Here is a 57,671-nt window from a genome sequence, read left to right as displayed (position 1 = left end):
TCAGATACCCTGCGAGAAAACACTACCTATAGTATTAACTTCGGAAAAAGTATTGTAGACAACAACGAAGGCAATGAATTTGAATATTTTAAATACGTCTTTTCTACGGGGGATTATATCGATAGTTTGAAACTCACCGGAACGGTGCGTGATGCACAACGTCTCACCCCTCAAGGTCCTGCCACAGTGCTCTTGTATGAAGTGAATGATCAGTATACCGATTCGATCATATACAACGAAAAACCCACGTACATCGCCGCGACCAAAGATAGCACGTATACCTATGAACTTTCCAATCTAAAAGAGGGTACGTATCGTCTGGTGGCGCTTCGTGAAGGGTCGGCCAATTATACCTTTCAGCCCAATTTGGATGAGATCGCTTTTTACGACGAGTTCATCACACTGCCTACCGATAGTAGTGTGACCCTTACCTTATTTAAAGAACCACTTTCCTATGAAATTGCGCGACCCTCACATGAAAGTAAAAATCATATCATATTTGGGTATAGCGGAAATGGCGATTCCCTTAGTCTCACGCCCCTCTCTGATCTCCCGGAAGGTTTTTCTTCAAGAGTGTATAAAGACCGCAATAAAGACACCTTACATTATTGGTTCAAACCGGCCATCGACATTGAACAGCAAGACACCCTCTATTACCTAGCTCGGAATCGCGGCCAAGTAGACACCCTGACCGTTCGTATGAAGGAGCTCTATCGTGACTCGCTGTCAATAGAACGTCTGGGAACCTCTAGTATGCTCCCGAGAGACACGGTACAACTGGCTGCGAATACACCTCTCATTAGTTTTGACGCCGAAAAAATCACCGTTACCAACAAGGATTCAATGGTCATTGCACACGATGTTCGCATTGATACCAACTACAATACGGCTGAGATCATTTTTGAGAAGGAATTCGAGCAGCGATATAACATCGAGCTTCTGCCAGGTGCCTTTCAGGATTTTTTCGAAGAAACCAATGATTCCATTAGTTTTCGTGTGCGCACCATGGCCGAATCGGACTACGGAACCATTTTGTTCAACATGACAAATTTAGAGACTTTTCCAGTTATTGTTGAATTGCTTACGACCAACTATGACGTGCGACGAACGATCTATCTAAGAGAAAACAAGAACCTTACATTTGATTACCTACAACCGGGAACTTACTTCGTACGACTCACTTTCGATACCAACGAAAACAATATGTGGGATTCTGGTTCATACTTGGAACGTCGGCAACCCGAACGGGTTATATTTTACCCTAAGCAGATTGAAGTACGGGCCAATTGGACGCGTAGTGAAACCTTTACACTAACTGAAACGAATCCCGGTCCCGTAGAAATTGAAGCTGATCCCGAAGAGTAGTAATGGTCTCCTTTTGGAGCGAGATGGTTTCTATAAATTCGCCTTCAAAACCTGCGGAAATACGCTCCCCAAGCACATCATACACCGCCGAATGCCCTACATAAGGGTGGTCGTTCCCGTCGCTACCTACACGATTTACGCCCACACAATAGGACATATTTTCGATCGCTCTGGCTTTTAGTAGCGCATCCCAGGCCGACACTCTTTTTTCTGGCCAATTGGCTACATATAGTAAAAGGTCATAATCTACCGTATTACGCGCCCAAACCGGAAAACGGAGGTCATAGCAAATAAGCGGACAGATAGTCCATCCCAAGTATTCAACGATCAACCGATCGTTTCCCGCGGTATAGGTTTCGTGTTCTCGGGCTAAGGTGAAGGTGTGTTTCTTATCGTAGTGAAAACTTGTTCCGTCTGGCTTCACAAAATAGAGACGGTTGTAAAAATGTTCGTTTTCCACGACCACAACGCTTCCGGTTATAGCGGCTTGGTGTTTTTTAGCGTGCGCGCGCATCCATTCCAAGGTACGGCCATTTGTTGGCTCGGCTACCGCTTTCGCATTCATCGTAAAGCCCGTTGTAAACATTTCAGGAAGAACAATGAGGTCGGTATCTCCTAATTTTTTCAACAGCCCACTAAAGTGTTCTCGATTTTTTTCGGGCGCTTCCCAGTGGAGGTGAGATTGAATTATGGTTACGTTAAATTGTGGTTTCATTAGTTCGATGCTAATAGCTTCTGAATATCGGCACGGCCTTGCATAGTGGCATGATCCATGGCCGTATTCCCTTTGTCGTCAGCGATTGATGGATTCGCACCGTGTTTTATGAGAAGTTCGACTATATCTGCTTTCCCGAAAGTGGTCGCAAAAATAAGCGCTGTAGATCCATTAAAATTAGTGATGTTCACATTGGCCCCTTTTTCTAACAACATACTGGCAATATTGTGGTATCCTTTGAAGCAAACTCCCATCAAGGCTGTATTTCCGGATGCATCCTGTCGATCTAAATTATCGTCTTTTTCGATGATGGTGGCCGTAATTCCTTCATGTCCGTAGTAGGTCGCTAATAATAGCGGCGTCGAACCGCGTGCGTCTGTTTCATTGACCAGTTCGGGATGATTACTTAAAAGTTCCTGTACCTGCGCCAACTCCCCGGCACGTATGGCATTAAATAGTGCTTCCTTCATGAGATAAAGATAGCGAATTCGTAACGCATTCGCTACAGGGTGGTGCCAACAAATCCTAGATAGATCGCAAGATCTTTCCCGCTTTTTTCAGAGTTTCATCTGTTTTAGCAAAACAGAGACGCAATACCTTATCGTCATGACCGTCTGCATTGAACACAGAGGTAGGTATAGTAGCAATTTTGTGTTCCTTGGTAAGACGCGCTGCAAATTGGACGTCTGATTCGTCTGTTATTTCAGAAAAATCCAACAACTGATAATAGGTGCCGGCAGAAGGAATACAACTAAACCGAGAGGTCGTTAACTCATCCAACAGCAGGTCTCGTTTTCGTTGATAGAAGGCTCCCAATTGCGCATAGCGCTCCCCGTTTTCCAGGTATGCCGCCAAGGCTTTTTGTGTTGGATGATGCACACTAAACACCGTAAACTGATGGATTTTACGTAAGGCTTCCATCATGGGTCTGGGAGCAGCACAATACCCAATTTTCCAGCCGGTATTGTGAAATGTCTTTCCGAAGGAGGCCGTTATGAATGTTCGTTCAGACAAGGCTTCAAAACGGGCAGCACTCTGATGCGTATTCCCGTCGAAAATGATATGTTCGTATACCTCATCACTTACGACCCAAAGATCATTTTTTATGACCAATTCCTGTAGGGTCTCCATATCTTCTTTTGAAAACACCATACCGGTAGGGTTATGAGGCGAATTAATAACGACCATCCTGGTGCGCGAAGTAAGCGCATCCCGTACTTCGTTCCAATCGGGGCGGTAATGCGGGGTTTTCAATGGTATGGCAATGGGAGTAGCACCAAAAAGTGAAATGGTAGGGGTGTAACTATCGTAAGCCGGAGTAAATACAATCACTTCATCCCCTTTTTCCAAAACACTGGCAAAAGCTACAAACAAGGCTTCGGTGGCACCCGAGGTAATGGTAATTTCCTGCTCCCAATCGTATTTCTTATGATGTAATTGATGAATACTTTTGGCAATCTGTTGGCGTAGTCCTGCATCTCCAGGCATGGGTGCATATTGATTATGTCCTGCCCTCATAGCTTCGGAAACCTGAGCAATCAAGGCAGGATCACTTTCAAAATTGGGAAAGCCTTGCGACAGATTTAATGCGTCATATTCCTGAGCCATTGCACTCATCACAGAAAAGATCGAGGTGCCGACCTGAGGCAATTTTTGTGGTATCTTCATAAGCGTAATATAGGAAAGCCACGGTAGGAAACAAGGGAAACCCACTGATAATTCAGAAGAAACAGAAATAAAAAAATCCCAATACCGGTACGGGCATCGGGATGTATATCATGTTTTGAATTAATTACCCTTCTACACTCGCTTTGAGGTACTCGCGGTTGATACGGGCAATGTTTTCCAACGAAATATCTTTAGGACATTCAATATAACAAGCTCCGGTATTACTACAGGCACCAAAGCCCTCTTTGTCCATTTGATTTACCATGTTCAACACGCGGCGAGAGGCTTCAACTTCTCCTTGTGGAAGCAACGCAAACTGACTCACTTTGGCCGAGGTAAATAACATGGCACTAGCGTTCTTACACGCTGCTACACACGCCCCGCATCCAATACAGGTAGCCGAGTTGAACGCTTCGTCAGCATCGTCCTTCTCTACCGGAATGGAGTTGGCATCAATCGTATTTCCGGACGTATTGACCGAAATATACCCTCCGGCCTGCTGTATACGATCAAACGCAGTACGGTCAACTACCAAGTCTTTGATCACTGGGAAGGCTTTTGCTCGCCAGGGCTCAATAACAATGGTATCACCGTCCTTAAAACTGCGCATATGTAGTTGGCAGGTAGTGATGTGTCGTTTGGGTCCGTGTGGTCGCCCGTTAATCTGTAAGCTACAGCTTCCGCAGATCCCTTCGCGACAATCGTGGTCAAATTCTACAGGGTCTTTCCCATTCTCAATAAGATCGGCGTTTAGCACATCTAACATTTCCAGAAAAGACATATCTCCATCGACATCAGTTACCTGATAGGTTTCCAGACTCCCTTTGGAAGTTGCGTTTTTTTGACGCCAAATTTTTAAAGTCAGCTTCATAACAATCCGCTTTTATTTATAGCTACGAGTTTTTACCTCGATATTTTCGTAATTCAATTCTTCTTTGTGAAGTACTGCTTCGCTGGGTGTTCCTTTGTATTCCCAGGCAGCCACATACATAAAGTTCTCATCATCCCGAAGGGCTTCGCCTTCTTCGGTCTGGTACTCTTCTCTAAAATGCCCTCCGCACGATTCATTTCTGTGCAGTGCATCTTTGGCAAATAATTCCCCTAGTTCCAAGAAATCGGCTACGCGGCCCGCCTTCTCTAGTTCCTGGTTCATTCCATCCATTTCACCCGGCACTCGAACGTGCTCCCAGAATTCCTTACGCAATTCTTGAATTTCGGTGATGGCTTCTTGCAATCCTTTCGCATTTCGGGACATCCCCACTTTGTTCCACATAATTTTACCCAATCGTTTGTGGAAATGATCTACCGACTTGGTTCCGTTGTTATTGACCAATTTCTGAAGGCGCTCCCGCACCTCTTTCTCGGCCTGTTCAAATTCGGGAAGATCCGTAGAAATGGCACCCGTACGAATGTCATCCGACAAATAATTACCAATGGTGTACGGAAGCACAAAATAACCATCGGCCAAGCCTTGCATCAGTGCCGAAGCTCCCAAACGGTTGGCTCCGTGATCACTAAAGTTCGCTTCGCCTGCTGCGTAACATCCGGGAATTGTAGTTTGCAGGTTGTAATCCACCCAGATGCCTCCCATGGTATAATGCACCGCAGGATAGATTTTCATAGGTGTCTTATACGGATTCTCATCCACGATCTGTTCGTACATCTGGAATAAGTTCCCGTATTTGTTTTCGATGGCCTTCTCACCCAGTTCGCGTACCTTTTCTTCGGAAGGATTTTCAATTTTCTGAATCTCTGCCGCTTCCTTTCCGTAGCGCATGATGGCAGAAGCAAAATCCAGGAAGACCGCTTCGCCCGTTTTATTCACGCCAAATCCGGCGTCGCATCGCTCTTTTGCCGCTCTAGAAGCCACATCACGCGGCACCAAGTTTCCGAAGGAAGGATAGCGACGTTCTAAATAATAATCGCGATCCTCTTCTTTGAGTTGGGTGGGTTTAAGTTTCCCCTGTCGAATGGCTTCGGCGTCTTCTTGCTTCTTCGGAACCCAAATCCGACCGTCATTCCGAAGGGATTCTGACATCAAGGTCAGTTTCGATTGATGATCTCCCGAAACCGGAATACAGGTGGGGTGAATTTGCGTGTAGCAAGGGTTCGCAAAATATGCCCCGCGCTTATGGATTTTCCACGATGCTGTTACATTGCTACCCATGGCGTTAGTGGAAAGATAAAAGACATTCCCGTACCCACCGGAAGCGATCACCACAGCATGCGCCGAATGCCGTTCAATTTCTCCAGTTACCAAATTACGAGCAATGATACCTCGAGCCTTTCCATCTACAATCACAAGATCTAACATTTCGTGACGGGTGTAGCTTTGGATCTTCCCTCGATTGATCTGCCGGTTCATGGCTGCATACGCCCCTAATAATAGTTGCTGCCCCGTTTGTCCTTTGGCATAAAACGTTCGAGACACCAATACCCCTCCAAAAGATCGGTTATCTAGGAGTCCGCCATACTCTCTTGCAAAAGGAACTCCCTGTGCGACACATTGATCGATGATGTTCGCGGAGACTTCCGCCAGACGGTATACATTCTCTTCACGAGAACGATAATCGCCCCCTTTAATGGTATCGTAAAACAAGCGGTAGGTGGAATCTCCATCGCCCTGATAGTTCTTTGCTGCATTGATTCCTCCTTGGGCGGCAATGGAATGCGCACGACGGGGGGAATCCTGATAACAAAATGTTTTTACATTATAACCAAGTTCGGCAAGGGTCGCTGCGGCACTTCCGCCGGCCAATCCGGTTCCTACCACAATCACGTCTATATTACGCTTGTTGGCAGGGTTTACCAGGTTTATTTCGTTCTTATGTTTTGTCCACTTCTCAGAAAGCGGTCCGCTAGGTACATGAGATGCTATTTTCGACATAATCGCTCTTTTTAGTGTGGAATTTGATTAAAATGATGGTAGAGGGCAATAAAAATGAACCCTAAAGGAATGGCTACCGCATACAATTTGGTAAAACCCTTGATTGCTTTCGAGTACTTGTTGTTCCAACCCATGGTTTGGAAAGACGATGCAAAGCCATGCCAGAGGTGAAACATCAAGAGTACGAACGCGAGGCAATAGATACCCACGCGAACCGGACTTTCAAATTTGTGTACGAGTTCAGGGTAATACCGACTTTCCATGGCTTCATTTACATCTACATATTTATAGATGATTTCAGGCACCCAAAAATCGTAAAAGTGCAGGCCAAGAAAGGCCAATACAACGGCTCCTGAGATTATCATATTTCTGGACGCCCAACTCGAATTAGCGCTTCCACTATACTTCTTATAGCTATGAACACGGGCTCGGTTGTTTTTGAGCTCTAAGATAATTCCCATCACAAAATGGAAAATAACGCCCAAAATCAGTACCGGCTGTAACGCGAACTGAACCAACCCATTGGTTCCCATAAAATGAGACCACTCATTAAACGTTTCCGGAGCGACGACCGAAGAAAAGTTAATGGTAAAATGTTGGGCTAGAAATACGACAAGAAAGAGACCAGAAAGCGCCATAGAGACCTTTCTAGCGATGGAAGAAGATACAATTCCCATTATGGTTTTCTTTTCAAAGATTTACGACGTACAAAAATACACCCCAGACGTCGGAATGCCAAACTTCTTGGACGCTTTAGTATTATTCAGATTCATTCTAAAAACATTATTGCACCTCCCACGAAACACTGTCTTTCGCGTTCCCCACAGCAACGTGAATAGTGTAGTTCCCTTTTGGAAGATACAGCGCTCCATTTCCGGCTGGTGTTATGTTCGTTCCTGCTTTCTCGAGGTTTTTCACACCCTTTTCCGAAGCGGTAACATCATACTTAACCACGTTAATTCCTTTGTCGACGGAAGCATCCATCGACTGTACTTCGGTTCCATCTTCTGTGGTAATAGTGATAGTAGCCTTGCCGGAAGTCGGACTAAAAAACTGCAGGTTTACTTCGGGTTCGTACGCATCCATCCACGGACTAAAACTATTACCCCATCGACGGGTAGCGCGTACGTTACCGGGAGCGCTAACAACGAGCGACGTCGCCGGCTTGCCTCCTAATTGTTGTACCAAAGAAATATCTGCTACATAAAAGGAGCGACCATGGGTACCAAGCACCAAATCCTTATCTCGCTCCTGAACCACCAGGTCATGTACCGCCACTGCAGGCAATCCTTCCGCAAAAGGATGCCATGTGTTTCCGCGATCTATACTCACCCATGCGCCATTGTCGGTTCCCAGATATAACACATCGGGGTTGGCAGGATCTTCTTTGATCACATTTACGGGCGATGCGGGTAGGTTTGAGGATATATTCTTCCAGGTTTGTCCGTAGTTTTCACTCACATAAACATAAGCTGCAAAATCGTCCCAACGGTATCCGTTGAGCGTCGCATAGACTCTGGATTTGTTATGAGAGGAAGCGATCACTCTGCTTACCCATAGATCGTTGGGCATGTTCTTAGAAATATCGACCCAGTTCCCTCCGGCATTCTGGCTCACGAAAATCTTTCCGTCATCGCTTCCGGTGTAGAGTAATCCAAATTGAAATGGAGATTCGCTAATACTCGTCAAGGTTCCATACGCCACATTCCCTTTCTTTCCACCGGTGGTCAAGTCGCCCGAAATCGCTTCCCAATCATTTCCCTGATTCATCGAGCGCATCAATTTATTGGCGCCCAGATATAGGATGTCTTGATTGTGCGGACTTAATAGTATGGGTGTTTGCCAATTAAAGCGATACGGACTATCGCCTAGTTCGTGCTTCGGCTGAATGTATTGTTGTTCACCCGTCTCGCGATTGATTCGGAAATAGTTTCCGAATTGAAACCCTGTATACACCAAATCGCTATTTCGGCTATCGATCTGCACCTGCATGCCGTCGCCCCCCATGATCGCTTCGTAGGGATTCTGACCGGATTGCATCCACTCATTGTTCATTTCTGAAGTATGCGGCCCTACCCAAACTCCGTTGTCTTGGAGACCACCATACACATTATAAGGCTCTTCATTATCCACGTTCACCGAATAAAATTGCCCCACGGAAGGAGAATTATTCTTGATCCAGGTTTCACCGTCGTCATACGTAATATTAACCCCCCCATCGTTTCCATTGATGAGGTGTCCTGGACGTTTCGGATTGATCCAAAGGGCATGATGGTCGGCATGAACATTATCGGCACTAATACTGCTAAATGTTTTTCCGCCGTCTTTCGATTTCAAAATAGGAACGCCATATATATAGATCGCATCGGCATTGGAAGGATCAACATGTACTTTTCCGAAGTAATACCCATACGAATAATACACGCCGTCTAAATACCCCTCATGCGTTTTCTTCCAGCTTTTACCGCCATCGGTGCTTTTATAGACTTCCGCGCCAATCACAGGTGTATCGAATAACATGCTGTTAGCGTCCTCTAGATACCTGGCGAGGTCTTCGGGTTTTACGGCGCCACTTCGCACCATGTTTTTTACATTTTCAGGTCGGTATTTTTCCTGAAAACCATTTTGACGTAAAAATTGCTTCAGTTTATCATTGTCTAACGCCAGGAATTGCGATGCAGACATGCTTTTGAAGTCCTCTTTTTGAAGCATATCAGAATCGTTTCGGTCTGATGTTTCTTCTTCTCTTCGGAATTGATTATCGTGAATAGCATAGACCGTCTGATCATCCACCACGGCAAGACCGATGCGTCCTACTCCGTCTCCGGTGGGAAAGCCGCTTCCCTTTACGGAAACTTTTGTCCAGGTATTTCCGGCATCGATACTTTTATAGATAGCACTTCCGGCTCCGCTTCCGCGGAAATTCCACGCTTTACGGTCTTTATCCCAGGAAGCAGCATATACAGTATTGAAATTGTTAGGATTCATTTCCATTTCGATAATCCCAGACTGGTCATTAACAAAGAGGGTTTTGTTCCAGGAAGCACCGCCGTCCAGGGTCTTGTAGACGCCTCGGGTATCGTTGGTTGAATACAAATGTCCGGCTGCACTCACCAGGACCTCATCGGGATTGTTTGGATTAATTAAGATAGCACTAATGTGATGAGCATCTGCTAAACCTACCGTGTTCCAGGACTTGCCTTTATCGGTACTTTTTAGGAGTCCGATACCCGCATACGAAGACCGTGAGGCGTTCACCTCTCCGGTTCCTACCCAGATGGTATGCGATTTCCAATCTACCGCGACACATCCTACATTTTGAGTGCCACTATTGTCGAGCACCGGTGTAAAGGAGGTGCCATTGTTATTGGTGTACCATAAGCCTCCACTAGCATAGCCCACGTAGAATTCGACAGGGTTATCTGGGTTTACTGCAAGTCCGGTCACCCGACCCGACATGATGGTAGGGCCAATATTTTTAAAAGGAAGGTTTTTAACGAGTGAAGAAGCGCTAAGCTGTTCCTTTTTCGAAACTCCGGAAGTCAATTCTTGAACCGAGGTAGCAGCAGGTTGCGCAACCGCCATTACGGTGGCCATAGCAAAAAATAGCGTAATAATATTTTTCATGAGAGGATTGGTTTATTCGCTTTTCAAATTACTGAAATACCCTATCATACCAAAATTTATCTGTGAAGTTGCTTTCGCCTTATGTGGTCTCTCTTATTTCCTGTATTTTTGAGGAAAACAAATCGCGACCATGAAATATCAACCTATAGATAGCGCCCTTTTCATCAAAAACCGACAGGATTTTATGGCCATGATGGAGCCTAAGAGCATTGCCGTTTTCAATAGCAACGACATTTATCCAATTGGCGCCGACAGTACTATGCCGTTTGAACAAGCTCGAGATATTTTTTACCTCTCCGGTGTAGATCAGGAGGAAAGCATTTTAGTGCTTTGCCCAGATGCGGCCGACAAAAATCACCGCGAAGTGCTTTTTGTACGTGAAACCAACGAACATATTGCCGTTTGGGAAGGAGAAAAGTTGACCAAAGAGAAAGCTTTGGAGACCAGTGGGATCAAAACGACCTATTGGTTAAAAGAGTTTGACAAGATTTTCTTCGAACTGATGACGCAGTCGGAAACCATTTATTTCAATACCAACGAGCATTATCGACAAGCAGTAGAAACCGAAACCCGAGAAGACCGGTTTATCAAGAAAACCAAAGCGCAATATCCGGCTCACCGTTGGGCGAAAAGCAATCCCATTTTACAGCGATTGCGTTCGGTTAAGAACCCCATTGAGCTCGATCTCATGCAACAAGCATGTAACATTACTGAAAGAGGCTTCCGGCGGGTGCTCGATTTCGTAAAACCCGGGGTTTGGGAATACGAGATTGAAGCCGAATACATGCATGAATTTCTTCGGAATCGCAGCAAAGGATTCGCCTACACCCCTATTATCGCCAGCGGGAACAACGCTAATGTGTTACATTATATTGAGAACAACCAACAATGTAAGACAGGAGATCTCATACTTATGGATGTAGGGGCAGAATACGCCAATTACAGTAGCGATATGTCACGAACCATCCCCGTGAGCGGCCGTTTTACTGATCGCCAGAAACAAGTGTACAATGCCGTGAATCGCGTCAAGGAGGAAGCGACTAAAATGCTTATTCCGGGAACCCTTTGGAAAGAATATCACCTAGAAGTAGGAAAGCTAATGACTGCCGAATTGTTGGGTCTTGGTTTACTCGACAAGGCTGATGTTACGAATGAGAATCCCGATTGGCCCGCGTATAAGAAATATTTTATGCACGGTACCAGTCATCATATCGGTCTCGATACGCACGACTACGGAATTTTATGGGAGCCCATGAAAGCCAATATGGTCTTTACCGTAGAACCGGGAATCTATATTCCCGAAGAAGGCTTTGGCATTCGTTTGGAAGACGATGTTGTGATTCAGGAGACGGGAGAACCGTTTAACCTCATGCGCAATATTCCTATTGAAGCGGAAGAGATCGAGAGCATTATGAATGCGTAGCTATACCTAGCACCCGGTAAATGCGATGCCTATGAGCAAGGAGATTGGGTTAAAGGATGCCATTTCAATTGGGATCGGGGGAATGGTTGGTGGTGGTATATTTGCGGTTCTTGGACTCGCTGTTTCTTTGGCAAAAGGGGGAACGCCCCTTGCCTTTTCCTTCGCCGGAATAATCGCCTTGCTTACGGCGTATTCGTACGCCAAACTTTCAAAGAAATATCCACAGAATGGAGGAACGGTAGCTTTTGTCAATACGCAGTTCGGGAACGGCATCTTCGCTGGTGGCATCAACAACCTACTTTGGGTGAGCTATATCGTAATGCTTGCTCTGTACGCCTCGGCCTTTGGGTCTTACGGATCAGAATTGTTTTCCCTAACCGGCACCAAAGAATGGGATGTGCATCTATACCAATCGGCAATTTTGCTGCTTGCGTTACTGATCAACTACCTTAGCGTCACGCTCGTCAGTGGCATCGAATCGGTGGCCGTGATTGTTAAGCTATTTATTCTCGTGGCATTTATTGCTGTTGGCTTTTATGGACTCACGGCCAACTCTGAAAATTTGACGCAATTATCTCCAAAGAATTGGGAAAGCCCATTGCTTCTGCTTTCTGGAGGAATGGTCATTTTTGTAGCCTATGAAGGATTCGAATTGATTGCCAACTCGATTTCAGATTTAAAAGACAGAGAGAAAAACACAGAAAAAGCTTATTTCGGAGCCGTTGGATTTGTGATCATCCTCTATATATTGATTGCCATAGTAACGGTAGGCGCGTTGCCCTTCCAACAAATTGCAAGCGCTCAAGATTACGTTCTGGCCAAAGCTGCCGAGCCAACCTTAGGACAGCTTGGTTTTACCATTATTACCGTAACTGCCTTGATCTCCACGTTCTCTGCTATCAATGCGACGGTATTAGGCAGTGGTCGCGTAAACTATGATATTGCCGAAGACAACGAATTGCCGAGATACTTTACGCATAAATTTTGGGGGAAACCCGTTGGGTTTTTAATCACAGCGATACTGTCTGTTACTCTGGTAAACCTCTTCAACCTACAGAGCATTTCGACCGCTGGAAGCGCTGGATTTTTATTGATTTTTGTCATCGTGAATTACGTTGGCTACAAAAGGCACAAACAACTACACTCAAAGAAATGGATTCATCTCCTAGCATGTTTTCTTTGCGCGCTAGCGTTTGTAACGCTTTTAACACAACAGTTCGGAAGCAATAGAATGGGTGTCTTCATTGCGGTTGGAATCATCGCTTTCTGTTTTGTGGCCGAATGGCTTTACAAAAGAACGAACCAGAGAAAACAATAAGCTATCGGTATTTTGGTGTTACAATACCAACACCCCATTCTCGGTAGCGGCAAAATCATTCCACCAAAAGGCATCGGCTTGATCATCGTTGGTGTAAGTGCCGTCGATAATATAACGAAACTCGTACGATTGATCCTTTGGTAAATTAATGCTGCCTTTGAAGTTTCCATTCTTCAGTTTTTTTAACGCAGTTTCCTCCGAGTTCCAGGCATTGAAACTTCCAACTACTTTTACTTCTTTAGCTGTTTCCGCAGGCACCGTAAAGGTAACTTTACACTCTGGTTTGCTTTTTAAATATTGTTTTTGAATCGCCATAAGTATTGCTTTTATATCCAGTTCAAATCTAGGGAAGTAGGTGCTTGCTCCCAAGCATCTTTTCATAATATTTGAGAGCGCTAAAAACTTCGGAAAATCAATGCGTCGTTCTTGTGAATCCTGTAAAAAAAGGAGGTGAATCATTCAAGATTTTCACAACTTTATCAAATTTACAACGCGCTATTTTTCAGTATTTTACTTCGGAAACGTTTTCGATTCGCTGATGAATTCACACGATACGGGTAAAAACGTCAATCTTCAGCTTTTCGCAGCTGTAGTACGGTCATTTTTCCGAAGAAATTGTGCTAGCAAAAATGTGAGCGTCGCCGGAAGTAACCACCCTAAATTTTGGTTGAATAAGGGAAGGTACCCAAACCAATCGGGAATGGATTCCTCTGCAAGAAGAGTTGTTAAAAATTCGGGGATGCTAAAGATAATAGTAACGATGACCACGGCACGGAACACTGGCGTTGGAATCCATCGTTCGGGAAGTGCATTCAACAAAATAAGAATAATGGTCAGCGGATATATAATCATCAGGGTAGGAACGGCAATATCTATGATATATCCTACATTGAATTGTCCGACGACAACCCCTATCACGCAAGCCAAAACAGCCGTTATGGTAAACACCATCTTTGAATTGCCCAATACTCCTTTCAGAAAATCGGCGGTACCGGTAACAATTCCGACGGCCGTAGTAAAGCAGGCCAGACCAACAAGCACGGCTAAGAAGGTAGTCCCAACAGGCCCTAAGGTCTCTACACTTAAAAAGGTGAGTAACTCGGTGCGCGTTTCACCCGGAAAGGTGTCTGTATAAGAACTGCCCAAGGCAATAAGTCCGGCATAAATTACGAACAAGCCAACACCTGCCATCAACCCAGCTCTCCCGATCATGCGCTTTTTCTCTTCATAAGAATGCTTCCCTTGAAGGGCAAAAGACACCACAATGACGCCTCCCACCACCACACCACCGATGGCATCAAAGGTTTGATATCCTTCTAAAATTCCTACGCTAAACGGAGCGGTAAGGGTGGTGACGGCTGTTTCCGTTTCGGCACTGAGTCCCAGAATGATGATGAGCAACAGCATCAGTATGATCAAGGGCGTTAAAAATTTTCCGATAAGCTCCAGCAACTTGGAACGATTAAGCACAAACACCAGAACCAGGGCAAAATAGAGCGTACTAAAAAGCAAGGAGGAGATCTCCAGATAAGGAGCAATGGCCATTTCGTAAGTAACCGAAGCCGTTCGTGGCGAAGGCAGTGATGCCGCGATAGCATAAATAACGAGCGCATACACTAGTGCTAATGGTGGTGATAACTTCTTTGCGAAATCGGTTAAGGTACCCTGCAGGCGAGCATGTCCGTAAATCGCTAAAATAGGAATGATCACAGCCGAAACAGCAAATCCTAACGCCACCCAAAGCCAACTAGTTCCCGCTTGCACTCCTAAATAAGGGGGTAGAATAAGGTTGCCCGCACCAAAAAAGAGGGAGAACAAGGCGAAAGCGGTCACAAAGGTTTGTTTGCTGTGGTTCATTGCCGGATATTTGCGGTCAAGATAGGAAAAATGAAAACCGATTTTCAAGGTACTTCTATTTTTTACGACCACGACAAGCGAGGAACGAGCACGCTTGTGCTACTTCATGGCTTTTTAGAAGATCGTACCATTTGGGATGCGCTTCGTGCCGACTATTCAGGCCCTCTGTCTCTTTTATCGATCGACCTTCCGGGACACGGAGAAAGCGGATCGTTAGGAACACTCCATACCATGGAAGAGATGGCGGAAGTCGTGCTTCATGTGATGAAACAAAGCGAAACTACCTCCGCCCATTTGTTGGGGCATTCAATGGGTGGGTATGTATGCCTCGCTTTTGCTGAACAGTTTCCGGAACACTGTAAGAGTTTGTTGCTTTTGAACAGCAGTTGCGAAGCCGATACTTCTGAGCGCCTTATCAACCGGAAGCGTGCGCTTCAGGTGATTAACACCAATAAGAACAGTTTTGTTTCGATGGCTATTGCAAATCTATTTTCCTCTTCTGCGCGACGTGAGTTTGCTTCCGAAATAAAAACCTTGGTAGCCAAGGCACAGAAAATGGAGGTGAGCGCGATCCAGGCGACTATTAAAGGTATGATGGTACGTAGGGACCGCACCAGAGTATTGAAGGAATGGAAACGACCCAAAGAGATTATCTGTGGCAATGAAGATCCTATTATTCCTTTTTCCAGTTCTAGAAGAATGGCTACGTTAACAAAAGCGTCCCTCACGATACTCGATGGAAGTCATATGAGTTGGCTGGAACGTCACGATGAAATTCTCAAAAAAATACACTTTATCGAATAATTTTGCGTTTTATCGATTTTTTTAAGAATATTTTATATATTTCACTCGACAAAAACTCAAACCTATGAACGCTACCTCCTCCAAATCGAATGGCGTGGCTTCTCTACTATGTACCACCCTTGGCCATCGCTACACGGTAACCCGTAGGGTAACCAATCACATCAATGAATACCGCTGCAAGCGCTGTGGATGCGAAATGACCGACAACCTATCGGGATATTTAGAGCGGCTTGATGCCAAATCCAGAAAAATCAATGAGGCGCTCGCCCAACTCTTCGAGAAGAAAGCAAAGCGAATGGCAACTCAATAAATTATGTATGAAAAACTTACGTTGCAAATTTAAAGGCCATCAACTTCGAAAAGTTGAAAAAGACTCCATCCTCATTCAAGAGTATGAATGCAGCTGTTGTGGGAAAAAATATACTACTGATGGATATGGATCATTAGTTCGCCTCACCAAGAACTGGGAGAAAAACAATCTACTTTTTGAAAACTATCTGGGAAAACGTATGGTTTCCTAAGACGAAGTTTCGTCTTCCTGTATACCATCCCACCCTCTTGCAATGAGCGGGATCTTGGTCTGAGCCCGGGTGATCAGATGATTTCCTTCGGAAGCGGCCGTCATATGGCCAATTATGGTGAAATTGGGATTGCCTTTAATCTTCGGAAAGTCGTCGGTATCGATCGTGAATAACAACTCATAGTCCTCGCCTCCATTCAGCGCGATGGTGGTACTATCTAATTCAAATTCTTCACAGGTAGCCATCACTTGAGGGTCGAGCGGAATTTTATCTTCGTATACATTACATCCCGTTTCTGAATGTTTACACAAGTGTAGTATTTCAGAAGACAATCCATCGCTAATATCAATCATGGCCGTAGGTAACACTTCCAAAGACTTCAATAATTGTGGGATGTCTTTTCGTGCTTCCGGTTTTAATTGTCGCTCGATCAAATAGCTATATGGCTCCAGGTCGGGTTGCGCCTTTGGATTCACCTGAAAAACCTGCTTTTCACGTTCCAGCACTTGCAAGCCTAAATAGGCCGCACCGAGATCTCCGGTAACGACCAATAGATCATTTTCTTTAGCACCCCCGCGATAGGTAATTTTATCTTTTGGTGCCGTTCCCATAGCGGTTATGCTAATGAGTAGTCCTGCCGTAGAAGCAGTGGTATCGCCTCCTACAATATCCACCTTATATCCATTAGCCGCTGCTAGTATCCCAGCATAGAGCTCTTCTAACGCCTCCACGGGAAACCGGTTTGAAGCTGCGATGGAAACGGTAAGCTGTTTGGCTTCGGCATTCATGGCATATACATCCGAAAGGTTCACCATCACCGCTTTGTACCCTAGATGTTTCAAGGGCATATAGCTCAGGTCAAAGTGAACGCCTTCTACCAACAAATCGGTAGTGACCACCCATTGCTCTTTTTTGGTGGGCGCTACCACAGCCGCGTCATCGCCAATACCTTTGACGGTACTTTCGTGATGAATTTTTACATATTGGGTAAGGTGATCAATAAGCTGAAATTCTCCCAATGCCGACACCGGCGTTCGCGTCGTATCCTTTTCTTCAAACATATCGCTTCGTTTCTACGGCAAAAGTACAGAGATTCCGATGAAAACATTCCTTTCCGTTGGTATTTTCCACGAGATGTGATGTACGTAGTGTCATCTCTCGTTAAAATACCTTCCACTATTGTCTAACCGCCACAGATTAAATACATTTACGGTTAGGTTCTTCGGAAAGGAACGACTGAAGCGAAAATCGTTTATAGCTCCCCCGAAAATGAAATTTTTTACTGAGAATGACGTTTTCAATTAAAACCCCCTACATGAAACACTTTTTACTTTTATTCCTTAGTCTCTCCACCACTTTGATGAATTCACAAACACCTTGTGAAGGGGGCACCGCCGCTGGCTTTGATTGCAACGATTACGATTTAATCTTTCAAGCTTCGCCCGGTGAAATGGATGCTAGTTTTGGAAACGACTCATGGGGCTGGACAGACCCTGACACAGGAATAGAATATGCGCTCATCGGATTGGACAATGGCACCGCCTTCTTCGATCTTTCTGATCCGGTTAATGCGGTGTACCTCGGAAAGCTTCCAACACATACCGACCCAAGCACCTGGCGCGATATCAAAGTCTACGAAAACTATGCTTTTATCGTAAGTGAGGCCACTGGGCACGGAATGCAGGTGTTTGATCTAACACGACTGCGAAATGTCACCAACCCTCCTGAGACCTTTACAGAAGATGCGCACTACGATGCTTTTGGAAACGCTCATAATTTAGTGATAAACACAGAAACCGGATATGCCTATGCCGTAGGAACAACTACCTTCGACGGCGGCCCGCACTTTGTCAATATTCAAGACCCGCTCAACCCTACCGCAGCGGGAGGATACCAACTGGATGGCTACAGTCATGACGGACAAGTAGTAACGTACAACGGGCCTGATACCGACTATACCGGGCGTGAAATTTTTATCGGAAGTAATGGTGCTTTTGGAAGTGATGATAAAGTTGCGGTGGTAGACGTAACCGACAAGAACAATCCAATTGATATCTCCGAAGCTACCTACTCGAACATGGGATATACCCATCAGGGTTGGTTTACAGAAGACCAGCGATATTTCCTTCTTGGGGACGAATTCGATGAAAGTGATATTGGGTTCACTTCAAGAACCATTATCATCGATATGACCGATCTTGATAATCCGGTGGAACTCTTCGAGTATTTTGGACCAAATGCTTCTATAGATCACAATGGGTACGTAAAAGGCGATTTGTATTATTTAGCCAACTATTCTTCAGGCCTTCGAGTTATCGATATTTCCAGTATCGGTAGTCAAAGCATGACAGAAGTAGGTTTCTTCGATACCTATCCCCCCGACAATGACGCAAGTTTTGCAGGCGCCTGGAACGTCTATCCGTTTTTCGACAGCGATAACATTGTAATCAGTGGCGACGCAGGATTCACCTTGGTACGACAATCAGGCACCTTTGGCGAGATAACCCAAGAGGATCCTGCCCAAGTGAGCCTATTTCCTAATCCCACCCAAGTGGGGATCACGATTTCCGGTTATACCCAGCCTATTCAAAAGATTGCTGTGTACAATGTATTGGGACAGCAAGTAATGGCCGTGACCGGGAACAACTCCACCCGTCAGACCTTTTCCGTAGCCTCGTTACCTTCTGGGATTTATTTGGTTTCACTAAATGAAACTGACACCTACCGATTACTAAAAGAATAACAAATGATATCCCCAAAAAAAATAGTATCCTACCTCTTTGTTACGCTGCTGGTTTGGGCAAGTGTATCTTCTTGTAATTCTGAAGACCCTGTTCTACCAGATACGACGGACGATACGGTAACCGACCCTGTAGATGATGATCCCGATCCCGATCCGGAACCGGAAGACTATGTTGCTACGTTCGGGGGCAGTTCCGAAGATACCTTTTCAGATATTCTTCAGGCTTCCGACGGCAATTATATGCTGGTTGGCGCCACCAAAAGCATCGATGGCGACATCATTGACAAAAAAACAACCGATTTCGATTATTGGATCTTGAAAGTCACCCCCGAAGGAGATATCCTCTGGAGCAAAACCTATGGCGGTACGGCCGATGACAAAGCAGCTTCTATTTCGCCCACCACCGATGGAGGTTTCGTCGTAAGCGGCTACACGGCGAGCAATGATGGGGACGTTACCGGAAATGACGGATTTCACGACTACTGGCTGGTAAAACTGGATGCCGAAGGAAACTTGCAATGGGAACAAAGTTTTGGGTTCTCAGGCAGCGATCAGGCCTTTCAAGTTATTCAAACCAGTGATGGTGGGTACTTTGCGACCGGCTATTTGGATGTATCTTCCAGTGGCGGACAAGGAAATGATGATCGCAGCGGAACACGACACGGCGTAGGAGAGTTTTGGGGAATTCGAATGGACGCCAGCGGCGCCTTTATTTGGCGGCGCTATTTTGGAGGTACTAACAACGACCGCAGTTACGATGTGGTAGAGACAGCCGACGGCGGGTTCTTGATGATGGGTGCTTCAGAAAGTGATGATTTTGACATCACCGATAGCAAAGGCAGCTATGATTATTGGGCCGTTCGCATCAACGGTGATGGCGACCTTGTTTGGGCTAAATCTTTTGGGGGCAGCGGAATTGATGTAAGTTATTCAGTAGTAACCACACCAGAAGGAAACTACATTGCCGTGGGTGATGCCAGAAGTAGTGATGGCGACGTGACAAGCCCTAAAGGAAATGCGGATGTATGGGTGATCTCCTTTGACGATTCGGGCAACTTGCTCTGGGAACGCAGCCTTGGCGGTAGTCAGTTTGAAACCGGTCGGAGCATCGCTCCTGCCGCTGGTGGAAATTATGTAATTGGAGGGTCGACACGTAGTAATGATGGAGATGTCTCCTCAAACAATGGAGAGAACGATGTATGGCTCGTAACCATTGACGCTTCCGGAAATCTGCTGCGAGAAGCAACCGCAGGTGGCTCTTCGCTTGACTTGGGGAATGGGGTTTTATATGATAGCGGAATGGTCTTGGTGGGAAGCACAGAGAGCACCGACTTAGATATATCAGAAAACAAAGGCCAGATCGATGGACTTTTGGTGAAAAGATTAAATTAAACAGCTATGAAAAATTGGGCAACACTAATGCTATTATCCGTAGTATTTTTCTACGGGTGTAGTAATGATGATGAAGAAACAGCACCTGAGACCACTCCAGTAAGTGTTTCTATAAGATCCCTATGGGACGATTTAGACGTCACCACAGCCGATTTGGACGATATCAAATATACCAATGCTCACGGAGAAATGATGAGCATCAACCGACTTCGGTTTTTGATCTCAGACCTTCGATTACGCAATACCGAAGGCGAAGAATTTCTTCTCAGTGACTATCATTTATATTCCATTACCGATCTAGAAAGTGCTTTTTCACAAACAGGAGTAGAAGTTCCCCTCGGAACGTATGAAGTGTTATTTACCTTCGGCTTTCGAGCGGAAGACAATATCGATGGCGCCTATCCCGACTTAAATTTGGCAAATTGGAATGTTCCTGAAATGTTAGGAGGTGGCTATCATTATATGCAATTGGAAGGCGAATACATCAACGATGCAGCAGAAGTGACAGCCTATCAATTTCACACCATTCTGGCGGCGGATATGTCTTCAGGTTCTCTTGTATTGACAGACACTTCATTTGAAGTGAGTTTGGGCTCATGGACCATAGATGATGATCAGGCGGGCGGCTCGTTGGTGATTCTTGCCGATATTTCCGAATGGTTTGAAAACCCCGTTGAATGGAACCTCAACGAATTGTATACCATGCTCATGCCAAATTATGATGCGCAACTTATGATGGCACAAAATGGAAGAAGTGTTTTCCGTCGTGGCGAGCCGTTTATTCTCAATAATGATTAATGTTAAGACATATCTCTTTCTCGGTATAGCCATGGTGTTCTTGGGGTGCCAATCAGATGATCGGGCTACTTATCAGCCCACACCGTTTTCTCTAGATATTCCCAGACAGTTTGAAGAGAAATTACCTCCTCCGCTACTTCCCGAAGACAATCCGTTAACCGAAGAAGGGGTAGCCCTTGGACGTCAGTTATTCTTTGACCCAATCTTATCGGCTGATGGCACGCTTGCCTGTGCCGGATGCCACAGACCACAGCAAAGTTTTGACGACCCACGGCAATTTAGTATCGGAATTGATGGAGAAGCGGGGTTTCGCAACGCCATGCCACTCGTAAACCTGGCGTGGAATTTTAATGGCACGTTCAACTGGGACGGTAGCGCAGCTTCGCTGGAGGCACAGGCCTTCGAACCCGTAACCAATCCTATAGAAATGCACAACACCTGGCCACAAGCGGTGGCTTCGCTTCAAGAGCATCCTGACTATCCGCAACGCTTTGAAGAGGCCTTCGGAACATCTCAAATAGACTCTACTCTGGTCGCTAAAGCACTTGCACAATTTGAACGTACGCTGATTTCCGGCAGGTCTAGATTTGACCAATTTCAGAATGGAGCGATAGCATTGACGGCATCAGAAGCCAATGGATTGGCGGTTTTTATGGATGAAGAACGAGGCGATTGTTTCCATTGTCACGGCAACCCTAATAGTCCGCTTTGGACCGACAATCTATTCCACAACAATGGTTTGGACGCTACGTTTACCGATCGCGGCAGAGGGGACGTAACGGGCGATCCACGAGAATTTGGCTTGTTTAAAACGCCCACACTTCGGAACTTGGCCTACACGGCACCCTACATGCACGATGGCAGGTTCGAAACCCTCGATGAGGTTATAAATCACTATAGTGAGGGATTGGTTTTTTCGGAAACCATCGATCCGTTAATGAAGAAAGTAGCCGAAGGTGGTGTGCAACTTTCCGAAGAAGACAAAGCCGACCTAAAAGCCTTTCTGCTTTCGCTTTCAGACCCCGAATTTATTACGAATTCAGAGCATCGCCCGCCACGATAATTCCACACGTTTTTAAAAACCGTTAATTATTGCTTAAAACTATGGCGCTATCAATTGAAATTGAGCGAAGCCTATGGCGAAATGCGCCATTTACCGTATATTTGCCATCTAATTTTAGAACAGATCCATCATGATAAAAGTGAGTGACGGCGCCAAAAGCAAACTTTCTCAGTTAATGACTGAAGAAGGGTTTAATGCGCATGAAGATTTTGTGCGGGTTGGCGTGAAAAGTGGCGGATGTTCAGGACTTTCTTACGAATTAAAATTTGATTCGCAACAGGAAGATACCGACAAGCTATTTGAAGACAACGCCATTAAGATTGTGGTCGATAAGAAAAGCTTCTTATACCTCGTAGGAACCACGCTGGAATACAGTGGAGGATTGAATGGAAAAGGGTTTGTATTTAACAATCCAAATGCCAACAGAACATGTGGATGCGGCGAAAGCTTTTCGCTTTAATTAATTGCTGAAAACGACGATATGGGTAAGTTTACCGAAGACGATTTAAAAAAAGAGCTTGAAACGAAAGAATACGAGTACGGATTCTACACCGATATTGAGTCGGATACCTTTCCGGTAGGACTCAACGAAGACATCGTTCGTGCTATTTCGAAAAAGAAAGAGGAGCCTGAATGGATGACCGAGTGGCGTTTGGAAGCCTTCCGCCAATGGCAAGACATGGAAGAGCCCGATTGGGCGAACGTTCACTATGAAAAGCCAGACTTCCAAAACATTTCGTATTATTCGGCGCCCTCAAAAAAACCCAAATACGAGAGCTTAGACGAGGTAGATCCTGAATTGTTGGAAACCTTCAACAAGCTGGGGATCTCAATAGACGAGCAAAAGAAACTGGCTGGTGTTGCTGTAGATATTGTCATGGATTCGGTTTCTGTGGCTACTACCTTCAAAAAAACGCTGGCCGAAAAAGGAATTATCTTCTGCTCCATTTCCGAAGCCATTAAAGAGCATCCCGAACTGGTAAAGAAATACATTGGAACAGTGGTACCCCGTACCGACAACTTCTACGCGGCGCTGAACAGCGCGGTATTTAGTGATGGTTCGTTTTGTTATATCCCAAAAGGCGTTAAATGTCCGATGGAGCTCTCTACCTACTTCCGAATCAATCAAGCCGGAACCGGGCAGTTTGAGCGTACTTTGGTCATTGCCGACGAATCAAGCTATGTGAGCTACCTGGAAGGCTGTACAGCACCTATGCGTGATGAAAACCAATTGCACGCGGCCGTGGTTGAGCTGATCGCGTTAGATGATGCCGAGATAAAATATTCGACCGTACAAAACTGGTTTCCCGGCAATAAAGACGGGAAGGGAGGCGTCTATAATTTTGTAACGAAACGCGGACTTTGTGAAACCAATTCCAAGATTTCCTGGACCCAGGTGGAAACAGGAAGTGCAGTAACCTGGAAATATCCCAGTTGTATTCTGAAAGGAGATCATTCCATTGGAGAATTTTATTCGATTGCTGTTACAAATAACTATCAGCAGGCCGATACCGGAACGAAAATGATCCATCTTGGCAAGAACACCCGAAGTACGATCATCTCGAAAGGAATCTCAGCCGGAAAATCACAAAACAGCTATCGCGGTTTGGTAAAGATCAATTCGCGTGCGGACAACGCCCGAAATTTCTCTCAGTGTGATTCGCTTTTGATGGGGAACGAATGTGGCGCGCATACCTTTCCGTACATCGAAACAAGTAACAAATCGGCGCAAATAGAACACGAAGCCACCACCAGTAAAATTGGGGAAGACCAAATTTTCTATTGCAATCAACGTGGTATCGATACCGAAAAAGCCATTGCGCTCATCGTCAATGGGTTCAGCAAAGAAGTACTCAACAAATTGCCGATGGAATTTGCCGTGGAAGCACAAAAATTATTAGAAATCAGCCTTGAAGGCTCTGTTGGATAAGAAGAAACATCATGAAACGACTTTTAGTACTAGTATGCCTCATGGGCTCGTTCATCGCCTGTAAGAATCAAGCGGAAGAAAGCGAAACAGTGACGACCGAAAACGTGGAAACGTTTCGGGGAGAATTCATTTACGTAGACAATGCTGCTGTGTTGAATGGCAGTGATTTTATCTACGGAGTGGAGCTGAACGAAATGGCCATGCAACTTGCCGACCGTGTAGAGAATATAAAATCGGAGCCCTATGATATGGTTCCTGTGATTGTGACGGGCGTATTAAAAGAAAACCCCGCACGACAAGAAACGGGTGAAGGCTGGGAGCAGCTAGTGAGTATTACTGAAATCTTGCACGTTAGCGAGAAACCTTCCGCAGCCGACATAAAAATTAAAGACACTAAAAATTAGCTATGTTACATATCAAAAATCTCCATGCCGGAGTCTCTAATAAAGAAATTTTAAAAGGAATCGATCTCGATGTCAATCCCGGAGAAGTTCATGCCATTATGGGCCCGAACGGCTCTGGAAAAAGCACCTTGGCTTCTGTAATTGCCGGAAAGGAAGAGTTTGAAGTAACCGAAGGCGAATTAGATTTTCAAGGAGAGGATATCACCGAATTAGACCCGGAAGAGCGCGCTCATAAAGGGCTGTTCCTGTCGTTTCAATATCCTATTGAAATTCCAGGGGTGACCGTGACGAATTTTATCAAAACCGCTATCAACGAAACCCGAAAAGCACAAGGGTTGGAGGATATGCCGGCAGGTGAAATGCTGAAAAAGATTCGCGAGAAAGCCGATTTGTTGGAAATTGATCGCAAATTCCTATCACGATCGCTTAACGAAGGATTTAGTGGGGGAGAAAAGAAACGAAACGAGATCTTTCAAATGGCGATGATGGAGCCCAAGTTGGCGATTCTTGATGAAACCGACTCAGGTCTGGACATTGACGCTCTGAAGGTGGTGGCCAACGGCGTAAACCGATTGAAAAGTAAAGACAATGCCGTGGTGGTGATCACACACTACCAGCGATTGTTGGAGTACATTGTACCCGATTATGTGCATGTGCTTATGGGCGGAAAAATTGTGAAATCAGGAGGAAAAGAGCTAGCCTATAAGCTAGAGGAAAAAGGATACGACTGGATCAAGGAAGAATTGGTATAAGTCGAATTCAAAAAATTGCAACATGAGTTTAAAGGATAAATTATTGTCATCGTATTTGGCCTTCGAAGATCATTTGGAAGCAGACTCTCCCATTCATGACCTTCGTACCGATGCGATCAAACAATTTCAGGAAACCGGATTTCCCACAAAAAAAGAGGAGGCCTGGAAATATACCTCGCTTGCGAAAGTGCTGAAACCAGATTATAGCATCTTTCCATCACCGGACAATAGCATCGACTTCCAGCAGGTGAAAGACTACTTTTTGAATGATGTCGACACCTACAAGATTGTTTTTGTAGATGGTGTGTATAGTGCGTTTCTTTCGGAAACGACCCACGATATGGTAGATGTTTGTTTACTGTCTTCTGCGTTAAGCAAGCCTAAGTACAAGCCCGTCATTGAAGCCTATTTCAATAAGGTAGCGAAGCAGGAAAGTTTAACAGCTCTCAACACGGCCTTCGCAAAGGAAGGTGCTTATATTTACATTCCGAAGCACAAAGAAGCGAAAAAGCCCATTGAGATTATCAATTTCGCTACCGGATCGGAAGCCGCTCTTATGGTACAACCGCGCAACCTAGTTGTGGTTGGTGAGAACGCTCATGTGCAGATCATTGAACGTCACCAAAGCTTATCATCGAATCCGGTGTTGACCAATAGTGTAACGGAAATTTTCGCTGAAAAACGCGCTATTGTCGATTACTATAAAATTCAAAATGACGCTCCTACCGCTTCCTTGATAGATTCTACCTACATCGCTCAGGAAACGCAGAGTCATTGTAAAGTACATACCTTTTCACTGGGTGGCGATATCACTCGCAATAATTTGCAGTTTATTCAGAAGGGAGAACGATGCGAATCGACCCTTAAAGGAATTACGATATTAGAAAACAAACAACACGTTGATCACAATACCTTGGTGCACCATACACAGCCCAATTGTGAGAGCCATCAAGATTATAAAGGAATCTATGCCGATACCTCAACCGGTGTTTTCAACGGAAAGGTTTATGTGGATAAGATCGCCCAAAAGATCGATGCCTTTCAGCAGAACAATAACATCTTAATGCACGATAAGGCAACCATCAATGCAAAACCGCAATTGGAAATTTTCGCCGATGACGTCAAGTGTTCGCATGGATGTACGATTGGGCAATTAGACAAAGAAGCGCTGTTCTATTTACGCTCTCGCGGAATCGCAGAGAAAGAAGCCCGCGCTTTGTTAATGTATGCTTTTGCCAATAATGTCTTGGAAAGTGTTTCCATTCCTGAATTGAAAACCCGCATCAACAAACAAATTGCTGCGAAGATCGGGGTAAGCCTGGGATTTCAGATTTAATTCAAAAAAAATAATAAATGCCGTTTGATGTTGCCGCTATTCGAGCCGATTTCCCCATACTGCATCGTCAGGTAAATGGAAAACCTCTGGTGTATCTGGACAATGCAGCGACATCCCAAAAGCCACAGGCAGTCATCGATAGCATTGTTGAGTACTATTCTCGATACAATGCGAATATCCACCGTGGCGTTCACAGCCTTTCTCAGGAGGCCACAGATGCCTTTGAACAGGCCCGAATTAAAATTCAGAAGCATTTTAATATTGCCAAAAAGCACGAAGTTATCTTTACTTCAGGTACCACCCATGGCATCAATTTAGTAGCTCAGGGTTTTTCAAACTTGCTTGAGGCGGGTGATGAAGTGCTCGTATCGGCCCTTGAACACCACAGTAATATTGTACCCTGGCAGATGTTGTGCGAACGAACAGGCGCTCGCTTAGAGGTACTACCTATGAATGCGGAAGGAACCTTAGCGATGGATCAATTAAAGAACGTACTAAGTTCCAAAACCAAATTGGTCTTCGTAAACCACATATCCAATGCCCTGGGTACTATTAATCCCATTGAAGAGATTATACAAAAAGCCCATCAGGTGGGTGCAGCTGTGCTTGTGGATGGGGCGCAGGCGTGTTCTCATTTACAGCCCGATCTCCAGGCGTTGAATGTTGATTTTTATGTGACCTCTGCCCACAAAATGTGTGGCCCTACGGGTATCGGAATGTTATACGGAAAGGAATCATGGCTTGAAAAGCTACCACCGTATCAAGGAGGTGGAGAAATGATTAGCGAAGTGACTTTTGAAAAAACAACCTATGCCGAACTTCCGCATAAATTTGAAGCGGGAACTCCTAATATCGCAGGGGGTATTGCCTTTGGAGCGGCTATTGATTATCTGCAACACATCGGACTCGACGCCATTGCGCAATACGAGGCCGAACTTTTAGCCTATGCCACCCAAGAGTTGGGTACTATTGAGGGCATGAAAATTTACGGTACCGGACCCGACAAGACGTCGGTAATTTCTTTTAATGTAGGAGAGATACATCCTTATGATATTGGAACAATCTTAGACCAGATGGGTATCGCGGTGAGAACAGGACACCACTGCGCACAACCCGTGATGCAGTATTTCAACATTCCGGGAACGGTGCGGGCATCCTTTGCTTTTTACAATACCAAAGAAGAAATCGATGCGCTGGTCAATGGGGTTCGAAAAGCTCAGATGATGCTTAGTTAACAGAGTTTTATCACTTTTGCAGGAAAGTTGTAGTATCTTCGGAATACAAATCAATAGGAACAACACACTATGAAAAATATTCTTTTATTACTCGCATGCACGCTGCTCTTTGTGGGTTGTGATGAAACCAAAAAGGTAATCGATGCGGCTGGAAATGTCCAACTTTCCGGAACCTATAACATCACTGCTATCAACGGAAGGACGGTAAATAATTTGGGAAATCCCATGAATATTACTTTCGCGCCCTTAGATACGTCCGTGCGTGGAAACACCGGATGCAATAGCTTCTTTGGCGACTATACACTAGATTTGTACTCGCTTTCGTTTGCAGATTTGGCGGTAACCGAAAAAGCCTGTGGAGAGGGCATAATGACCGAGGAAAACGCTTACTTGAACGCCTTACGCGACACAGGATCTTACGGACTGCAGGAAAAGGTACTTACATTATACTCGAAAAATGATCGCAGTGTCCTACTGCAAGCGACCAAACAAAGTAATAGCGAACAATAGCCTATGAGCATTTCCAAAAAACAACAAGAAATCGTAGCGGAATTTAGTCTATTTGATGACTGGATGGATAAATACCAACATCTCATTGAAATGGGCAAAACCCTTCCCTTGATTGATGCTTCGGAAAAAACAGAGGACAAACTGATCAAAGGGTGCCAAAGTAAAGTTTGGCTGCATGCCCAATTGAACGATGACCGTGTGGTCTTCACCGCCGATAGTGATGCCGTAATTACTAAAGGGATCATTGCCATCCTCATCCGTGTGTTTTCAATGCAGCCTCCGGAAGCGGTGGTCCAGGCTAAAACTGACTTTATAGATGAAATCGGACTCAAAGAGCACCTCTCTCCAACCAGAGCTAACGGATTGGTGGCTATGATCAAACAAATGAAATTGTACGCCCTTGCGTTTGAAACACAGATGAACGAACAATAATGGAATGTTATGAGTGAGACGACAACCTCAATAGACACCCAAGAACTTGGTGAGAAAATTGTAAAAGTGCTGAAGACCATATACGATCCCGAAATTCCGGTGGATATATATGAACTCGGACTCATATATGACGTACTTGTAAATGAAGAACAGGAAGTAAAGATTCTAATGACCCTTACCACACCCAACTGTCCGGTGGCAGAAAGCCTGCCCGCAGAAGTGGAAGACAAGGTGAAAAGTATCAAAATGGTGAAAGATGCCGAGGTGGAAATCACCTTTGATCCGCCATGGACACAAGATCTCATGAGCGAAGAAGCGAAATTAGAACTCGGAATGTTGTAATGGAAAGTGAAATTGTAAATCGTGTCGCCAATAGTAAGTTGGTAACCTTCAATCTGGAGGATTTCTATCCGGAAGGCCCCAGAAGCATTCTCGATATTTCTCCCTGGTTGCTGGAGGGAATCGTTTTACAAGAAAAGCCCTTCAGAACCGCACTCAAAGAATACGACTGGAGTCAATACAAAGGTCATTTTGTGGCGCTCCATTGTACTACCGATGCCATCGTACCGGCCTGGGCCTACATGCTTATCGCAACCTACCTTCAACCCTACGCAGAAAAGACCGTGGTAGGAACTTTAGAAACCTTAGAAACCATTTTGTATGCGGAGTTGATTGACGCTATGGACGTATCCGACTTTCAAGACAAGCCCGTGATCATCAAGGGCTGTGCACACAAACCGGTTCCCGAAAACGCCTATATCTGGATCGCTCAAAAAATTCAGACGGTAGCGAAAAGTGTGATGTATGGAGAAGCTTGTTCTTCGGTTCCGCTATTCAAAAACAAGTAAAATTTCCCCCGAATTTACGCCTATTTTAAAGGAGTGCCCTAACTTTGTGGAAACAAACCATAATCCTCATCTCATGAAGAAAATACTATTTGTAGCAGCAATGCTTACCGTGTCTCTCGCCTGGTCTCAAGACGAGGGAAGTGAAGAAGAAGCACCAAAAGATGGTTGGACCAAGACGGGAAACATCGGACTCGTTTTTAACCAAGCTGCCTTTAATGCAGAATGGCAAGGAGGGGGAACTTCCAACTATGCTGCCAACCTAACGCTAACCTATGATTTTAATTATCGAAAGGGGAAACTTACCTGGGACAACCGAATTCTAGCCGACTACGGAATTACAAAAATCAAAGGAGAAGAATTCAGTAGAAAAACAAATGACCGACTTGAATTTAATTCGATCGTAGGACGACAAATCAACGAAACTAACTGGTATTATTCATTCTTTATGAACTTCAGAACTCAGTTCGCTAAAGGATATGAATTTGGAGAGGACGCTGAAGGGAATGATATTCGTACCGAAACCACGCGCTTTATGTCTCCCGGATACCTGCAATTTGGACCTGGTATGCTATGGAAGAAGAGCGATAATCTGAAGGTCAACATCGCACCGGCAACCGCCCGTTTTATTTTTGTGAATAGTATGTTTACCGATGTAGGAACCGATCCTGCCGCCATCATGGCTTTCAATGATGCCGGGGGCTATTTTGGGGTAGAAGCCAACGAGACAACTCGCTTTGAATTTGGAGCCTCGCTCAACGCCTATGCCAAGTTTGCCATCATGCAAAACATTACCCTAGAAAACATTCTATTACTCTATTCTAACTATCTGGAGGATCCCCAGAATGTGGATATCGATTACACCTTAAATCTGGTGATGAAGGTCAACGAATGGATTAATGCCACCGCAACCTTTCAAGCGATCTACGACGACAATGCGATTCAAGGCTTTCAGATTAGAGAAACCCTGGGAATTGGCGTTGGATATCAATTCTAACAACCCTTATAGGTTCCAAAAAAACCCGCCTGCAGCGGGTTTTTTTAGGGTTGCTTTTTTTCGCCCGTTTCAGAATATTCGGGGTATAGAAAGTTATTATACGGAAACCTTGTGATATGAATTTCACGCACTTTTTCGTACACCACTTCCCGAAAAGCATCCCAATTTTCCTTATTTAAGGCGGAAATGAAGATGGCATCGGCATTCTCGCGATGCATCCAGGTGCGTTTCCAGTCGTCTAGGCTATAGTGTGCCGTTGTCTTTTCGGTAACCAGATCGTCTTCCGGCAGGATTTCCGGCTCATAGGCATCGATTTTGTTAAAGACCATCAAGGTGGGTTTGTCGGCGCTTTCAATTTCATCTAGTATTTTATTCACCGAAGCGATATGATCTTCAAAAGAGGGGTGCGAGATATCTACCACATGCAAGAGCAAATCGGCTTCTCGAACTTCATCCAGCGTACTCTTGAAAGATTCCACCAGTTGGGTTGGCAGTTTTCTAATAAACCCTACCGTATCCGAAAGAAGAAATGGCAAATTGCCAATCACTACCTTTCGAACTGTGGTATCTAAGGTTGCGAACAACTTATTTTCGGCAAAGACTTCACTTTTGCTCAGCACGTTCATAAGGGTCGATTTCCCTACATTCGTATAGCCTACTAACGCAACACGCACCAAAGAGCCGCGATTCCCCCGTTGCACTTCCATTTGCTTATCGATCTTTTCGATCTTTTTCTTCAGAAGCGCAATTCGGTCACGCACGATACGTCTATCCGTTTCAATTTCGGTTTCCCCAGGACCGCGCATCCCAATACCCCCGCGTTGGCGTTCTAAGTGTGTCCACATCCCAGCCAGACGCGGCAATAAGTATTCGTATTGCGCTAGTTCCACCTGGGTTCGGGCATAACTTGTCTGCGCTCGCTGCGCAAAAATATCTAAAATCAAATTGGTTCTGTCAATTACCTTACAACGCAGAATCTTCTCGATATTCTTCTGTTGTGCGGGAGACAATTCGTCATCAAAAATAGCCGTTCCTACATCATTCTCATTGACAAATTCTGCGACTTCTTTCATTTTACCGCTTCCGATAAACGTTTTTGGATTGGGCATCTCTCGCTTCTGAACAAATCGATTCAATACCTCCCCTCCGGCCGTATAGGCCAAAAACTCTAGTTCATCCAGATATTCCTTCGATTTGTCTTCGTCCTGCTGTTGGGTTATGAGTCCGACCAGTACCGTTTTTTCGTATTCTATGTCTGTTTTCTCTAACATATATCAATTCCTTTCACAAAGATACAAAAGCTTTGTCAGGGAAATTTGTATTTTACACGCACATACACTTTTGATGGCATTCGACACTCACGCTGTATATTCTGTTGCTTTTTACAATTTGGAAAATTTGTTTGACACCGAAGACGACCCACGTACGTTAGACGATGATTTTACGAAAGAATCCCCCCGCGCCTGGAACGAGAAACGGTATCATAAAAAGCTAAAAAAACTTGGGAAGGTCATTACACAAATTGGCTATGATGACATTCAACATCCTCCCGTAATTGTAGGGATTGCTGAAGTTGAAAATGAAAAAGTGGTACAGGACCTCATCGCGTCAAAATACTTGCGGAAGAAAGGCTATGACTACGTACACTTCGATTCTAGCGATGAACGTGGCATTGACACCGCACTCCTGTACCGCAGTAATTATTTTAGTGTAACAAAGGCCACGACCCACACCTTGTACGTAGAAAACGAACCGGGAGTTCGTGATTTTACGCGTGATATTTTACATGTAGAAGGCATGCTCCACGGGCATCGATTACACCTTCTGGTCAATCACTGGCCGTCGCGCCGTCAGGGAGCTGAAGAAACCTCCTATAAACGGGTAGCGGCCGCTGAAAAGAACCTGGAAATTCTTTCAGAAATCACACAACAAGACCCACTAGCCAAATGCGTTGTTATGGGTGATTTTAACGATGACCCTCAGAGTGAAAGTCTCAAAACCTTGACGCGTGGCACCTTGTTTAATCCGATGGAAACCCTATTAACCCGGGAAGCGGGAAGTTTAACCCATCGGGGAGCCTGGAACTTATTCGATCAAATTCTCATTACCTATAATTTTCTTCAGGCGCATCAAAACGAGTTTCGGTTTGAACAGGCCAAGATCTTTAATAAAAAATCGCTTCAGGAGTTTACAGGAAAGTACAAAGGGAGTCCGTTTCGCACCTATGCGGGCACCAAATATTTAGGAGGTATGAGCGATCATTTTCCGGTATATGCGTTGTTTACCATCAAATGAATTTATAGATTGTCGCCTCAATGAACAAATCCGTTTTTATTTGCCTTTTTCTCAGCTGCAGTTTCTGGATGTTCCTAAATGCACAGCAGGACCCACAGTACACACAATATATGTACAATATGGCGCAGATAAACCCCGCCTATGCAGGTACGAACGAGCGCTTAACGGTAACCGGAATGTATCGCCGGCAATGGTCTGGGTTCGATAATGCACCCGAAACGCTTACGCTGGGTATACACACACCCCTTTCAGAAAAGATTGGTGTGGGGCTATCCGTAATTGAAGATCAATTGGGACCCGTTCAGGAAACAAACGCACACATAGATTTCTCCTATGTCATTAACCTTGGCTACGACTATAATCTGGCGTTCGGTTTAAAAGCGGGAGCCGCTTTTCACAATGTTGGTTTGTCTGATCTTGAAACCATTGACCCTAATGACCCGTTGTTCGCTGAGAATATCAATAATATCTATCCACGTGCCGGCTTGGGAGTGTATTTATATCGGGATTTTTATTACCTAGGTCTTTCCGTTCCGAACATATTAAGTTCGGTACATCTTGACGAGAACGGTATACAGTATGGGAGTGAGACCAATCATTTTTTCTTTACCGGTGGGTATGTGTGGGATGCTACTTGGGACTGGAAGATCAAACCGTCGTTTCTCGTAAAATCTTCTTTTGGTGCCCCAGTGTCTTTTGATCTGAACCTTAATACGCTCTACAAAGAGAAATTTGAGCTAGGAGTATCCTATCGATTAGATGATTCCTTTAGCGGACTCGTTGGGTTTTATCTAGCACCTAATGTGCGTATTGGCTATGCCTATGATCAAGTAATTAGCGACCTCAACGGTGTTAGCAGTTCGTCGCATGAAATTGTGCTACAGTTCGATATCGTACGGTTTAAATATCGCGATGTAAAACGTGTGCGGTTCTTCTAAGCCGTTTTCTTCGGAAAGCATTAAAAAAGCCCCGCGTATAGCGAGGCTTTCAAGTTTATAAAGGTCTGAAAAGAAATTACTCTCCAGAAACCGATACGTTGTCTACATGATAACGAGTAGTCGCTCCGGGATCTGCTCCCTGGTAGAAGAATCCGAAGTTTACGGTACCATCAATAAATCCTACATCGATGTTTCCGATGTTTCCGAAGCCTCCAAAACCACTTGACGGTCCCGAAGGAATGTCTACCACCAACTGCGTCCAGGTAGCCGTTGAAGCATCTCCGTCATAGTCGGTAGAATACCATACAGTAAGGATTTCTCCGTTGTCGAAGGCTACTTCAAGATCGAAGGTCAATTGCTCATTGGCGGTTCCATCCATGTTGATATCTGGCGTTACTAACCAAACATCAATTGGGTCTTCTCCAGAGCTAAATCCAGAAACTTGAGCGTACTGGTTATTGTCGAAGTTTCCTAGAATCCACTCAACGTTTCCACCGCCAACATTTTGGCTGCTCCATCCGGCTGCCTCAACGTCACCAAAGTCGCCATACGACTCAAAGTCATCAAAGAAGAATCCTTCCAAAGGATCGCAACGCTCTTCGTTCACAAGGTTTACATCGGCAGCAGAGTTCACCACGATATTGAATTCTTCCCCTTCAAAGTTTTTGGTGAGGATTCCGGTGACATTTCCGCTCCCTGCTGGTAACGTTAACGCGCTAAAATCAGCAAAAGTAGAAGTGCTGAAAACAATCGCTTCAGAACTCGCACAACTTTCTAACGTACGCTCTCCGTCGAACTCATCGAAAGGCTCGCTCGCATACGTAAGATTGTTAGTAACCGCTTCATTTTTCGCAAACTGAACGTTATCGATGTTGACGTAAAGGTTCGTACTTCTAAATTCTGAATCGTCATCGTTAAGCGGACCAAGATCTTCGATGCTGATGTTCATAGGAACAATTTCAGCTACCTCGGCAGAACGTGTAAATACAATAGGTTCTAAAGCCGAAGGGATCTTTTCGATAAAACGATCACCGGCGATCCCAAGGGTTAAAACACCGTTAGAGATTCCCAGGGTCAATCCGTCTAATTTGATAAAGATCTTGCGCCCGAATTCGTACTTCGGAAACAATGGATTTACGTCTACGAGTACGCGTAATCCTACCTCAGGATTTTCAGGCTTATCCTGAATAATGATCTCTTCAAAGAAGTTTCCCGCCTGATCGTTAGACACTACGTATCCTTCTACGTATAGATCGCCATCGGTATAGGTGAAATCTCCTTGTTCTTGTTCGTATTTTCCGGCCAAAGCTCCTAATTGGATCACTTCACCGTCAATGACAGGCTCTTCAGCAATGATAGTACCCGGCACATCAAAATCATCGTCTGCCACACAGGAGACAACAGCTACCGCTACAAATAGTAGGGTGAATAGTTTATAAAAATTGAACGTTTTCATTGTATAATAGTTTATTGTATTCAGAATTGTTTAGAATCGTACGTATAAGTTAACATAATATGTGGTTCCGTACCCAAAGAAGTAACGGTTCCCAAACACCGGTCTGTTGCGGTTGTTTTCCTCTTGTAACTGAGCAAAGTCAGAAATTCGAGAATCTTCAAATCCACCGGTTCTATACTCTTGATCGAGCACGTTGTTGATGGTCGCAAAGAATCCAACGTAATAATCGTCGATCTTCCAGGACTTCCCTCCTACTACATTTACCAAGAAATAATCTTCCAATTGTTCTTGTGTTAATAACTCACGTGCCACATCTTCGTTGTAGTTGAGCAATGGAAGTCCGTCTTGCGCTGTTGAAAAAGCGGCTGATCTTCTCAAGGTACTCACATCCACATAAGCATTAGAAAAATAGTTCGTAGTAAGACCTACCCACCAGAATTCAGGGTCACGGTATTCAATACCCAATTGATAGGCCTGTTCTGGTCCGCCACTTACGTGATAGTTTTCGATAAAGGTGGTTCCGTCTCCAAACTGTAAGAAGTCGAATCCGTCACTCGTAAGATACTGCTGCGCATTATCGGTATATACGTTTTGACCGTACGATCCCGCTGCTTTTAATTTAAGCGTTGGTGTTACCTGGGCTTCAATACCCAATTCGGCTCCCATTCGGCGGGTGTTAATTCCGGTAAGCACTTCTTGAACAAAGGCGTTGTTGTCTTGTCCAGGATCTGCATTTACTGCATTCTGGGCTCCCTGTGCCGATTCGGTAAAAAAGAAATTAATATCGGTTTGATCTTCAATGTTGTTATAGAAACCTGTTAACCGCGCTTTCACGATAGGAGAACGGTAGATATAACTTACATCAAGATTCTGAATGGTTTCACTTTCCAAATCACGCACTGCATCATTATTTTGGCGGGCATTGCTGAAGCTGTTGCGAATAGTAGGGGCTTTTGTAAAATACCCTGCATTTACATCTACTAAATGACGTCCGGTCACTTTATAGGTAGCACCCGCTTTGGCTCCGTAGTTGGTGAAGTCTAGTTTTTCACTATCTCCAAACGAACGTGCGCCCGGGAAGTTTCCGTTTTCATACAAACCGGTACGTTGGTAGGTGGTTTGCGATACCGTTCCTGCCAGGTAGAAATCTACCACATTGTATTTGAACTGTGCTTGAGCAAATCCGGTGATCACATCGGCGTTGATGTCGTAGTTGTATTTGTAGCGATCGCCTTCTCCTACAATTCGGTTTGGATTATTTAAATCCGATTGTGCCGCGTCAATCGACTCTCCCGCTTGGGCATCTTGCGACGCTGCTTGCGCGAACGTGTCAATATCCAAGAATCCGGAACCGCCCATTAGGTCTTCAAGTTCGGCGTAGTTTTCACTCTTCAATCCGCGATAGTTCAAACTTGCATTCAAGCTAATACGGTCGCTTAATTTCGCTCCTAAGATCGTGTTTGCGGTAATTTGCGTGTCTTCCACCACATCATTCTGAATGGCGTAGGTAGACAACATCGGGTTTCCGTTCGCGTCAAAGTTTCCGAAGTACAAGGATTCCCAATCTAATTGACCGTCATTGATAAACGCTTGCTCCGCCAAATACGCATTTTGATAATCGATGGCGGTAGGCGTTGGATCTTGTAAGTAGAAACTTGGCAAGTTTTGATAATAGTTAGGAAGCGGGTTACGAGCTCCTCCGGCAAAGAAAATTTGTCCGTCTGGAGTTTCTACTAATTGCGCCCCGTTGTTATCAATTCGGCTGTTTTTAATGGTACCAGCCTGGTAGCCAATATTGGTGTTCAAGCGAAGGTTGTCTGAAATATTCCAATAGTGGTTCAACATCACAACGGGCTCTTCGATCTCCCGCATTCTGCTGTTTCGGATTTCTCCGTCCTGAAAACCCCAGTTAGGGTTATAGGTACGTCCTTTTAGGTCACGAACCTCTTGTGTGATCGCGGTAGAGCGACCTCTTCGGTTGGGAGTATAAAAAGCAGAAAGGTTAATGCTATGCGCATCATTCAGTTTTTTCTCTACGGAAACAAAGAATGAATTGGCATCGTACAGCGTACCGTCGATATACCCTTCATCTCCAAAGCGACGTGAGGCAAGTACCGAGTATGCCCAGCCGCTTGCAGTCAAACCGCTGTTATAGGAAGCCATTACACGGCCTTCGTAGCTACGATTCGCCATTGCGTAAGAAACACGTCCGCCTTGACGGTATTGTGAGGCACGCATGATGATGTTGGTGGTTCCGGCAAGATCTCCAAAGGTATATTCGTTGGCTTTGATTCCCATGGTAAAATCACGGTTTCGCTGCGCATCGTTCAAGCCACCCCAGTTTCCCCATTGTGGGCGACCGTTAAATTGCTTGTTCATCTCGATCCCGTTGATTAATACCTTTCCGTTGGCATTGTCTAACCCACGAGGATTAAAGAAGGTAGCGCTAAAATCGAATGCGGCTGCATTCAAAAACACATCTCTAGACGCTTGCAAGAGTCCTGAAATATTAAAAGCCGTTCCTTCATCTTGGTTTAGTTCATTGTCTGAAAGGCTAATGATTCCTATCTGGGCTTCTACTTCCGACAAGTCGATCTCAAATAAGATGGGATCTAAATTTACCGTGCTCCCAGATTGAATGGTAATAGGGATTCGCTGAGTAACATACCCGGTTTTACTCAATTCGAGTATCTGCTCACCCTGTGGAAGTTCAGCATCGCTAAAAGAAAAGACCCCTTTTGCATCCGTTTCAGCAGAAAAAATACTTTCCTGAATTCGTACTTCAACATCGGGTATCGGTTCACTCGAATTGGAATCTACTACCCTTCCCTTTACGATGGCATCCTGTCCAATCGCCGAAAACGATGTCAGGATTCCCATGCATAAAGCAAACATGAAATTTCTCATTCCTTAGTAATTAGTTTGATAAATTAATTAATTGTTATTAATGGCGTGCAAAACTACATTTTTTATGCGAATTAATTACTTTTGGCGCGACAATTGTAATCGACTTTACACAAACTTAATACACCTATTGAAATGGAATTAAAACAATACCTTTTTGCTTTTTTTACGGTCGCTTTCATCGCGTGTAGCACCGCTCAAGAAGAAAAAAGTTATAAAGTAAACACCATTGCGTTCTACAACCTCGAGAACCTGTTTGACTATGAGGATGATCCCTTAACGTTTGATGACGACAGAACGCCTACCGGAAAGGATCATTGGACCAAAGAAATCTACGAAGCGAAGCTTACCAACATGGCTAAAGTGATCGCTGAAATAGGAAGCGATCTCACGGGGACGCCACCTGCGGTTATTGGTGTGTGTGAATCTGAAAATCGGCGCGTTCTGGAGGATCTATTGAACGAAGAAGCCTTGGTACAACACGACTACGGGATTGTTCAATTCGATTCGCCCGATCGTCGCGGTATCGATGTGGCCTTACTGTATCAAAAGAAATTATTTACACCCGTAGCTACAAAAGTACACACCTTGTATTTGTATGATGATAACGACCGCAGCAAACGAATCTACACCCGAGACCAATTGCTGGTGAGCGGCATGTTGGATGGTGAGAAAATGCACTTTATTGTGAACCACTGGCCTTCACGCTCGGGTGGCGAGGCTAGAAGTCGGCCAAAACGCATCAAAGCGGCCCAGCTTAACCGACAGATCATTGATTCATTGTACAGCGATGATCCCTACGCCAAAATCATCACCATGGGTGATTTCAATGACGACCCTACTAATCCTAGCATTAAAGATTACTTGAAAGCCAAGGAAGATCGCGAAGAAGTTAAAATTAAAGAATTGTACAATCCAATGGAAGAAATGTACGACCGCGGTTTAGGAACGTTGGCGTGGCGTGATGGATGGAACTTATTCGATCAAATGATCGTTTCTTCGGAATTGATTGAGAAGGATTTTTCGAGCTATCGTTTTTACAAAGCCGGTATCTATAACAAAACCTATTTAGCGAATCCTCGCGGGCAATATCAGGGGTATCCCTACCGTAGCTTCGTCAATGGAGGATACACCGGAGGCTATAGCGACCACTTCCCGGTTTATTTATATCTCATCAAAGAAGTAACTAATTAACATGCTTCATTACATTCGAGAGAATAAAAAAGCCCGCTGTATGAGCGGGCTTTTTTATTGTTTGGCATTGGTTTAACCTAACCACTGTTGCCAGGGAATTCTACTGAGCATCAGCACTAACGCAATCGTATAGAAAATAGCTAAGGTTTTAAATTTTGGTTTGGAAGTTAGTTTCTTTTTGTGTTTGGAATACCCTATCGTAATGAAAATAATCGTCAGGATCATTATCGTAGGGTGTTCTATGGCATACAAACGCAGGGTACTGTCTTTCATTACCGCTCCCATCCCGCTGTTCAAAATCGATTTTAGGCCTAACGGAGAGATAAAATATAGGACCAACGCTATTAAAAATTGGATATGCGTTACGATAAGGGCGAAAAGCGAAATTCGAAAATCCTTTGGTTGGTATTCCTTATTTCCGAAGAGCCCTGCCAACGCATTAATAGTTGCAATAAGTACTACAAACAGGACGAGGTATGCCCACCATGAGTGAAGAAATTGAACAGTTGTATACATAGATGTTGTTGTTTAGTCTTTTCAAAGATACGGCATCCCATAAAAAAACCGCTCTGTTACGAGCGGTTTTAAAAATTAGGTTCCCTTTCAATTAATTAAAAAGATAACGAAGTCCTACCTGCATTTGCCAACGAGAGGACTGAATCCCGCTGTCGTCCAATTGATCGATCCCGTCTTCAAATCGACGCGCATCGAAGGTAAAGGTAGGGTCTGGACCGCCGCTAACCGTGGTTAAAGGCGCTACTTCACGCTCGAAGCTCGTAAAGCGTCGTTTCCCCCAATCTTTATTCAATAGATTGGTGAAATTGAAGATATCTACAGAGGCCTGCAAGGTGTGCTTTTTTCCGCCTACGTTTAGAGAAAAATCCTGTAAAAACTTTAGGTCAATGACATGCGACCATTGAAGTCGGTCTGCGTTACGCTCTACGTATTGTCCGCGACGACTTCTTAAATACTCATCTCCTTCAATAAAAGCATTGAATTGTTCCCACTGTTGTTCGGGAGTGGCGATTACGTTTCCGTCGCTATCAGTCAGCGGTACAAAAGTGATTTCTTCGGAAGATGCCGGAACATAGATCAAGGCATTGTCACGAGAATCATCATTCAACAGGTCGCGCCCTTCGTTATAGATATAACTGAAAGGTTCGCCTTCGGCACCTTCATAAAATAGTCCAATAGTTGTTTTGATATTTTCATTCCATGTTAATTCATAGGAAAGATTCGAGGTAATACGGTGTCCTACTGAAAAGTCGGAACGACTCGCCGGAATGTCACTGTTCTTACCATTAACTGTCTGAATATTTCGCCACTGCGAACTGTTTTGAGAAGACGTTCCTTCAAATACCTTTTCTGAATCTCCGTAGGTATAGGAAACTTGTCCTTGGAATCCATTTTCGAACGGCTTCCGAAGCGAAATAGTGGCATTATATGCGTAGCCCAATCCTGTGTTAGAAGCCAGGTAGATCCCTTGGTAGGTTCCATCAATAACATCCCCTCTGTCATAAAACGGACGTTCATCGGCTCCATTTAAGGTTCCCACGGGCCCCTTCAAATTTAGGTTTTCGTAATAAATATCTTGAATGACATCGGTATACAAGAAATCAGCGCTGGCAACTAAGCCCCAGATAGGCAGCTTTTGATCGATCCCAATGTTGTATTTCATCACCTGAGGCAATTTGAAATCTCTTGCGAACAAATCAACATTCCCGCCGGTAGCACCGCTTCCGGGTTCTGGATCTTCCAATTGGTTATTGATATCGGGAGAAAAAGGAACATCGGTTCTGAAAACGAATCCACCGGTAACCCCATTATTATTATAGGTACCGCCAGGCCATACCAGCGGAAGTCGTGAGGTGAAAATTCCTAAGCCTCCGCGAATTTGCGTACTATTATTATTGAAGACATCCCAATTGATACCGAGTCGCGGACTTAAATGTGCTTTGGGCTTGATGCCTTGTCCCACACGTGCCCCCTGAAGGTCTTTTCCAAAGGACTGCAACAGCGGAACCGTACGCGTATTGAAGTCGTCATTCGCACGACCGTCTTCCCAATACGGAATATCCACGCGCATCCCATAGGTTGCTTTGAAGTTGTCTGAAAGCTGGATCTCATCTTGAGCGTAAAATGCCATCTGAAATAATTCAAATTCTGAGGCACCTGCAGATTCGTCTCCGGTAACCCCATTACCCACCAGCGAATACCCATGCTGATATACATCGGCATTTTGCATGGTTAAGAATTGATTCAGTCCCGAAGAAATCAAATTTCCCGCTTCGTCAAATTGATCCTCAAAGGTGTAATCGCCATAGTTAAAAGCGAAGAAGAGGTTTTTTACCTTAGAATACTCCAAATTGGTTCCAAAGGTAAAGGTGTGGTTTCCTGAGTATACTTCTAAATTGTCGTTGAAGGTAAATATATCCTGATTCAATAGGTTGGCCGTAGAAAACGGCTCTGACCCAAACGAAATAAACCCGTTGCCATCCTGAATATCAACCGTGGGGAATGGATTTCCGGAAGGATCGCGATCGTCCCGTACAGCGGTATATCCTATCACCATTTTATTAGATACCTTCTGACTCAAGGTTGAATTCCATTCCAGCGCGGTAGAGTTTGTAGTCGATTCAAACGCTTCAGATCCATTGATAAAGCCGATGGAGGTTCTTCCTGAACTACGCGCTTCCAAATTATCGGCCTTCACCAACCCATGGCGCAACGAAATCTTATTGTTATCGTTTATGTTCCAGTCGATCTTCGCCGTGATCTTGTCACTCTCCAACGTTCGGGTATTGTTTGCGAATCCACCCGGGTTATAGCCGTAATTGTTAATTAAGAAGTTGCTTAGGTTGTTGAGGTCGTCTAAGGAAGATCTCCCAATATAATTGCTGAAATTAAAAGGTTGGGGGGTCTCATCCTCCTGACGCTCATAATTTACAAAGAAGAAAAGTTTGTCTTTTATAATAGGGCCTCCAATACGTGCCCCATAGGTAAGTGCTGAAAACTCCGCCAGTTTTTCACGACTTTCTCCTTCTCCCACTAAGTCGGGAGGCGTTTTTCCGGCGAGACTTTCATTCCGAAGAAAACTATAGGCTGACGCTTCAATTTGGTTGGTACCCGAACGCGTAATAGCACTGATTGATCCTCCGGAGAAACCCGACTGACGCACATCGAAAGGCGCAATGTTTACTTGAAAACTTTCAATAGCATCTACCGAGAATGGGTTTACTCCTGTCTGACCGCCGTTAGTCCCTGATCCGGCCAATCCAAAAACATCATTATTAACAGCACCGTCAATATATATAGCATTGTAGCGATTATTTTGACCGCCAATTGAGATTGAAAATCCATCGTTCCCTTCCGTAAGCTGTGCTTGTGGGGTCACCCGAACAAAGTCGGCTACCGATCGAGAGGCCGCCGGCAAGGTTAAAATATCGCGTTCCGTAACGGTGGTTTCCGTTCCGGTGCGATTGCTGTCAAAGATATTGTTGCGTTGTGCGGTGATCACCACCTCGTCGAGCGCGCTTGCCGCTTCCGACATATTGGCGCTAATACGTTGGGAATCTCCCAACTGAAGAAAAACGTTCTGTCGTTCAAAACTTTCAAAACCAACATAACTGATAGTGATGGTGTATGGTCCTCCCGGACGCATGTTGGGCACGCGGTAATATCCCTCAAAATCGGATATGGCTCCGTACTTCGTTCCGGATTCTACATGCAGCGCAACAACATTGGCTCCTGCCAAAGGCTCGCCTTCAGCATCGGTAATTCGACCGTTGATGGAAGAGGTTGTAACTCCCTGTGCCCAAGTCGTCACAACTCCAACTGCCAAAAAGGTCATTAGAAGTAGTAATTTTTTCATTGTCCTGTGTTTAGATTATAGTGTTTCGCAAAAATAATCCCACAGGATGCCTCGCCCTATTATTACAAGGTTAAGAAAATGATAAGCTAAAGATACAACGAAATTTTAAGTACGTAAAATTATAATGCCTTGATTGCAAGCTGATTACTAGCTAGCCGGCTCTTCGATATTCTTGTACGGGATGCAGTCAATTCGCTCCTTTAACGGCGCCATAAATTGATAGTACTCCTCTTGAAATTGAGGTGCCAATGACTCAGAAGCAGGCAGGTCTTGTTTGAAAGGATCTACTTGTTTTCCGTTTTTCCAGAAGCGGTAACACACATGCGGGCCTCCGGTATTTCCGGTCATTCCTACCCATCCGATTACATCTCCTTGCCGCACATAATCGCCTTTTCTCACATTGCGTTTGCGCATGTGCAAGTATTGGGTTTCGTAGGTATCGTTATGTTTGATCTTCACATAATTTCCGTTTCCTCCCCGACGCTCACTTTTGGTCACGACGCCATCTGCCGTGGCAAGAATTGGTGTTCCAATAGCCGCGGCAAAGTCGGTGCCCTTATGCGGTCTGATCTTGTACCCGTAGTATTTGATACGTCTTTTCAGGTTGTAACGTGAAGAAATTCTATAGTTAAATTCAATAGGAGACTTCAAGAAGGCGCGCCGCAGGTTGTTGGCATCCAAATCAAAAAAATCTGCCACCATCGAATCGTCGCCATTCTCAGGCTTAAATTTGAAGGCGTAAATAGGACGGTCTCTATGTTCAAAATAGGCCGCTTTAATTTCATGTAAACCCGCAGGAATGGTATCGTTGATAAATTTTTCAGTATAGATAATTCTGAAATTATCGCCCTTCTGAAGGTGAAAGAAGTTAACGGTCCATGCGTAAATATTTGCAAGCCGGTCTGTCATGTACGGGCTCAAATCATTTTCTGCCATGGTTTCCGAAAGAGAACTGCTAATAATCCCCGAAGCCACTTTTTCTACTACCGAAACCGGCTTGGCATCGTTATAGACCGTGACGGTATCCCGAAGGTCTACCACGGCATAATCTACTTTGTTTTTTTCGTAAATAAAGACTTGTGTTTGCTGGGTAGTATCTTTGGCATTAAGAAGCACATAGGGCTTTCCAACCACCATGCGACGTACATCGAAACTATCTCTAAAAGTGGTTGCCGCTTCTAAGATCTTCAATTGAGACACTCCATTTTGATCTAAAATTCCACCAAAAGTATCCCCTGGTCTGATGGTGTCGCGAATCACCTCAAAATCGTTTAATACATAACCGTACTCTTCAATGATGGCGGGTGTTACTTCTTCGTATACCTCTTCTTCAAGTATATCATCTTTTGCTGCATCACAGGCAGTTAGCAGGGCTAACGGTACCATCAAAAATCCTAAAATTCGCTTCAATCTATTCTTTCTTTTTTTGGGTGTTATCTGAATTAAATGTGTGGGTTACCCATTCTTTGCCCCATTCCTCTCGTTCTTTTTGAGACCAAAGGGTAGGAAAAAAATGGATCTTCTGAAAGCTTGGTGGTAAAAAATCTTTCCAATTGGTACCACCGGTTGCTGAAATTTCTTTGCCTCTTTCGGTATTTAAATAACGATAGGCCGCCCCCATATGCATCAACGGCCAATCTACATTAACTCTAACGTCTAATTTTCGCAATTCTTGTATTAGGCGTTCATCGTTTCGTTCGTTCTCAGGCAACTGCAGGTATTTATCCTGAAGGGTGTGTCCAGCCACTTCTTTGATAATGCGAATGAAACGCGGTGTATATCGATACTCAAATTGTTTTAACGTAAGCGTTTTCTCTTTGGTTTCTGAATCGGTCGCGCCTCGTTTCCAGTAGACATTTTCAAACAGGGTTTCTAGAGAATCTGCTTCGGAAAAATCCTTCCTTACCGACTCGTGAACTAAGTTCAACAAGGGCGTACAGTAGAATTCGATCATTCGGAATTGCGCCGACTGAAAGCCGCTAGCGGGTAATAGGGACATTCGGAACTTCAGAAATTGTTCGCGGTCCATCCCAAGAATCATAACATCGAAGGAGTCAATCAGAATTCTGAAGTATCGGTTGATACGTACGGCCTTCTTTCGGAAAAAATCGGCCTGTTGCAGTTTGTCATCCAACAACTGTTTGATCTCATGAATGATCAACTTAAAATACAACTCTGTAATCTGGTGGTAGCCGATAAATATTTCTTCATCTGGAAAATGCGTTCTTGGAATCTGAAGACTGAGCAAGGTATCCAAATGAATATAATCCCAATAGGTAAGATAGCGGTCGTACAGCAAGCCGTCGAGATAGGAGCCCAGATCCTGACCCGAATTTTTGAATTTCGTTTCTAACTGTTGAATCTTCTCGGGGATGCGGTCTGATTTCTCCATGTGTCGCTAGTCGGCTAAGATACGAAAAGAATGCCGAAGCCCTTTAAATTCGGAAAGGCTTGCTTTTAGTGACCCTACCGCTAATTCAGCTTTGATCAACATTGGCATCTTATTATCGTCGTCGGTTACCCAAACGGTCAAACTTTCTTTCTCTTTGAACACCCGTCCGGCCTGAACATACGGTCGAAATTTTAAGCAGGGTACCTTCCCAAATTTCGTACGGAGGGTTTCCCGACCCAAGAATTTCAAGCGGAAGACAAAGTTCTCTTTGTCGAAGAACATATTCATGTCCATGGTATCCCCTTCCTTCAGCGAACTGACGTCCAAATTGTTGCGAAGATAGTAAAAAGCAGAGACCATATCTTGGGCATCCTTCGGAAAAGAGACGCGATCTACCGTTTCGTGTTTTTTATTATGGACTACGGCGATTCGATTGTCCTGATCAAAATCGATCTGAATGTCTTTGGTATGTCCTCCTTCGTCTATTTTCCGAATAAAACGATACGGAATATCCTTTTTAACATCCACATACGACTGATAATTGTCTTCCACCTTAAAGAACCATCGGGATGCGCCTACTGTTTCCCCGAATCCCTTGATGTGAAAGACCGGCTTCCCGCGTAGGGTGGTTTCATTGACTTCCAGAGTGGCGTATCCCGCCGTCACAAATCCGTAATGAACACGAAATTTGAACCATTCTCCATCACCGTAGGCTTTCTCCTGAGCGATCAAAACGACAGAAGTGAAGCATGCTAAAAGTAGGCAAAAGGCGGTTCTCATTTGGGCGTTGTTAAGCGTTATAACTATCCATTTGCAAGTTCTGTTCCAAAAATAAAGAAACTCCACCGAAATAGACGGCGGAGTTTCTTATTCGTTACAATTTGTTTATAGTGTGCCGCGTGCTTCCTGTTCTCTTTCAATGGCTTCAAACAGCGCTTTAAAGTTTCCTTTGCCAAAAGATTGCGCTCCTTTTCGTTGAATGATCTCAAAGAACATGGTAGGACGGTCGAGCACGGGCTTGGTGAATATTTGAAGCAAATAGCCTTCGTCATCTCTATCGATAAGTACTCCCAACTCTTTCAGTGGCTCCAAATCCTCGTCGATCTCGCCTACACGGTCAAGTACGGTATCATAATACGTGTCTGGAACATACAAAAATTCGACGCCGCGATCGCGAAGCTGCGTGACGGTTTCAATAATGTTGTCGGTTGCCACTGCGATGTGTTGCACGCCGGCACCATTGTAGAATTCGATGTATTCTTCAATTTGTGACTTCTTTCTTCCTTCCGCCGGCTCGTTGATGGGAAATTTAATTCGTCCGTTGCCATTGCTCATCACCTTACTCATCAAGGCTGTATATTCTGTAGAGATATCTTTATCATCAAAAGAGACCAGCTGTGCAAATCCCATTACCTTGGCATAGAACTCTACCCATTTATTCATTTCATTCCAACCTACATTTCCGACCATATGGTCAATATATTTCAGCCCTACTGTAGCTGTTTTGTACGATTTATCGATGGCCTTGTAGCCAGGCAAAAAAGGCCCGTCATAATTAGATCGCTCTACAAATACGTGTACCGTTTCTCCGTAGGTATGAATTCCAGAAAGGGTTACGGTGCCGTTATCGTCTTTTCGTTGCGTCGGCTCCATATACGGTTTTGCCCCGCGTTTGGTGGTTTCTTCAAAGCTTTTTGTAGCATCATCTACCCAAAGTGCTACTACCTTCACCCCGTCGCCGTGTGCTTCGATGTGCTGGTTAATTTCACCCTCGGGTTTTAAGGCCGAAGTAAGGACCAATCTGATTTTTCCCTGTTGCAGTACATAGGAAACACTGTCTTTACTTCCCGTTTCGAGTCCGCGATAGGCAATAGGCTGAAAACCCCAAGCGGTTTGATAATAGTAAGCCGCTTGTTTTGCGTTGCCTACGTAGAGTTCAACGAAATCGGTTCCTAATAAGGGAAGAAAATCTTCCGCCTGAGGAACGACTTTTTTTAGTTTTTGAGACGTGGTATCGGTTGTCATGCTATTCAATATTTTTTCTGAAAATGTGTTTGTTATTCATTCTTTTCCAACCAAGATTGGAAATAGGTATCATCGGCGATTTTTAAGGCCTCTTCGGTCACCTGAAGCGGCGCAAAAGTATCGACCATCACGGCCAACTCATCGGTTTTCACTTTTCCGATACTCCGCTCGGTCGCACCGGGATGCGGACCGTGGGGTATTCCTGCCGGATGCAGTGAAATGTGTCCCGCTGCAATATCGTTTCGACTCATAAAGTCACCATCTACATAATACAACACCTCATCACTGTCAATGTTGCTATGATTGTAGGGTGCCGGGATGCTATCGGGATGATAATCGTATAATCTAGGGACAAAACTACAGACCACAAACGCACTGGTTTCAAAGGTTTGATGTACCGGTGGTGGTTGATGAATGCGACCTGTTATGGGTTCAAAGTCGTGGATCGAGAAGGCATATGGATAGTTATAACCGTCATAGCCCACCACATCGAAGGGGTGTGAAGCATATACCATATCGAATATCACGTCTTTCTTTTTGACTTTCATCAAAAACGATCCATTCTCATTATGTGTTTCCAGCTGATCGGGCTTTCGGATATCGCGTTCGCAAAAGGGCGAATGCTCCAGCAATTGTCCGAACCAATTGCGGTAGCGCTTCGGCGTATAGATAGGGGTTCTAGATTCTACGATAAACAATCTGTTTTCGGCATCGTCGAAACGCATTTTATAGATCATTCCGCGGGGAATCACCAAATAATCGCCGTACTTAAAATCGATATTCCCCATGTGCGTCCGCAGGGTCCCGCTGCCTTTGTGGATAAAGATCAATTCGTCGGCATCGGTGTTCTTGTAAAAATACGACTCCTGAGATTGCTGAGGCGCGGCCAGAATAATACTACAATCCTTATTGGTAAGTAGGGTCTTCCTACTCTCGAGATAATCGGCTGTGGGAGGTACTTCAAAACCGCGAAAACGATACGATTGTATGTTCACGTCTTTCGCTACCTTCGGTCTAACGTCTTGCTGACCTTTTATTTCCTTTACCTGGGTAGGACGTTGTTCGTGATACAGGTTGCTGTACATTCCGTCGAAACCGATGGTTCCAAAAAGCTGTTCGGCATATAAGGTACCATCCGCTTTTCTGAATTGTGTATGTCGTTTAGGAGGAATTTTTCCTAATTGATGATAAAATGGCATAAAACAAATGTTTTCCTTACAAATATCGTAATTTTTAAGGGTAATAGGACTAAGAAAACCTTAAAAACGGAAGCCTAGATTAACATAAAATTCATCTGTATTCTCCTCGGGCACATAAGCGTACTGAATGGCAATAGGCCCTAAAAAAGTTTCTAGAGCATATCCAATAGCCACCCCGCTGTAATTGATTCGGTCTATCCACTGCCCTCTTTCAAATAAGGCGTCTCCCACGTTTGCGATATTGCCTGAAAGTAGCAGGTGGTTTTTCCGGAAAACCTCATAGTCCACCACTAATCGAGACAGGAGATAAGTGTCACCTCGCAAGCTAAGGGCTTCATATCCTGAAAACGGAATAATATTGTTCAACGGTTTGAACCCGTAACCTCCTACGAAAAAGTCCAACGATTTGGTGCGGCGATCACCCCATTTAAATCCTCCTTCTGTGGAAAGCACAACGGCGATACGCGACGTTAAGGGCTGCGCCCATGCTGCTTTCGCCTTGGCAATAGAAAATGGCTCAAATACCGTATTGGTACCATCGGCCCAGAGATACCAGTGAAAATCGCCGTGAAAATACAGTCCGCTTCGCGGATAGAATTTGTTATCAAAGGTATCGTAAGTAAGTTTTCCGAAGGCACTCACATAATTGGTATTTTCAAAAACGGTTCGAGGAAGGTCGTCTTCATCTGTACCGATGGTTTCGGTCAAAAAACGAAGCCATTTGTGTTCTGCCCCCAGGGATAATAAAAAGCTTCTTCGGAAAAGCGTTTGCACGAATACCGTGTTGGTAAAATCGTCATAGCGAAGATTCAATTCATTCACCTCAATCGGCTCATCTAATGAAGGCTGGTTGAGGATAAACTCACTACGCACCTCTTTCTCAAACGAATTAAAGGCCGAGGTAAGTCCGATGCTCCAATAAAACCCTTTATCGATATAATATTCAAAATTATACCGAAGATTATCTCCTATGATCAGGTCTAAGGAGGTTACGTCATTGTTCGTGAATAATCGCTTACGGGTGATGTTCACCAAGCCGGCCGAACGGAACAGGTCATCATAGTGCAACCCCAGGCGCAATTGGGTTTTCGATTCGTTTTCTACCAAATCAAATTGAACGGAATAGTGCTCGGGTTGCTCGGGATCGGGAACCAGGCGATAGTTAATCTGGTCAAAATTACCCGTCGCCGAGAGGTTATTAACCCCTTCATTGAATTTTTTATAGGAAACATTAGCCGGGGTTTGTAACTTCAACTTTCCTAGGACATACGAACGGGTATAACTTTCGTTGCCTTCAATTCCTACGTCGGTGATATAAATTGAGGTGCTGGTATTAAAGGTTACCGGGCTGCGTTCGGTGTTGCGTTGTCGCGCCGCAATGGCTTCTAGCGCCGACTTCTCTCGCAAAGCCGCTTGTGTTCCCGAAGTGATGATCTTTCGGCCTTCATCGAATGACACCACGGTGAAGTCATCAATTTTCGGATTGATGTAGACATCGGTCAATTCTCTTTTAGCTTTCATGTCGTTGATAGTGCGATAATTGTTTATCTGAACCAGTACATCGATAGCAGACCGCAACGACTTCCGATCTCGCAAACTATCCTGAACATCTACTCCAATAATAATATCGGCACCCCGTGCGCGAACCTCTTCCACGGGATAATTGTTCACCACACCCCCATCCACGAAGATCGTATCGTTTATCTTCACCGGACTGAACAAGGTTGGCAAGGCACCACTGGCGGTAACAGCTCTAGGTAAGTAGCCACGATCGAGAATCACCTCTTGCCCGGTTTCGACATTGGTGGCCACACAAAAGAACGGAATCTGGAGCTTGGTAAAGTCTTCTACATCATACACATGTATCAGCAAACGCGATAATAAATTATAGACATTTTGTCCCTTCGAAATCCCCGATGGAAATCCCAGTTTAAAATTATCGAATGGCAATGTTACCGCATAGGTTTCGGCATCGTCCTTTTCATAAAAGGTCTTAGCGCTTCTTGGAATATCGTCTTGAATAAGTGTATCAAAATCGAGATTTGTAAAGATCGAATCCAGCTGTTGCGCGTTATAGCCCGCAGCATACAAAGACCCTACAATGGCGCCCATGCTAGTCCCGCCAATGTAATCGATTCGTACCCCAGCGGCCTCCAATTCTTTCAACACGCCTATATGAGCCAACCCTTTGGCACCACCCCCGCTTAGCACCAGCCCTACTTTTGGGTCGTCCACCACAGTAGTCTCCTGAGCGGTAAGAACGCTCATGCTGCATAGAAGCAAAACGGTAATTAGAGTTCTCATACTACTGCAAATGGGCAATTATTTTTTTTGCTTTACTGGCTCCCACGACGGTTTCTACCTCATCGAAGGAGGCTTTTTGTATACGTTTAAGACTTTTAAAATGCTGAAGCAAACGCACCACGGTTTTTTCTCCAATCCCCGGAATGGTCTCTAAACTGGTTTGCAGCGCCTCTTTGCTTCGCTTGTCTCGATGGAAGGTGATCCCAAAACGGTGCGCTTCGTTTCGCAATTGCTGAATGATCTTTAGCGTTTCCGATTTTTTATCTAAATACAGCGGAATTGGATCTCCCGGATAGAATAACTCTTCCAACCGCTTCGCAATTCCAATAATGGCAATCTTTCCGCGTAATTCCAACCGCTCCAAACTTTTTAAGGCAGACCCTAACTGCCCCTTACCTCCATCTATGATGATAAGTTGCGGTAAGGGTTGCTCTTCCTCCAACAATCTTTTATATCGTCTATAGACTACCTCTTCCATAGAGGCATAATCATCGGGGCCTTCTACGGTCTTTATCTTAAATTTACGATAGTCTTTCTTACTCGGTTTTCCATTTTTGAATACAACACAGGCCGCCACCGGATTTGTTCCTTGAATGTTACTATTGTCGAAGCATTCAATATGGCGCGGTTCTTCCGATAGGCGAAGGTCTTTTTTCATCTGCGCCATAATACGGTTCTCATGTCGATCGGGATCCACGATTTTCGCTTGTTTAAAACGTTCCATCCGATAGTATTTGGCGTTGCGAAGTGAAAGATCTAGGATCTTCTTTTTATCGCCCGCCTTCGGAATATGTATTTTGATACCTTCTTCTGTTTTTATTCGGAACGGCACGTAAATTTCTTTGGACTGAGAGTTGAACCGTTGTCGTAATTCGATTACAGCGAGCTCGAGTAGCTCTCGATCGCTCTCGTCTAACTTCTTTTTGAGTTCTAAGGTATGTGACCTTATAATACTTCCGAAGGAGATCTGAAGAAAATTCACATACCCATAACTCTCATCGCTTGTAACGGTAAAAACATCTACATTGTTGATCTTAGGATTGACCACCGTCGACTTTACCTGATAATTCTCTAACACATCGATCTTGTCCTTCACGCGTTGTGCGTCTTCAAACCGAAGCGCTTCGGCATGCTGCTTCATTTGTTGTTTAAAGCGCGACAACGAATCCTTGAAGTTACCTTTGATAATGTTTCGAATGGCATCAATATTCTCGAGATAGTCTGCTTCCGAATGCTTTCCTTCACAGGGCCCCGCACAATTCCCCAAATGATATTCTAAGCACACTTTGTACTTCCCATTGCGAATCTTCTCCTCTGCCAGGTCGTAATTGCAGGTGCGTAAAGGATAAAGCCCACGAATCAACTCTAACAACGTATGCACGGTCTTCATACTGGTATACGGGCCATAATACTCACTGCCGTCACGAATCACACGACGGGTGGGGAAGACCCTCGGAAACCGTTCGTTCTTGATGCATAACCAAGGATAGCTCTTATCGTCCTTCAACATCACATTGTAACGAGGCTGGTATTTCTTAATGAGGTTGTTTTCCAACAACAAGGCATCGGTCTCGGTAGCGACTACAATATGCTTGATCTTCTCGATCTTCCGAACCAACAGTCGCGTTCGGGCGTTGTCGTGTTTCTTTGTAAAATAGGAAGCGACGCGTTTTCTCAGGTTCTTCGCCTTTCCAACATATAGCAATTTTTCGTTCTTATCATAGTACTGATAGACCCCGGGATCATTGGGGAGGGTTGAAATCTGCAGTTTTAGGGATGCTTCCGCCATACCTCAAAGATAAAGGATGTAAGACGTTTATTTGGAAAAAATAAGTTCCAAAAAAAATGTTAACGCGCGGTTAAATAGGAGCCGTATGAAATCTGATGTTTCAACAATCGCGTATATAGAATAAAGAAACAAGGATGCCGTCTCATCCCAGACACTCAATAGTCGTTCAATATTCGCTATTGTTTATTATTATACTGTATCTCTTTGCGCCTTCGAAGCAGTTGATTCTCGAAGGGATGCACCAGCTTTCTCATTGGGTGATCCACCCATCTGCGCATACCCACCATCACCCCCTCCACGCTTCAGAACTTGCTATGGATCATGAGCACAAGGTCCTTCAATTCTTATCCTTTGTTTCTGAACCGCAACCAGATGAAGAGCAAGAGAAGAAGTTTTCTCTTACGTTTCTGGACAAACATCTTCCACACCCTTTTATCGCCTATGTGGTTCTTAAGATGTACCAAACCGATCGGTTTTTATATCTAGAAAAAGTCCAACACATAAACCTTCCCACGCCCTCTCCCCCTCCTCAACTCGCTTCCTAACATTCTTTTTAAAAAGCATGCTTCAAGACTGAAGCCTTTCAATCACCTAAACTATACCTATGAAACCATATATATTTTGGATGGTATCGCTATGGGCCTCCCTGACTATGGGGCAAACCCTAAGCGGAACCATCACCTCTCCAGATGCGCAACCTATAGAATATGTTGCCGTCTTTAATAAGAATACGGGAACCCACACCCATACCAATGCTCAAGGATTTTTTCAACTTAAGGATGTATCCAGTTCACACGTGATCTATTTTTCGCACATCGGATACGAAACCTTAGAGCTTCCCATTGCCAAAGCTTCCGAACTTGAAAATATCACTCTGGTGCTGCAGCCTTCAAGCGTATCACTAGCGCAAATTGTTATCACACCAGAAATAAATACCTTACATCAAATTACCGACATCACTTTAAAAACACAACCCGTAAAATCGTCTCAAGAAATTTTGCGACAAGTTCCGGGGCTGTTTATTGGTCAGCATGCCGGCGGAGGAAAGGCCGAACAAATTTTTCTCCGCGGATTTGATATTGACCATGGTACCGACATCAATTTATCGGTGGACGGATTGCCCATCAATATGGTATCGCATGCCCACGGCCAGGGTTACAGTGACTTACATTTTATCATTCCTGAAACACTGGAAGATATTGAGTTCGGAAAAGGCCCGTACTATGCCGATAGAGGCGACTTTACCACGGCGGGATACGTGTCATTTGCCACCAAAGATCGTATCGATCGAAGCGCCGTTTCGGTGGAGTATGGCGATTTCGACTCCTTTAGAACCGTGGGGATGTTTAACATTCTTGAAACCGAACGAAGTGACGCCTACATAGCAGCTTCATTAAACACCTTTGATGGGCCGTTTGTGAGTCCACAGAATTTTAATCGGTTTAATGCGATGGCCAAATATAGGTTCTCCATTCCTAGAGAGCAATCGGTAACCCTCACCGCTTCCCACTTTCAGAGCAAATGGGATGCTTCGGGTCAGATACCGCAACGTGCAGTAGATGCAGGAATCATTGGCAGATTTGGCGCTATTGATGATACCGAAGGCGGAAATACGCGTCGCACAAACATTTTGATGAACCATGAAAAACAACTGGAAGGTACCAAGCGATGGACGTCTTCGGCATACTATACTTACTATGACTTTGAGTTGTTCTCGAATTTCACTTTCTTTTTGGAAGATCCTATAAATGGCGATCAGATTGCCCAACGAGAAAATCGTAATATTCTTGGCTTTCAAACGGCGTTATCGGAAGAACGCGACCTTGGTGCTACCGATTTCAGCTATGAAGCCGGCTTAGGTGTGCGCTATGATGATGTTAACGATATTGAACTTTCCCATACGAAAAACCGGAATGAGATTTTAGAACGCCGTGCCTTTGGAAACGTAGATCAGATCAACGCTTTTGCCTTTCTAAATACCGAATTCGACTGGGGAAAATGGAAACTTAACCCCGCGGTTCGCCTCGACTATTTTAAATTCGATTACGAGAACTTCCTTTCGGAAACCTATGACAATCAGAGTGAGCGAAAAGCCTTTGTGAGTCCGAAATTAAATGTAATCTTCGCCCCAACAGACCGAATCCAATTCTTTTTGAAAAACGGAATCGGTTTTCACTCCAACGACGCGCGTGTGGTCGTGGCCAACAATGGAGAAGACATTCTGCCAGCAGCTTACGGAAGCGATCTTGGAAGCGTATGGAAACTATCCGACAAATTGATCTTTGATACCGCTTTGTGGGTCCTGTTTCTCGAACAGGAGTTTGTCTATGTGGGGGATGCAGGCATTGTTGAGCCTAGCGGAAAAACAAGAAGAATGGGAATCGATATCGGATTGCGCTACGAGCCAGTATCCTGGTTACAAGTGTATACCAACGCAAATTACACCTATGCCCGCAGTACCGAGGCCCCCGAAGGCGCCAATTTTATTCCCCTAGCACCAGACTTTACGAGCGTAGGGGGAATTGCAGTGACTGATCTTCATCAGTTTTCTGGCGGCCTCTCATATCGTTATATTAAAGATCGGCCTGCAAATGAAGATAATAGCATTGTGGCAGAAGGTTATTTTGTAACGGATGCCAATATCAATTATACGTGGAATCAGTGGCGCTTTGGAATTATCGTAGAAAATCTCTTTGATACCGAATGGAATGAAACGCAATTCGCAACCGAAAGCCGGTTAGCGAACGAACCAGCGCCGGTAGAAGAAATTCATTTTACACCAGGGACTCCGTTTTTCCTTCGCGGAAAAGTTACCTATCAATTCTAGTGGGAAGGACAGGCGTTTTTTGTTATCTTTCAACAGCAAAAAACGCCTTCTCTCATGAACATTGCGATTCTTTCTCGTGGCGAATATTTGTATTCAACACAAAGTCTGTTACGAGCAGGGGCCGTGCGCAACCATGTAATGGAGGTATTGGACCCAACCAAATGTAGCCTGACCATAGAACAGGGGAAACCCGTGCTTTATTTTTGTAATGAGGTAATAGACGATCTAGACGCTGTGATCCCAAGAATTGGGGCCTCGAATACCTTTTTTGGTTCTTCGCTCGTACGCCATTTGGAAGCCATGAAGGTGTTTACGGTGGTGCGTGCCGAGTCTATTTTACAATCCCGAAACAAGTGGACTTCCTTTCAATTGTTAGCAAAGGCTGGGGTTTCCGTACCTAAGACCATTTTGGGAAATGTGTATGATATTGAAGAGGCCCTGACCTCCTTTCAAAAGAAACCTGTTATCTTAAAGGTGCTGCAAGGCACGCACGGTCAAGGGGTAATTCTGGCAGAGACCTATGCTTCGGCCCTCTCTACCATTGAAACCTTACAGGCGTCCGGCGTGCGTTTTGTGATTCAGGAATACATTGCAGAATCGAAGGGGTGCGATCTTCGTGCCATAGTGGTGGGTGGAAAGGTAGTCGCCGCAATGAAACGACAAAGTAAGTCGGGTGATTTTCGATCGAATTTGCATCGGGGTGGCACAGCGACTCCGCTCCGTCTTTCTGAAGCGGAAAAAAACATTGCGATTCAGGCGGCACGGGTACTTCAACTAGGGGTTTGTGGCGTCGATATTCTGCAAACTCATAACGGTCCGGTAATCCTTGAGGTGAACTCCACTCCGGGACTCGAAGGCATCGAAAAAACCACAGGGGTTAACATTTCAGAAAGCATAATAACCTATATAGAGCGTCAAACGCACCGATGAAGAAAGAAAAAGCAACAGCCCTTACCCTTTTAGGAGAAACCATTGCTCCCGGAACTTCGCAAGAATTAAACTTTAGCTTTGCGAAACTCCACACCAATACCCCAATAGATGTACCCATCATTATAGAGCGCTCTCAATATAAGGGGCCTACGGTATTGATCACCGCAGGAATCCACGGAGATGAAGTCAATGGTATCGAAATCGTTCGTCAACTCGTGAGCAAAGGAATAAATCGACCAAAGATAGGAACCATTATATGCATTCCCATTATAAACATCTTCGGGTTTCTACAGAAGGTACGAGAGTTTCCGGATGGACGCGACCTGAATCGGTCCTTTCCCGGCAGTAACAGTGGCTCTTTGGCCGGTCGCGTTGCCCATCAGTTGATGAATGACATCATTCCGCATGTAGACTATTGTCTGGACTTTCATACCGGCGGTTCCAGCCGTTTTAACGCGCCCCATATTCGCATTGCCAAAGGGAGCGAAGAACTCACAGAACTGGCCGATGTTTTTAATGCCCCGTTTATCCTTTACGCGAAGAATTTAAAGAAATCGTTCCGAAACGCTTGTCGAAAACGAAACATTCCCATGTTGCTCTTTGAGGGTGGAAAATCCAATAGCATTGATCCCGTGGTAAGCAACACTGGGGTCAACGGAACCAAACGCGTCCTGCATCACTTAGGAATGCTGCAAGCGAAATTCAAGGTTTCTACTCCTTCCCAGGAATCGGTACTCATCACCCGCAGCAAATGGGTTCGCGCCCAATACTCAGGCATGTTTCGCTCACTTGTGAAAGTGGGAAGTTTTGTCAATAAAGGCGAAGTGATTGGGCAGATTACAGACCCCTATGGTAAGATCAACCACCGAGTTCGTGCTTCAAATGAGGGCTATGTTTTTAACGTCAATGAAGCTCCGCTCATCTA

50 protein-coding genes (2 of these 50 only partly in view) are annotated in these 57,671 nt (G+C 44.6%); 28 read left to right on the top strand and 22 right to left on the bottom strand.

Annotated elements, in window-relative coordinates:
• Positions 1-1,365, top strand: the 3' portion of a protein-coding gene (locus PO830_RS08590) for an Ig-like domain-containing protein (RefSeq protein WP_272853133.1). Its footprint begins 294 nt before the window's first position; 1,365 of the gene's 1,659 nt are visible here — the last part of the coding sequence; its start codon lies beyond the left edge, outside the window; its stop codon occupies positions 1,363-1,365.
• Here the strand turns inward: PO830_RS08590 and PO830_RS08585 are convergent.
• The 7 genes from PO830_RS08585 to PO830_RS08555 form a co-directional block, all read right to left on the bottom strand.
• Positions 1,307-2,080: an amidohydrolase gene (locus PO830_RS08585; protein ID WP_272853132.1), complete on the bottom strand. Its 774-nt coding sequence runs from the start codon at positions 2,078-2,080 to the stop codon at positions 1,307-1,309. The two genes, PO830_RS08590 and PO830_RS08585, sit on opposite strands and share 59 nt — an antisense overlap.
• Entirely contained in the window at positions 2,080-2,550 is a 471-nt protein-coding gene (locus PO830_RS08580; RefSeq protein WP_272853131.1) for an ankyrin repeat domain-containing protein, read from the bottom strand. Before PO830_RS08580 ends, PO830_RS08585 begins: the two co-directional genes overlap by 1 nt.
• 55 nt (positions 2,551-2,605) lie before the next feature.
• Positions 2,606-3,748: a methionine aminotransferase gene (locus PO830_RS08575; protein ID WP_272853130.1), complete on the bottom strand. Its 1,143-nt coding sequence runs from the start codon at positions 3,746-3,748 to the stop codon at positions 2,606-2,608.
• A 124-nt stretch (positions 3,749-3,872) separates the two neighbouring features.
• A complete protein-coding gene (locus PO830_RS08570) occupies positions 3,873-4,619 on the bottom strand; it encodes a succinate dehydrogenase/fumarate reductase iron-sulfur subunit (protein ID WP_272853129.1) in 747 nt (248 codons plus the stop codon).
• 12 nt (positions 4,620-4,631) lie between these two features.
• Positions 4,632-6,635, bottom strand: a complete 2,004-nt coding sequence (locus PO830_RS08565) for a fumarate reductase/succinate dehydrogenase flavoprotein subunit (protein ID WP_272853128.1) — start codon at positions 6,633-6,635, stop codon at positions 4,632-4,634.
• A gap of 11 nt (positions 6,636-6,646) precedes the next feature.
• A complete protein-coding gene (locus tag PO830_RS08560) occupies positions 6,647-7,312 on the bottom strand; it encodes a succinate dehydrogenase cytochrome b subunit (RefSeq protein ID WP_272853127.1) in 666 nt (221 codons plus the stop codon).
• Between the two features lie 106 nt (positions 7,313-7,418).
• Complete coding sequence (locus tag PO830_RS08555; RefSeq protein WP_272853126.1) at positions 7,419-10,262, bottom strand: WD40/YVTN/BNR-like repeat-containing protein; 2,844 nt, start codon at positions 10,260-10,262, stop codon at positions 7,419-7,421.
• A 130-nt stretch (positions 10,263-10,392) separates the two neighbouring features.
• Here PO830_RS08555 and PO830_RS08550 point away from each other — a divergent pair, with 130 nt between their 5' ends.
• Together PO830_RS08550 and PO830_RS08545 are read left to right on the top strand one after the other, a co-directional pair.
• Positions 10,393-11,685 carry an aminopeptidase P family protein gene (locus PO830_RS08550; protein WP_272853125.1) on the top strand — a complete coding sequence of 431 codons (1,293 nt, stop codon included), beginning with the start codon at positions 10,393-10,395 and terminating at the stop codon, positions 11,683-11,685.
• A gap of 31 nt (positions 11,686-11,716) precedes the next feature.
• Positions 11,717-13,003 (top strand): APC family permease, encoded by a 1,287-nt coding sequence (locus PO830_RS08545; RefSeq protein ID WP_272853124.1) that lies wholly within the window; start codon positions 11,717-11,719, stop codon positions 13,001-13,003.
• Between the two features lie 18 nt (positions 13,004-13,021).
• Here the strand turns inward: PO830_RS08545 and PO830_RS08540 are convergent, their stop codons facing one another.
• Both PO830_RS08540 and brnQ read right to left on the bottom strand, forming a co-directional pair.
• The gene (locus PO830_RS08540) at positions 13,022-13,318 is read right to left on the bottom strand and encodes an isoamylase early set domain-containing protein (RefSeq protein WP_272853266.1); all 297 of its coding nucleotides are present in this window, start codon (positions 13,316-13,318) and stop codon (positions 13,022-13,024) included.
• 258 nt (positions 13,319-13,576) lie between these two features.
• Positions 13,577-14,860, bottom strand: a complete 1,284-nt coding sequence (gene brnQ / locus PO830_RS08535; protein ID WP_272853123.1) for a branched-chain amino acid transport system II carrier protein — start codon at positions 14,858-14,860, stop codon at positions 13,577-13,579.
• 30 nt (positions 14,861-14,890) lie between these two features.
• Here brnQ and PO830_RS08530 point away from each other — a divergent pair, with 30 nt between their 5' ends.
• The 3 genes from PO830_RS08530 to PO830_RS08520 all read left to right on the top strand — a co-directional run bounded on the left by PO830_RS08530 (position 14,891) and on the right by PO830_RS08520 (position 16,185).
• Complete coding sequence (locus PO830_RS08530; RefSeq protein WP_272853122.1) at positions 14,891-15,664, top strand: alpha/beta fold hydrolase; 774 nt, start codon at positions 14,891-14,893, stop codon at positions 15,662-15,664.
• 64 nt (positions 15,665-15,728) lie between these two features.
• Positions 15,729-15,974 carry a hypothetical protein gene (locus tag PO830_RS08525; RefSeq protein WP_272853121.1) on the top strand — a complete coding sequence of 82 codons (246 nt, stop codon included), beginning with the start codon at positions 15,729-15,731 and terminating at the stop codon, positions 15,972-15,974.
• A gap of 7 nt (positions 15,975-15,981) precedes the next feature.
• Positions 15,982-16,185, top strand: a complete 204-nt coding sequence (locus tag PO830_RS08520) for a hypothetical protein (RefSeq protein WP_272853120.1) — start codon at positions 15,982-15,984, stop codon at positions 16,183-16,185.
• Here PO830_RS08520 and thiL read toward each other — a convergent pair.
• Positions 16,182-17,246: a thiamine-phosphate kinase gene (gene thiL / locus PO830_RS08515; protein WP_272853119.1), complete on the bottom strand. Its 1,065-nt coding sequence runs from the start codon at positions 17,244-17,246 to the stop codon at positions 16,182-16,184. The genes PO830_RS08520 and thiL overlap by 4 nt on opposite strands.
• 254 nt (positions 17,247-17,500) lie before the next feature.
• On the opposite strand from thiL, the gene PO830_RS08510 reads away from it, so the two are divergent.
• From PO830_RS08510 to PO830_RS08440, 15 genes are all read left to right on the top strand, one after another.
• A complete protein-coding gene (locus tag PO830_RS08510; protein WP_272853118.1) occupies positions 17,501-18,928 on the top strand; it encodes a choice-of-anchor B family protein in 1,428 nt (475 codons plus the stop codon).
• 3 nt (positions 18,929-18,931) lie between these two features.
• Positions 18,932-20,320: a hypothetical protein gene (locus PO830_RS08505; protein ID WP_272853117.1), complete on the top strand. Its 1,389-nt coding sequence runs from the start codon at positions 18,932-18,934 to the stop codon at positions 20,318-20,320.
• Positions 20,321-20,326: 6 nt separating this feature from the next.
• Positions 20,327-21,118: an MbnP family protein gene (locus tag PO830_RS08500; protein ID WP_272853116.1), complete on the top strand. Its 792-nt coding sequence runs from the start codon at positions 20,327-20,329 to the stop codon at positions 21,116-21,118.
• Positions 21,111-22,181, top strand: a complete 1,071-nt coding sequence (locus PO830_RS08495; protein WP_272853115.1) for a cytochrome-c peroxidase — start codon at positions 21,111-21,113, stop codon at positions 22,179-22,181. Before PO830_RS08500 ends, PO830_RS08495 begins: the two co-directional genes overlap by 8 nt.
• A gap of 130 nt (positions 22,182-22,311) precedes the next feature.
• Positions 22,312-22,641, top strand: coding sequence for a HesB/IscA family protein (locus tag PO830_RS08490; protein WP_272853114.1), 330 nt, complete (start codon positions 22,312-22,314; stop codon positions 22,639-22,641).
• 21 nt (positions 22,642-22,662) lie between these two features.
• Positions 22,663-24,111 carry a Fe-S cluster assembly protein SufB gene (sufB, locus tag PO830_RS08485; RefSeq protein ID WP_272853113.1) on the top strand — a complete coding sequence of 483 codons (1,449 nt, stop codon included), beginning with the start codon at positions 22,663-22,665 and terminating at the stop codon, positions 24,109-24,111.
• Between the two features lie 11 nt (positions 24,112-24,122).
• Positions 24,123-24,515, top strand: a complete 393-nt coding sequence (locus PO830_RS08480) for a hypothetical protein (protein ID WP_272853112.1) — start codon at positions 24,123-24,125, stop codon at positions 24,513-24,515.
• A gap of 2 nt (positions 24,516-24,517) precedes the next feature.
• A complete protein-coding gene (gene sufC / locus PO830_RS08475; RefSeq protein ID WP_272853111.1) occupies positions 24,518-25,267 on the top strand; it encodes a Fe-S cluster assembly ATPase SufC in 750 nt (249 codons plus the stop codon).
• Between the two features lie 22 nt (positions 25,268-25,289).
• A complete protein-coding gene (gene sufD / locus PO830_RS08470) occupies positions 25,290-26,603 on the top strand; it encodes a Fe-S cluster assembly protein SufD (RefSeq protein WP_272853110.1) in 1,314 nt (437 codons plus the stop codon).
• Between the two features lie 17 nt (positions 26,604-26,620).
• A complete protein-coding gene (locus PO830_RS08465) occupies positions 26,621-27,838 on the top strand; it encodes an aminotransferase class V-fold PLP-dependent enzyme (protein WP_272853109.1) in 1,218 nt (405 codons plus the stop codon).
• A 69-nt stretch (positions 27,839-27,907) separates the two neighbouring features.
• A complete protein-coding gene (locus tag PO830_RS08460) occupies positions 27,908-28,348 on the top strand; it encodes an META domain-containing protein (RefSeq protein ID WP_272853108.1) in 441 nt (146 codons plus the stop codon).
• Positions 28,349-28,351: 3 nt separating this feature from the next.
• Entirely contained in the window at positions 28,352-28,780 is a 429-nt protein-coding gene (locus tag PO830_RS08455) for a SufE family protein (protein ID WP_272853107.1), read from the top strand.
• Between the two features lie 9 nt (positions 28,781-28,789).
• On the top strand, positions 28,790-29,122 hold the full coding sequence (locus PO830_RS08450) for an SUF system Fe-S cluster assembly protein (protein ID WP_272853106.1): 333 nt from the start codon (positions 28,790-28,792) through the stop codon (positions 29,120-29,122).
• Complete coding sequence (locus PO830_RS08445) at positions 29,122-29,628, top strand: DUF2480 family protein (RefSeq protein ID WP_272853105.1); 507 nt, start codon at positions 29,122-29,124, stop codon at positions 29,626-29,628. The genes PO830_RS08450 and PO830_RS08445 overlap by 1 nt, the downstream gene beginning before the upstream one ends.
• A gap of 73 nt (positions 29,629-29,701) precedes the next feature.
• On the top strand, positions 29,702-30,622 hold the full coding sequence (locus PO830_RS08440) for a DUF3078 domain-containing protein (protein ID WP_272853104.1): 921 nt from the start codon (positions 29,702-29,704) through the stop codon (positions 30,620-30,622).
• A 44-nt stretch (positions 30,623-30,666) separates the two neighbouring features.
• On the opposite strand, the gene hflX is transcribed toward PO830_RS08440, so the two are convergent.
• Positions 30,667-31,893 (bottom strand): GTPase HflX, encoded by a 1,227-nt coding sequence (gene hflX / locus PO830_RS08435; RefSeq protein ID WP_272853103.1) that lies wholly within the window; start codon positions 31,891-31,893, stop codon positions 30,667-30,669.
• A gap of 73 nt (positions 31,894-31,966) precedes the next feature.
• On the opposite strand from hflX, the gene PO830_RS08430 reads away from it, so the two are divergent.
• Both PO830_RS08430 and PO830_RS08425 read left to right on the top strand, forming a co-directional pair.
• Positions 31,967-32,917 (top strand): endonuclease/exonuclease/phosphatase family protein, encoded by a 951-nt coding sequence (locus tag PO830_RS08430; RefSeq protein WP_272853102.1) that lies wholly within the window; start codon positions 31,967-31,969, stop codon positions 32,915-32,917.
• Between the two features lie 20 nt (positions 32,918-32,937).
• Entirely contained in the window at positions 32,938-33,855 is a 918-nt protein-coding gene (locus tag PO830_RS08425) for a PorP/SprF family type IX secretion system membrane protein (RefSeq protein WP_272853101.1), read from the top strand.
• A 76-nt stretch (positions 33,856-33,931) separates the two neighbouring features.
• Here PO830_RS08425 and PO830_RS08420 read toward each other — a convergent pair whose 3' ends face one another.
• On the bottom strand, positions 33,932-35,311 hold the full coding sequence (locus PO830_RS08420) for a DUF5689 domain-containing protein (RefSeq protein ID WP_272853100.1): 1,380 nt from the start codon (positions 35,309-35,311) through the stop codon (positions 33,932-33,934).
• Between the two features lie 30 nt (positions 35,312-35,341).
• Positions 35,342-38,218, bottom strand: coding sequence for a carboxypeptidase-like regulatory domain-containing protein (locus PO830_RS08415; protein ID WP_272853099.1), 2,877 nt, complete (start codon positions 38,216-38,218; stop codon positions 35,342-35,344).
• Between the two features lie 132 nt (positions 38,219-38,350).
• On the opposite strand from PO830_RS08415, the gene PO830_RS08410 reads away from it, so the two are divergent.
• Positions 38,351-39,409, top strand: coding sequence for an endonuclease/exonuclease/phosphatase family protein (locus PO830_RS08410; protein ID WP_272853098.1), 1,059 nt, complete (start codon positions 38,351-38,353; stop codon positions 39,407-39,409).
• A gap of 72 nt (positions 39,410-39,481) precedes the next feature.
• Here PO830_RS08410 and PO830_RS08405 read toward each other — a convergent pair whose 3' ends face one another.
• The 9 genes from PO830_RS08405 to uvrC all read right to left on the bottom strand — a co-directional run bounded on the left by PO830_RS08405 (position 39,482) and on the right by uvrC (position 52,989).
• Positions 39,482-39,925 carry a hypothetical protein gene (locus PO830_RS08405; RefSeq protein ID WP_272853097.1) on the bottom strand — a complete coding sequence of 148 codons (444 nt, stop codon included), beginning with the start codon at positions 39,923-39,925 and terminating at the stop codon, positions 39,482-39,484.
• 91 nt (positions 39,926-40,016) lie between these two features.
• Positions 40,017-43,280 (bottom strand): TonB-dependent receptor, encoded by a 3,264-nt coding sequence (locus PO830_RS08400; protein ID WP_272853096.1) that lies wholly within the window; start codon positions 43,278-43,280, stop codon positions 40,017-40,019.
• 147 nt (positions 43,281-43,427) lie between these two features.
• On the bottom strand, positions 43,428-44,690 hold the full coding sequence (locus PO830_RS08395; RefSeq protein ID WP_272853095.1) for a M23 family metallopeptidase: 1,263 nt from the start codon (positions 44,688-44,690) through the stop codon (positions 43,428-43,430).
• A gap of 1 nt (position 44,691) precedes the next feature.
• Positions 44,692-45,672, bottom strand: coding sequence for a tryptophan 2,3-dioxygenase family protein (locus PO830_RS08390; RefSeq protein WP_272853094.1), 981 nt, complete (start codon positions 45,670-45,672; stop codon positions 44,692-44,694).
• 6 nt (positions 45,673-45,678) lie between these two features.
• Entirely contained in the window at positions 45,679-46,452 is a 774-nt protein-coding gene (locus PO830_RS08385; RefSeq protein WP_272853093.1) for a DUF3108 domain-containing protein, read from the bottom strand.
• A gap of 105 nt (positions 46,453-46,557) precedes the next feature.
• Positions 46,558-47,697: a 4-hydroxyphenylpyruvate dioxygenase gene (gene hppD, locus PO830_RS08380; protein ID WP_272853092.1), complete on the bottom strand. Its 1,140-nt coding sequence runs from the start codon at positions 47,695-47,697 to the stop codon at positions 46,558-46,560.
• Between the two features lie 32 nt (positions 47,698-47,729).
• Positions 47,730-48,896, bottom strand: a complete 1,167-nt coding sequence (locus PO830_RS08375) for a homogentisate 1,2-dioxygenase (protein ID WP_272853091.1) — start codon at positions 48,894-48,896, stop codon at positions 47,730-47,732.
• 60 nt (positions 48,897-48,956) lie between these two features.
• Positions 48,957-51,200, bottom strand: a complete 2,244-nt coding sequence (locus PO830_RS08370; protein ID WP_272853090.1) for a patatin-like phospholipase family protein — start codon at positions 51,198-51,200, stop codon at positions 48,957-48,959.
• A gap of 1 nt (position 51,201) precedes the next feature.
• Entirely contained in the window at positions 51,202-52,989 is a 1,788-nt protein-coding gene (gene uvrC / locus PO830_RS08365) for an excinuclease ABC subunit UvrC (RefSeq protein ID WP_272853089.1), read from the bottom strand.
• Positions 52,990-53,168: 179 nt separating this feature from the next.
• Between uvrC and PO830_RS08360 the strand changes: the two genes are divergently transcribed.
• The 4 genes in view from PO830_RS08360 to PO830_RS08345 are tightly spaced (at most 59 nt apart) and all read left to right on the top strand, a layout consistent with a single transcriptional unit that may run on beyond the window.
• Complete coding sequence (locus tag PO830_RS08360) at positions 53,169-53,534, top strand: hypothetical protein (protein WP_272853088.1); 366 nt, start codon at positions 53,169-53,171, stop codon at positions 53,532-53,534.
• Between the two features lie 59 nt (positions 53,535-53,593).
• Positions 53,594-55,816 carry a TonB-dependent receptor gene (locus PO830_RS08355; protein ID WP_272853087.1) on the top strand — a complete coding sequence of 741 codons (2,223 nt, stop codon included), beginning with the start codon at positions 53,594-53,596 and terminating at the stop codon, positions 55,814-55,816.
• A gap of 54 nt (positions 55,817-55,870) precedes the next feature.
• Positions 55,871-56,746 (top strand): ATP-grasp domain-containing protein, encoded by an 876-nt coding sequence (locus tag PO830_RS08350; RefSeq protein WP_272853086.1) that lies wholly within the window; start codon positions 55,871-55,873, stop codon positions 56,744-56,746.
• On the top strand, positions 56,743-57,671 hold the 5' portion of the coding sequence (locus PO830_RS08345; protein ID WP_272853085.1) for a succinylglutamate desuccinylase/aspartoacylase family protein. Its footprint extends 43 nt past the window's final position; the window shows 929 of its 972 coding nt (coding positions 1-929); its start codon is at positions 56,743-56,745; its stop codon lies off the right edge, out of view. The genes PO830_RS08350 and PO830_RS08345 overlap by 4 nt, the downstream gene beginning before the upstream one ends.

Source organism: Altibacter sp. HG106 (assembly GCF_028561755.1).
GTDB lineage: Bacteria > Bacteroidota > Bacteroidia > Flavobacteriales > Flavobacteriaceae > DFVG01.
Note: the sequence above shows the minus strand (reverse complement) of the source record. Positions and strands in the feature narration are given on the sequence as shown.

Bases quoted from the DNA above. Each gene is read 5' to 3' on its own strand.
- PO830_RS08390 (WP_272853094.1), bottom strand. From the start codon at position 45,672: ATGGAGAAATCAGACCGCATCCCCGAGAAGATTCAACAGTTAGAAACG.
- PO830_RS08490 (WP_272853114.1), top strand. From the start codon at position 22,312: ATGATAAAAGTGAGTGACGGCGCCAAAAGCAAACTTTCTCAGTTAATG.
- PO830_RS08530 (WP_272853122.1), top strand. From the start codon at position 14,891: ATGAAAACCGATTTTCAAGGTACTTCTATTTTTTACGACCACGACAAG.
- PO830_RS08480 (WP_272853112.1), top strand. From the start codon at position 24,123: ATGAAACGACTTTTAGTACTAGTATGCCTCATGGGCTCGTTCATCGCC.
- PO830_RS08415 (WP_272853099.1), bottom strand. From the start codon at position 38,218: ATGAGAAATTTCATGTTTGCTTTATGCATGGGAATCCTGACATCGTTT.
- PO830_RS08450 (WP_272853106.1), top strand. From the start codon at position 28,790: ATGAGTGAGACGACAACCTCAATAGACACCCAAGAACTTGGTGAGAAA.
- PO830_RS08350 (WP_272853086.1), top strand. From the start codon at position 55,871: ATGAACATTGCGATTCTTTCTCGTGGCGAATATTTGTATTCAACACAA.
- hflX (WP_272853103.1), bottom strand. From the start codon at position 31,893: ATGTTAGAGAAAACAGACATAGAATACGAAAAAACGGTACTGGTCGGA.
- PO830_RS08520 (WP_272853120.1), top strand. From the start codon at position 15,982: ATGAAAAACTTACGTTGCAAATTTAAAGGCCATCAACTTCGAAAAGTT.
- PO830_RS08565 (WP_272853128.1), bottom strand. From the start codon at position 6,635: ATGTCGAAAATAGCATCTCATGTACCTAGCGGACCGCTTTCTGAGAAG.
- PO830_RS08420 (WP_272853100.1), bottom strand. From the start codon at position 35,311: ATGAAAACGTTCAATTTTTATAAACTATTCACCCTACTATTTGTAGCG.
- PO830_RS08405 (WP_272853097.1), bottom strand. From the start codon at position 39,925: ATGTATACAACTGTTCAATTTCTTCACTCATGGTGGGCATACCTCGTC.
- PO830_RS08545 (WP_272853124.1), top strand. From the start codon at position 11,717: ATGAGCAAGGAGATTGGGTTAAAGGATGCCATTTCAATTGGGATCGGG.
- PO830_RS08510 (WP_272853118.1), top strand. From the start codon at position 17,501: ATGAAACACTTTTTACTTTTATTCCTTAGTCTCTCCACCACTTTGATG.
- PO830_RS08370 (WP_272853090.1), bottom strand. From the start codon at position 51,200: ATGAGAACTCTAATTACCGTTTTGCTTCTATGCAGCATGAGCGTTCTT.
- PO830_RS08430 (WP_272853102.1), top strand. From the start codon at position 31,967: ATGGCATTCGACACTCACGCTGTATATTCTGTTGCTTTTTACAATTTG.
- PO830_RS08465 (WP_272853109.1), top strand. From the start codon at position 26,621: ATGCCGTTTGATGTTGCCGCTATTCGAGCCGATTTCCCCATACTGCAT.
- PO830_RS08375 (WP_272853091.1), bottom strand. From the start codon at position 48,896: ATGCCATTTTATCATCAATTAGGAAAAATTCCTCCTAAACGACATACA.
- PO830_RS08460 (WP_272853108.1), top strand. From the start codon at position 27,908: ATGAAAAATATTCTTTTATTACTCGCATGCACGCTGCTCTTTGTGGGT.
- PO830_RS08555 (WP_272853126.1), bottom strand. From the start codon at position 10,262: ATGAAAAATATTATTACGCTATTTTTTGCTATGGCCACCGTAATGGCG.
- PO830_RS08550 (WP_272853125.1), top strand. From the start codon at position 10,393: ATGAAATATCAACCTATAGATAGCGCCCTTTTCATCAAAAACCGACAG.
- PO830_RS08540 (WP_272853266.1), bottom strand. From the start codon at position 13,318: ATGGCGATTCAAAAACAATATTTAAAAAGCAAACCAGAGTGTAAAGTT.
- PO830_RS08400 (WP_272853096.1), bottom strand. From the start codon at position 43,280: ATGAAAAAATTACTACTTCTAATGACCTTTTTGGCAGTTGGAGTTGTG.
- PO830_RS08495 (WP_272853115.1), top strand. From the start codon at position 21,111: ATGATTAATGTTAAGACATATCTCTTTCTCGGTATAGCCATGGTGTTC.
- PO830_RS08585 (WP_272853132.1), bottom strand. From the start codon at position 2,080: ATGAAACCACAATTTAACGTAACCATAATTCAATCTCACCTCCACTGG.
- PO830_RS08455 (WP_272853107.1), top strand. From the start codon at position 28,352: ATGAGCATTTCCAAAAAACAACAAGAAATCGTAGCGGAATTTAGTCTA.
- uvrC (WP_272853089.1), bottom strand. From the start codon at position 52,989: ATGGCGGAAGCATCCCTAAAACTGCAGATTTCAACCCTCCCCAATGAT.
- PO830_RS08505 (WP_272853117.1), top strand. From the start codon at position 18,932: ATGATATCCCCAAAAAAAATAGTATCCTACCTCTTTGTTACGCTGCTG.
- sufD (WP_272853110.1), top strand. From the start codon at position 25,290: ATGAGTTTAAAGGATAAATTATTGTCATCGTATTTGGCCTTCGAAGAT.
- PO830_RS08525 (WP_272853121.1), top strand. From the start codon at position 15,729: ATGAACGCTACCTCCTCCAAATCGAATGGCGTGGCTTCTCTACTATGT.
- hppD (WP_272853092.1), bottom strand. From the start codon at position 47,697: ATGACAACCGATACCACGTCTCAAAAACTAAAAAAAGTCGTTCCTCAG.
- sufB (WP_272853113.1), top strand. From the start codon at position 22,663: ATGGGTAAGTTTACCGAAGACGATTTAAAAAAAGAGCTTGAAACGAAA.
- thiL (WP_272853119.1), bottom strand. From the start codon at position 17,246: ATGTTTGAAGAAAAGGATACGACGCGAACGCCGGTGTCGGCATTGGGA.
- PO830_RS08500 (WP_272853116.1), top strand. From the start codon at position 20,327: ATGAAAAATTGGGCAACACTAATGCTATTATCCGTAGTATTTTTCTAC.
- PO830_RS08425 (WP_272853101.1), top strand. From the start codon at position 32,938: ATGAACAAATCCGTTTTTATTTGCCTTTTTCTCAGCTGCAGTTTCTGG.
- brnQ (WP_272853123.1), bottom strand. From the start codon at position 14,860: ATGAACCACAGCAAACAAACCTTTGTGACCGCTTTCGCCTTGTTCTCC.
- PO830_RS08385 (WP_272853093.1), bottom strand. From the start codon at position 46,452: ATGAGAACCGCCTTTTGCCTACTTTTAGCATGCTTCACTTCTGTCGTT.
- PO830_RS08445 (WP_272853105.1), top strand. From the start codon at position 29,122: ATGGAAAGTGAAATTGTAAATCGTGTCGCCAATAGTAAGTTGGTAACC.
- PO830_RS08575 (WP_272853130.1), bottom strand. From the start codon at position 3,748: ATGAAGATACCACAAAAATTGCCTCAGGTCGGCACCTCGATCTTTTCT.
- PO830_RS08440 (WP_272853104.1), top strand. From the start codon at position 29,702: ATGAAGAAAATACTATTTGTAGCAGCAATGCTTACCGTGTCTCTCGCC.
- sufC (WP_272853111.1), top strand. From the start codon at position 24,518: ATGTTACATATCAAAAATCTCCATGCCGGAGTCTCTAATAAAGAAATT.
- PO830_RS08570 (WP_272853129.1), bottom strand. From the start codon at position 4,619: ATGAAGCTGACTTTAAAAATTTGGCGTCAAAAAAACGCAACTTCCAAA.
- PO830_RS08560 (WP_272853127.1), bottom strand. From the start codon at position 7,312: ATGGGAATTGTATCTTCTTCCATCGCTAGAAAGGTCTCTATGGCGCTT.
- PO830_RS08580 (WP_272853131.1), bottom strand. From the start codon at position 2,550: ATGAAGGAAGCACTATTTAATGCCATACGTGCCGGGGAGTTGGCGCAG.
- PO830_RS08355 (WP_272853087.1), top strand. From the start codon at position 53,594: ATGAAACCATATATATTTTGGATGGTATCGCTATGGGCCTCCCTGACT.
- PO830_RS08410 (WP_272853098.1), top strand. From the start codon at position 38,351: ATGGAATTAAAACAATACCTTTTTGCTTTTTTTACGGTCGCTTTCATC.